The sequence below is a fragment of the Anaerolineales bacterium genome (assembly GCA_019637805.1).
Lineage (GTDB): Bacteria > Chloroflexota > Anaerolineae > Anaerolineales > UBA11579 > JAMCZK01.
This window is the reverse complement of sequence record JAHBVB010000001.1, coordinates 114,026-167,795: the sequence shown is the minus strand read 5'-3', so window position 1 is coordinate 167,795 and position 53,770 is coordinate 114,026. Positions and strand designations below refer to the sequence as shown.

60 protein-coding genes and 1 tRNA gene (2 of these 61 cut by a window edge) are annotated in these 53,770 nt (G+C 60.5%); 39 read left to right on the top strand and 22 right to left on the bottom strand.

Annotated elements, in window-relative coordinates; translation table 11 throughout:
• The 4 genes in view from KF885_00825 to KF885_00810 are tightly spaced (at most 8 nt apart) and all read left to right on the top strand, a layout consistent with a single transcriptional unit that may run on beyond the window.
• A protein-coding gene (locus tag KF885_00825; protein MBX3047697.1) for a hypothetical protein crosses the window boundary here: on the top strand, positions 1–2,473 show its 3' portion. Its footprint begins 92 nt before the window's first position; 2,473 of the gene's 2,565 nt are visible here — the last part of the coding sequence; its start codon lies off the left edge, out of view; its stop codon occupies positions 2,471–2,473.
• A gap of 6 nt (positions 2,474–2,479) precedes the next feature.
• Entirely contained in the window at positions 2,480–2,905 is a 426-nt protein-coding gene (locus tag KF885_00820) for a hypothetical protein (protein MBX3047696.1), read from the top strand.
• Position 2,906: 1 nt separating this feature from the next.
• Positions 2,907–4,322 carry a DNRLRE domain-containing protein gene (locus KF885_00815; protein MBX3047695.1) on the top strand — a complete coding sequence of 472 codons (1,416 nt, stop codon included), beginning with the start codon at positions 2,907–2,909 and terminating at the stop codon, positions 4,320–4,322.
• An 8-nt stretch (positions 4,323–4,330) separates the two neighbouring features.
• Positions 4,331–4,663 carry a hypothetical protein gene (locus tag KF885_00810; GenBank protein ID MBX3047694.1) on the top strand — a complete coding sequence of 111 codons (333 nt, stop codon included), beginning with the start codon at positions 4,331–4,333 and terminating at the stop codon, positions 4,661–4,663.
• Positions 4,664–4,754: 91 nt separating this feature from the next.
• Here KF885_00810 and KF885_00805 read toward each other — a convergent pair whose 3' ends face one another.
• Positions 4,755–5,099: a hypothetical protein gene (locus tag KF885_00805; GenBank protein ID MBX3047693.1), complete on the bottom strand. Its 345-nt coding sequence runs from the start codon at positions 5,097–5,099 to the stop codon at positions 4,755–4,757.
• A gap of 98 nt (positions 5,100–5,197) precedes the next feature.
• Positions 5,198–5,389, bottom strand: coding sequence for a hypothetical protein (locus KF885_00800; protein MBX3047692.1), 192 nt, complete (start codon positions 5,387–5,389; stop codon positions 5,198–5,200).
• A gap of 40 nt (positions 5,390–5,429) precedes the next feature.
• On the opposite strand from KF885_00800, the gene KF885_00795 reads away from it, so the two are divergent.
• From KF885_00795 to KF885_00775, 5 genes are all read left to right on the top strand, one after another.
• Positions 5,430–5,642 carry a hypothetical protein gene (locus KF885_00795; GenBank protein MBX3047691.1) on the top strand — a complete coding sequence of 71 codons (213 nt, stop codon included), beginning with the start codon at positions 5,430–5,432 and terminating at the stop codon, positions 5,640–5,642.
• Between the two features lie 111 nt (positions 5,643–5,753).
• Positions 5,754–6,011 carry a hypothetical protein gene (locus KF885_00790; protein MBX3047690.1) on the top strand — a complete coding sequence of 86 codons (258 nt, stop codon included), beginning with the start codon at positions 5,754–5,756 and terminating at the stop codon, positions 6,009–6,011.
• Between the two features lie 123 nt (positions 6,012–6,134).
• Positions 6,135–6,701, top strand: a complete 567-nt coding sequence (locus KF885_00785; GenBank protein ID MBX3047689.1) for a GNAT family N-acetyltransferase — start codon at positions 6,135–6,137, stop codon at positions 6,699–6,701.
• On the top strand, positions 6,688–7,128 hold the full coding sequence (locus KF885_00780) for a hypothetical protein (protein ID MBX3047688.1): 441 nt from the start codon (positions 6,688–6,690) through the stop codon (positions 7,126–7,128). The genes KF885_00785 and KF885_00780 overlap by 14 nt, the downstream gene beginning before the upstream one ends.
• A gap of 135 nt (positions 7,129–7,263) precedes the next feature.
• The gene (locus tag KF885_00775; protein MBX3047687.1) at positions 7,264–7,899 is read left to right on the top strand and encodes a hypothetical protein; all 636 of its coding nucleotides are present in this window, start codon (positions 7,264–7,266) and stop codon (positions 7,897–7,899) included.
• A gap of 36 nt (positions 7,900–7,935) precedes the next feature.
• Here the strand turns inward: KF885_00775 and polX are convergent, their stop codons facing one another.
• Both polX and KF885_00765 read right to left on the bottom strand, forming a co-directional pair.
• A complete protein-coding gene (gene polX / locus KF885_00770; protein MBX3047686.1) occupies positions 7,936–9,660 on the bottom strand; it encodes a DNA polymerase/3'-5' exonuclease PolX in 1,725 nt (574 codons plus the stop codon).
• Between the two features lie 93 nt (positions 9,661–9,753).
• Positions 9,754–10,035: a hypothetical protein gene (locus KF885_00765; protein ID MBX3047685.1), complete on the bottom strand. Its 282-nt coding sequence runs from the start codon at positions 10,033–10,035 to the stop codon at positions 9,754–9,756.
• A gap of 203 nt (positions 10,036–10,238) precedes the next feature.
• Between KF885_00765 and rpsU the strand changes: the two genes are divergently transcribed.
• Positions 10,239–10,436, top strand: coding sequence for a 30S ribosomal protein S21 (gene rpsU / locus KF885_00760; GenBank protein MBX3047684.1), 198 nt, complete (start codon positions 10,239–10,241; stop codon positions 10,434–10,436).
• Between the two features lie 131 nt (positions 10,437–10,567).
• Here rpsU and KF885_00755 read toward each other — a convergent pair whose 3' ends face one another.
• The 3 genes from KF885_00755 to KF885_00745 form a co-directional block, all read right to left on the bottom strand.
• Positions 10,568–10,927 (bottom strand): hypothetical protein, encoded by a 360-nt coding sequence (locus tag KF885_00755; protein MBX3047683.1) that lies wholly within the window; start codon positions 10,925–10,927, stop codon positions 10,568–10,570.
• 127 nt (positions 10,928–11,054) lie between these two features.
• Positions 11,055–11,540 carry a DinB family protein gene (locus KF885_00750; GenBank protein ID MBX3047682.1) on the bottom strand — a complete coding sequence of 162 codons (486 nt, stop codon included), beginning with the start codon at positions 11,538–11,540 and terminating at the stop codon, positions 11,055–11,057.
• Between the two features lie 2 nt (positions 11,541–11,542).
• Complete coding sequence (locus tag KF885_00745; GenBank protein ID MBX3047681.1) at positions 11,543–12,496, bottom strand: proline dehydrogenase family protein; 954 nt, start codon at positions 12,494–12,496, stop codon at positions 11,543–11,545.
• Between the two features lie 91 nt (positions 12,497–12,587).
• On the opposite strand from KF885_00745, the gene KF885_00740 reads away from it, so the two are divergent.
• From KF885_00740 to glnA, 3 genes are all read left to right on the top strand, one after another.
• Positions 12,588–14,105 (top strand): serine hydrolase, encoded by a 1,518-nt coding sequence (locus KF885_00740; protein MBX3047680.1) that lies wholly within the window; start codon positions 12,588–12,590, stop codon positions 14,103–14,105.
• 26 nt (positions 14,106–14,131) lie between these two features.
• Positions 14,132–14,845, top strand: a complete 714-nt coding sequence (locus KF885_00735) for an ANTAR domain-containing protein (GenBank protein MBX3047679.1) — start codon at positions 14,132–14,134, stop codon at positions 14,843–14,845.
• Positions 14,846–15,139: 294 nt separating this feature from the next.
• Positions 15,140–16,573, top strand: a complete 1,434-nt coding sequence (gene glnA / locus KF885_00730) for a type I glutamate--ammonia ligase (protein ID MBX3047678.1) — start codon at positions 15,140–15,142, stop codon at positions 16,571–16,573.
• Positions 16,574–16,619: 46 nt separating this feature from the next.
• Here the strand turns inward: glnA and KF885_00725 are convergent, their stop codons facing one another.
• The 11 genes from KF885_00725 to KF885_00675 all read right to left on the bottom strand — a co-directional run bounded on the left by KF885_00725 (position 16,620) and on the right by KF885_00675 (position 25,128).
• Entirely contained in the window at positions 16,620–17,297 is a 678-nt protein-coding gene (locus tag KF885_00725; GenBank protein ID MBX3047677.1) for a hypothetical protein, read from the bottom strand.
• 21 nt (positions 17,298–17,318) lie between these two features.
• A complete protein-coding gene (locus KF885_00720) occupies positions 17,319–18,326 on the bottom strand; it encodes a Gfo/Idh/MocA family oxidoreductase (protein MBX3047676.1) in 1,008 nt (335 codons plus the stop codon).
• 58 nt (positions 18,327–18,384) lie between these two features.
• A complete protein-coding gene (locus tag KF885_00715) occupies positions 18,385–18,759 on the bottom strand; it encodes a hypothetical protein (GenBank protein MBX3047675.1) in 375 nt (124 codons plus the stop codon).
• A 1-nt stretch (position 18,760) separates the two neighbouring features.
• Positions 18,761–19,234, bottom strand: coding sequence for a PTS sugar transporter subunit IIA (locus KF885_00710; protein ID MBX3047674.1), 474 nt, complete (start codon positions 19,232–19,234; stop codon positions 18,761–18,763).
• Positions 19,231–19,890, bottom strand: coding sequence for a ribulose-phosphate 3-epimerase (locus KF885_00705; protein ID MBX3047673.1), 660 nt, complete (start codon positions 19,888–19,890; stop codon positions 19,231–19,233). Before KF885_00705 ends, KF885_00710 begins: the two co-directional genes overlap by 4 nt.
• Before the next feature lies 1 nt (position 19,891).
• The gene (locus KF885_00700; protein MBX3047672.1) at positions 19,892–20,704 is read right to left on the bottom strand and encodes a BtpA/SgcQ family protein; all 813 of its coding nucleotides are present in this window, start codon (positions 20,702–20,704) and stop codon (positions 19,892–19,894) included.
• A gap of 111 nt (positions 20,705–20,815) precedes the next feature.
• Positions 20,816–22,174: a hypothetical protein gene (locus KF885_00695; protein ID MBX3047671.1), complete on the bottom strand. Its 1,359-nt coding sequence runs from the start codon at positions 22,172–22,174 to the stop codon at positions 20,816–20,818.
• 19 nt (positions 22,175–22,193) lie between these two features.
• Positions 22,194–22,481: a PTS sugar transporter subunit IIB gene (locus KF885_00690; GenBank protein MBX3047670.1), complete on the bottom strand. Its 288-nt coding sequence runs from the start codon at positions 22,479–22,481 to the stop codon at positions 22,194–22,196.
• Between the two features lie 77 nt (positions 22,482–22,558).
• Entirely contained in the window at positions 22,559–23,347 is a 789-nt protein-coding gene (locus tag KF885_00685; protein MBX3047669.1) for a DeoR/GlpR transcriptional regulator, read from the bottom strand.
• A gap of 129 nt (positions 23,348–23,476) precedes the next feature.
• Positions 23,477–23,749 (bottom strand): HPr family phosphocarrier protein, encoded by a 273-nt coding sequence (locus KF885_00680; protein MBX3047668.1) that lies wholly within the window; start codon positions 23,747–23,749, stop codon positions 23,477–23,479.
• 284 nt (positions 23,750–24,033) lie between these two features.
• Positions 24,034–25,128 carry a restriction endonuclease gene (locus KF885_00675; GenBank protein ID MBX3047667.1) on the bottom strand — a complete coding sequence of 365 codons (1,095 nt, stop codon included), beginning with the start codon at positions 25,126–25,128 and terminating at the stop codon, positions 24,034–24,036.
• 507 nt (positions 25,129–25,635) lie between these two features.
• Between KF885_00675 and KF885_00670 the strand changes: the two genes are divergently transcribed.
• The 9 genes from KF885_00670 (at position 25,636) to KF885_00630 (ending at position 32,527) form a co-directional block, all read left to right on the top strand.
• Positions 25,636–26,541 carry a hypothetical protein gene (locus tag KF885_00670; protein MBX3047666.1) on the top strand — a complete coding sequence of 302 codons (906 nt, stop codon included), beginning with the start codon at positions 25,636–25,638 and terminating at the stop codon, positions 26,539–26,541.
• Complete coding sequence (locus KF885_00665; GenBank protein MBX3047665.1) at positions 26,531–27,430, top strand: DNA adenine methylase; 900 nt, start codon at positions 26,531–26,533, stop codon at positions 27,428–27,430. The genes KF885_00670 and KF885_00665 overlap by 11 nt, the downstream gene beginning before the upstream one ends.
• Before the next feature lie 128 nt (positions 27,431–27,558).
• Complete coding sequence (locus KF885_00660; GenBank protein MBX3047664.1) at positions 27,559–27,972, top strand: hypothetical protein; 414 nt, start codon at positions 27,559–27,561, stop codon at positions 27,970–27,972.
• Positions 27,973–28,046: 74 nt separating this feature from the next.
• Entirely contained in the window at positions 28,047–28,490 is a 444-nt protein-coding gene (locus KF885_00655) for a TIR domain-containing protein (protein MBX3047663.1), read from the top strand.
• A 588-nt stretch (positions 28,491–29,078) separates the two neighbouring features.
• A complete protein-coding gene (locus tag KF885_00650) occupies positions 29,079–29,975 on the top strand; it encodes a replication initiation factor domain-containing protein (protein MBX3047662.1) in 897 nt (298 codons plus the stop codon).
• Positions 29,965–30,156, top strand: a complete 192-nt coding sequence (locus KF885_00645) for a helix-turn-helix domain-containing protein (GenBank protein MBX3047661.1) — start codon at positions 29,965–29,967, stop codon at positions 30,154–30,156. The genes KF885_00650 and KF885_00645 overlap by 11 nt, the downstream gene beginning before the upstream one ends.
• Before the next feature lie 97 nt (positions 30,157–30,253).
• Positions 30,254–31,435, top strand: a complete 1,182-nt coding sequence (locus KF885_00640; GenBank protein MBX3047660.1) for a site-specific integrase — start codon at positions 30,254–30,256, stop codon at positions 31,433–31,435.
• Positions 31,436–31,508, top strand: a tRNA-Arg gene (locus KF885_00635).
• A 62-nt stretch (positions 31,509–31,570) separates the two neighbouring features.
• Positions 31,571–32,527 carry an FAD-dependent oxidoreductase gene (locus KF885_00630; protein ID MBX3047659.1) on the top strand — a complete coding sequence of 319 codons (957 nt, stop codon included), beginning with the start codon at positions 31,571–31,573 and terminating at the stop codon, positions 32,525–32,527.
• A 78-nt stretch (positions 32,528–32,605) separates the two neighbouring features.
• Here KF885_00630 and KF885_00625 read toward each other — a convergent pair whose 3' ends face one another.
• Both KF885_00625 and pckA read right to left on the bottom strand, forming a co-directional pair.
• Positions 32,606–33,436: a hypothetical protein gene (locus KF885_00625; protein MBX3047658.1), complete on the bottom strand. Its 831-nt coding sequence runs from the start codon at positions 33,434–33,436 to the stop codon at positions 32,606–32,608.
• 134 nt (positions 33,437–33,570) lie between these two features.
• Complete coding sequence (gene pckA / locus KF885_00620) at positions 33,571–35,154, bottom strand: phosphoenolpyruvate carboxykinase (ATP) (protein MBX3047657.1); 1,584 nt, start codon at positions 35,152–35,154, stop codon at positions 33,571–33,573.
• 135 nt (positions 35,155–35,289) lie between these two features.
• Between pckA and mgtE the strand changes: the two genes are divergently transcribed.
• The gene (gene mgtE / locus KF885_00615; GenBank protein ID MBX3047656.1) at positions 35,290–36,642 is read left to right on the top strand and encodes a magnesium transporter; all 1,353 of its coding nucleotides are present in this window, start codon (positions 35,290–35,292) and stop codon (positions 36,640–36,642) included.
• Here the strand turns inward: mgtE and KF885_00610 are convergent.
• On the bottom strand, positions 36,639–37,376 hold the full coding sequence (locus KF885_00610; GenBank protein ID MBX3047655.1) for a class I SAM-dependent methyltransferase: 738 nt from the start codon (positions 37,374–37,376) through the stop codon (positions 36,639–36,641). The genes mgtE and KF885_00610 overlap by 4 nt on opposite strands.
• A 366-nt stretch (positions 37,377–37,742) precedes the next feature.
• Here KF885_00610 and KF885_00605 point away from each other — a divergent pair, with 366 nt between their 5' ends.
• The 5 genes from KF885_00605 (at position 37,743) to KF885_00585 (ending at position 43,014) form a co-directional block, all read left to right on the top strand.
• Positions 37,743–38,948, top strand: a complete 1,206-nt coding sequence (locus KF885_00605) for a BMP family ABC transporter substrate-binding protein (protein MBX3047654.1) — start codon at positions 37,743–37,745, stop codon at positions 38,946–38,948.
• 76 nt (positions 38,949–39,024) lie between these two features.
• Entirely contained in the window at positions 39,025–40,485 is a 1,461-nt protein-coding gene (locus KF885_00600) for an ATP-binding cassette domain-containing protein (protein ID MBX3047653.1), read from the top strand.
• Positions 40,482–41,546: an ABC transporter permease gene (locus KF885_00595; GenBank protein MBX3047652.1), complete on the top strand. Its 1,065-nt coding sequence runs from the start codon at positions 40,482–40,484 to the stop codon at positions 41,544–41,546. The genes KF885_00600 and KF885_00595 overlap by 4 nt, the downstream gene beginning before the upstream one ends.
• Positions 41,546–42,520, top strand: a complete 975-nt coding sequence (locus tag KF885_00590; GenBank protein MBX3047651.1) for an ABC transporter permease — start codon at positions 41,546–41,548, stop codon at positions 42,518–42,520. Before KF885_00595 ends, KF885_00590 begins: the two co-directional genes overlap by 1 nt.
• A gap of 8 nt (positions 42,521–42,528) precedes the next feature.
• Positions 42,529–43,014: an isoprenylcysteine carboxylmethyltransferase family protein gene (locus tag KF885_00585; protein MBX3047650.1), complete on the top strand. Its 486-nt coding sequence runs from the start codon at positions 42,529–42,531 to the stop codon at positions 43,012–43,014.
• A gap of 320 nt (positions 43,015–43,334) precedes the next feature.
• On the opposite strand, the gene KF885_00580 is transcribed toward KF885_00585, so the two are convergent.
• On the bottom strand, positions 43,335–44,201 hold the full coding sequence (locus KF885_00580; GenBank protein MBX3047649.1) for an EamA family transporter: 867 nt from the start codon (positions 44,199–44,201) through the stop codon (positions 43,335–43,337).
• A 71-nt stretch (positions 44,202–44,272) separates the two neighbouring features.
• Between KF885_00580 and KF885_00575 the strand changes: the two genes are divergently transcribed.
• From KF885_00575 to KF885_00525, 11 genes are all read left to right on the top strand, one after another.
• Complete coding sequence (locus KF885_00575; protein MBX3047648.1) at positions 44,273–44,665, top strand: hypothetical protein; 393 nt, start codon at positions 44,273–44,275, stop codon at positions 44,663–44,665.
• Between the two features lie 2 nt (positions 44,666–44,667).
• On the top strand, positions 44,668–45,585 hold the full coding sequence (locus KF885_00570) for a prenyltransferase (protein ID MBX3047647.1): 918 nt from the start codon (positions 44,668–44,670) through the stop codon (positions 45,583–45,585).
• Between the two features lie 82 nt (positions 45,586–45,667).
• The gene (bcp, locus tag KF885_00565) at positions 45,668–46,141 is read left to right on the top strand and encodes a thioredoxin-dependent thiol peroxidase (protein MBX3047646.1); all 474 of its coding nucleotides are present in this window, start codon (positions 45,668–45,670) and stop codon (positions 46,139–46,141) included.
• Between the two features lie 142 nt (positions 46,142–46,283).
• Positions 46,284–47,330 carry a cytochrome c oxidase subunit II gene (gene coxB, locus KF885_00560; protein ID MBX3047645.1) on the top strand — a complete coding sequence of 349 codons (1,047 nt, stop codon included), beginning with the start codon at positions 46,284–46,286 and terminating at the stop codon, positions 47,328–47,330.
• A 16-nt stretch (positions 47,331–47,346) separates the two neighbouring features.
• Positions 47,347–49,287, top strand: coding sequence for a cbb3-type cytochrome c oxidase subunit I (locus tag KF885_00555; protein MBX3047644.1), 1,941 nt, complete (start codon positions 47,347–47,349; stop codon positions 49,285–49,287).
• A 4-nt stretch (positions 49,288–49,291) separates the two neighbouring features.
• Entirely contained in the window at positions 49,292–49,516 is a 225-nt protein-coding gene (locus KF885_00550) for a hypothetical protein (protein ID MBX3047643.1), read from the top strand.
• Positions 49,516–50,079 (top strand): heme-copper oxidase subunit III, encoded by a 564-nt coding sequence (locus KF885_00545; protein MBX3047642.1) that lies wholly within the window; start codon positions 49,516–49,518, stop codon positions 50,077–50,079. Before KF885_00550 ends, KF885_00545 begins: the two co-directional genes overlap by 1 nt.
• 93 nt (positions 50,080–50,172) lie before the next feature.
• Positions 50,173–50,784, top strand: a complete 612-nt coding sequence (locus KF885_00540; GenBank protein ID MBX3047641.1) for an SCO family protein — start codon at positions 50,173–50,175, stop codon at positions 50,782–50,784.
• Between the two features lie 10 nt (positions 50,785–50,794).
• Positions 50,795–51,349, top strand: a complete 555-nt coding sequence (locus KF885_00535; GenBank protein MBX3047640.1) for a hypothetical protein — start codon at positions 50,795–50,797, stop codon at positions 51,347–51,349.
• The gene (locus tag KF885_00530; GenBank protein MBX3047639.1) at positions 51,349–52,119 is read left to right on the top strand and encodes an SURF1 family protein; all 771 of its coding nucleotides are present in this window, start codon (positions 51,349–51,351) and stop codon (positions 52,117–52,119) included. The genes KF885_00535 and KF885_00530 overlap by 1 nt, the downstream gene beginning before the upstream one ends.
• On the top strand, positions 52,112–53,770 hold the 5' portion of the coding sequence (locus KF885_00525) for a heme o synthase (GenBank protein MBX3047638.1). 177 nt of this gene lie beyond the right edge of the window; the window shows 1,659 of its 1,836 coding nt (coding positions 1–1,659); the start codon lies at positions 52,112–52,114; its stop codon lies beyond the right edge, outside the window. Before KF885_00530 ends, KF885_00525 begins: the two co-directional genes overlap by 8 nt.

Below are 53,770 nucleotides of genomic sequence, written 5' to 3'. Positions count from 1 at the left end.
CGGCGGCCCCAAGGCCCTGCAGGAGGAGCCGATCACCCCGTCCACCCTGCGTTTCAACGCCCTTTCCGGCTTCGGCGCCTGGGAGCCGGGCCTGGCCGAAGTGGAACAGCGCGACTGGTCCGGCGGGCGCGGCCAGGCGCGCTTCTCCAGCGAGGCCGAACTGGCCCGCAGCTTCCATGACAGCCAAAACGCTTGGACGCAGACGCCCGGCCTGCTGCTGCCTGCGCCGCAATGGCGGCTGGCCAGCGGTGTGCGCCCCGCCGTGCAGCGGCTGCCGGGCAGCCTGGCGTGGCGTTCGCTGACTGGCGAAACCCGGGCTTTGGCCGCACAGTTCAGCCTCGACGCCCAGAGCCTGGCCGCCCGCCAGGTGTGCGTCTGGCTGCGGCGGGTGGGCTCGCCCGCCGCCCTGCAGCTGGCCCTGCACCAGGACGCGGCCGGCCAGCCCGGGGCCGCGCTGCCCGGCGCGCACAGCAGCTTGCACAGCGCCGAGGTCGGCGATGTGGTCAGCCTCTTTCACGCCTTCCATCTGCAGGATTGGCAGGGCGACTTGGACGCTTACACCAGCTATCAGCTGGTGTTGCGCGGCTCGCCGGAAGACAATGCCGCCAACCACTGGGAGCTTGGCGTGCATCCCAAGCAGGGCGGCGGGCACACTTCGCCGGATGGGGCGGCTTGGGCGCCTGTGCGCTTTTGCCCCTATCTGCGTGTGCAAGACGCCGGCCTCAAGCGCCGGTTTCACTTCTTCCACTTTGAGGATTGTTTGTACGCCTTGGATGTGCGCGCCGACGGCAGTGCCTCGCACCTCTATTTGAATGGGGAGCGCGGCCTGGCCACCGGCTGGTCGGCCATCAGCCTGGAGGATGCCGACAAGGCCTGGCGACCGGGCCAGTGGGCCGGGGCCTGGCTGCGCATCCGCAAGGGCCAGGGCGCTGGCCAGGCGCGCCAACTGGCCGCCAACTCGGCCAGTGAGCTGACCCTGGCCGCGGCCTGGGACCAACTGCCGGATGCGAGCTCGGAGTATGTGATCTACGCCAGCGACGTTTGGCAGGACATCAGCCCCGGCAGTGGCGACCAGTTTGATGGCCCGGTGACCGGTGTGACCACTCTGGGAGCGCAGGCTTACTTTGCCCGCGGCGCCGGGCTGCCCATCCTGCGCATGCGCTACAACACTGCGCTGAGCGCCCCGGCCCACCAGTTCGCCGATGATGGCAATGCGGCAGACTGCCTGCAGGCCGCCCTCCACCCGCTGCACGGCCCGCAGATCTGGCGCGGCCTGCAGGCCGCCGACACGGCCTCGCGCGCCGCGCCCAGCGCCTGGGGCGTATCGCTCAGCTTTGGCGCGGGCATTTCGCTGGGCAGGCGCTCGACGCTTTTGGCGCTTCTGGAACATGCCGGCCAGCTGTGCGCGCTCAAGTCGGACGGCCTGTGGCCGCTGGGCACGGATGATTTGGCCCGCCCCAGCCAGCTGGACCTGGCAGCTGGGCTTGGCCCGCTGGCGCCGGCCTGGGCCCGGCAGGGCGAGGACCTGTGGCTGGCCTGGGGGGCGCGCTTGCTGCGCTACACCGGCAGTGCCTTGAGCGATGAAAGCCCTGCCAAGGGTCAGGGATTGCCCGCCGAACGCGCCGGCACAGTCTCGGCCCTGCAGCCCTTGGACGCGCAGCGCATGCTGGCGGCGCTGGACGCGGGCCAGGGCGTCTCCAGCTTGCTCCTCTGGGCCGGAGGCGGCTGGCATGAACTAATGCGTGCGCCGCAGGCCGGCCAGCCGATGCAGGCCCTGGCCGTGCAGCACGGCCCCGGCATGCGTCCGCGCCTGTGGCTGGGCTTGGGCGGCGACTTGGCCTATCTCGACCTGCCGCGCGCCTCCGAATCGCCGCTGGGCGATGCCGGCCTGGCCTACCAGCACGAAGCGGTGTTGGTGGGCGGCACGATAGATATGGGCGCGGCGCGCCTGCCGAAGTACCTGCGCAGCCTCAGCCTGCTCAGCCGCAACCTGGGCGCTGGTGTGCAGGTGCATCTGGACGTGCAGGTGGATGGCGAGATCGGCACGCCGCGCTGGCGCAACCTGGGCGCCTTCTACTCTTCGCCGCTGGATAGCCTGTCGCTCAACCTGGGCCAGCTCTACACGCTGCGGCCGCGCCTGCGCCTCCTCACCAACCAGGCAGACCGGCCGCCCGTGGTGCTGGCCACGCATCTGGAAGGCTTTGCGCGCACGCCGCTGCGCTACCGCTGGACGCTGCGGCTGCGCCTGAACAGCGCCCAGCCGGAGCGCGGCGGCGACCCGCAGCCGGCTCCTGAAGCGTTTGTGACCTGGCTGCAGCGCGTCGCCCGCCGAGCGCGCAAGATCCGCATGCGTTCCATCTGGGCCGACCTGGACGAAAAAGACGTGCTTGTGGAGCCGCCGGCTCTGCAGCGCGAGCATGGCGCAGACGGCGGCTGGGGTGGCGTGCTGACACTGGTCTTGCGGGAAGGATAGAGAACCATGAGCAGTTTTGTGTACAACGCCGCCAAACTGGGGCTTCTGCTGGACGGCTTCAACCTGGAGGAAGACGACTTCAAGGTGGCCTTGCTCGGCCCCGGCTACACGCCGGACCCGGACGGGCAGGCCTTCTTCAGCGACATCAGCGCCGAAGCCAGCGGCACAGGCTACACGGCCGGTGGTCAGTCGCTGCAAAACGCGGCCCTGGTGCGTGACGATGCCAACGACCGGGTGCTGCTCAGCGCCGATGGGCTGATCTGGACGGTGGCCACTTTCGTCACCAAGGGCGCGCTGATCTACAAGTCCAGCGGCGACCCGGCTACCAGCCCGCTGCTGGCCTTCATTGACTTTGAGGAAGAGCTGGAATGCGCCGGCGAGGACTTTGTTCTGCAGTGGCATGAGAACGGCATTCTGGCATTGGGGGATTAGCATGACCAACTGGGCTTCTTCGGTGATCGAGACCCATCCGGCCGCGGCGAACCTGCCTGTGGCCGAGCGCAGCCGCTTCGGCCTGCACCTGCGCCGGTCCGGCCGCCGGCGGCTGGCGCTGCTCAGCGGCGCCCCGGTGCACTATTATCACTCGCCCAGCCGCAGCTGGCAGGAGATCGACACGCGCTTGCAGGCCCGGGGCGATGGCAGTCTGGGTGCCCCCGGTCTGCCCTTCCGGCTGGAGCTGGACGGCAGCGTCAAAGTGGAGGGCACTGCGCAAGCGGCCGCCTTGCATCGCCACAAAGCCTGGCGGGTGGGCCTTTTTGCCGCGGGCCGCTTCCATGAGCTGGCCCGCCTGGGTCCGGGCCAGGTGCATGCCGACCAGTTGCGCCGCCAGGCTGGGCCGTTCCACCACCAGATCACCCTGCTGCCCGGCGGGCTGCGCGAGGAACTGCTGCTGGCAGAGCTGCCGCCCGCGCCCGCCGAGCGGGATGCCTTGCTGGTAGTGGAGAGCCTGCTGCCCGCCGGAGGCTTCCCGGCAGGCTGGCTGGGCGAAGCCCAACGCGGAGCGTTGCGCTTCCCCATGGGCTGGGCCCAGGACGCGGCCGGCCAGCGCCTGCCGCTGGCGCGCTGGGTGCAGGTGGACAAGCAGGGGCAGCGCCTGTACAGCGGCGTGCCGTATGACTGGCTGCAGCAGGCCAAATTCCCGGTGGTGCTGGACCCGGACATTGACATCAGCGGGCATGTGGGCGATGGCACCATTTGGGGCGCCAACCCCAGCACCTCTTCCGGGCAAACCAACACCGCCACACAGCTGACTGTGGGCGGCCGCCTGGCCAGCGGCGAGCCTTATGTCTGGCGCAGTTATCTCAAGTTCGACACCTCCAGCCTGGGGCTGGCCGCCGTGGTCGAGAAAGCCAACCTCACGCTTTACGTGGTCACCCTGCAAAGCTATGTGGCCTGGACCATTCACCTGCGCCAGTACAACTGGTCTGCTCATGATGCGTTCTCCGCTGGGACGCGTGAAGCGGCCTGGGACGGCTTGTTGGCGGCCTCCAATACGGCTGTGATGGGCACCAGCTCAAACCCGGTGGGCACTTACCTGACCACGGCTGATCTGCCCACCGCTTGGATCAACATTCTGGGCAATACCTACTATGGTTTGCGCTGCAACCAGGAAGGCTACGGCTATCCCAACAACCAGGGCGGCATGCACGAGTATGCCTCGGCCAATCATGGCAATCCGCTCTACCGGCCGGTGCTGGCGCTGGAATACTTGGCGGGCTACCCGCGCAGCGGGCCGCTGCCGCTGCGCGCCCGCCTGTTGCCGCCGCGGCCGCGCCTGGCAGACACGCGCCAGCGGCTCAGCGCCCGCGCCCGGCGCACCGCGCTAACCGCGCGCATTGCCCGCAATTAGGAGCAGACATGCAGAACGAAGACAGCATTTGGATCCTGGAGAGCCCCCTGGTGATGGTGGCCGGCGAGCAGATCGCCTTCAGCGTTGATTGGCAGGGCGCCGCCAATGTGGCCAGCCCCACCGCCCAGGTCTTCAAGAACGGGGCTGACATCACCGCCCAGACCATGGACGCTGCCGACCAGCACCTGGTGAACGGCAATGTGCAAACGCTCAAGCGCTTGCGCGCCCGGCCCCAGGACGGCGGCGCGCGCTATGTGCTGCTGGTGCAAGCCGAGGTGGATGGCAACCTGGAACGGCGCAAACTGCTGGTGCACGTCGCCCGGGCGGGCGAGGAGCATTAAAGACAAAGGCACGCAAGCTTGCGTGCCTTTGTCCGGAGCCATGACCCAAGGGGTCAAGCGCCTGCATCAATGTTCAACGATGACCAGTGATCTAGCCGCCGAACAGACGCTGCCACCAGGACTTCTTCTTGCCGGCAGTGCTCGTGCGGGCCTTGGAAGCAGCCGTCTTGGCCGCCGTTGCCTTCTTCGAGACAGTCGCCTTGGCGGCGGTGCTCTTCTTGGCAACGGTCTTCTTGGCGGCGGTAGCCTTCCGGGCGACGGTCTTCTTGGTCGCAGTCGCCTTCTTGGCTACAGTCTTCTTGACGGCTGCGCCTTTGGCAGCCGCCTTTTTGGCGGTGGCCTTGGTGGCGGCGCTGGCCTGCTTCACGGCAGCCTTGGTGGTCTTCTTGGCTGCTGCGGCCTTGCTCGCTACCTTCTTTCCAGTACTTGTGGCCATTCTTCCTCCTTGAACGGAAGTGTTATCCCATGATTATAGGCAATGCAAAAAAACAATGCAACAAAAAAACAGGCAAGGAGTTTGCCCCTCGCCGATGCTTATCCCTTCTTCTTTTTGGCAGCCGCGCTGCTGGCATCGAAGGCCGCGCCAAGCGCCACGCCCAAGGCAATGCCCAGGCCGATATTGTCCAGCGCCACACCCAGAGCCACACCGATCGCAATGCCCACCCCAATGCCGCTGCCATTTCCGAAGCCGCTGGTATTTTCTGCCGGTTTCTTTTCTTTGGCCATTTCGCCTCCATCCGTATTCTAGCAAGAAAGGGGATTCCTTATGCAAACTGTTGACTTGACCGTTTTGTTACAGGTGATTAATGCAGCCGGGGTGGTTGGCTTGCTCGGCTTCATGGTCATGGCCTTTTATCGGGGTGACTTGATCGCCCGCAGCCTGCTCGATCGCATTCTGGCATTGTACGAAAAGCAGCTGGCCGAACTGAGCGAGCGCATTCTGAAACGCCTGGAGGAGGTGGTGACCCGCAAAAGATAGTTGGCTGATAAGCTGCCCATGTCCACGCATTGCGGGGAGCGGACGAAGCAATCACAAGGTTCTGGTTCTCGCCTGCAATCAGCACCCAGCAATCAACTAAGGGAGGAAATCATGGAACAACTCATCTTCTGGCTGGCCGGTGTCTTCGGCGTCCCGCTGGTCAACGCCCTCAAACAGCGCTTCGGCCTGCAGGGCCGGGCGGCCATGTGGCTGACCGCCGCCGTGGCCGCTGGCCTGGCCGTGCTGGCCCTGGCCGCCGGTGGGCTGCTCGGCTCGCCTGCGGGCTGGGAGCCGCAGCAGCTCTTCACCGCCTTCGGCCAGGTGCTGGCGGCCGCCACCCTGGCCTACAAGCTGCTCAGCGGCAAGTAGCGCTAGCCAAGGGGCGGGCCTGTCTCAGGCCCGCCCCTTTTTTGGCGCCGGTTAGGGCGTACAGCTGTACGCCCTAACCGGCGCCAAATCCCCGATGGGGCCGCTCTCTGCTAGAATCCTGGCATGCCATGGCATGTGGTCGATCTTCGCCAGCAACCAACCGTGCACCTGCAGGCCGCCGAAGTGCTGGTGGCCGCCTTCGCGCACATCTCCGCCTGGCCCACGCTGGACGCCGGGCGGCGTGAAGTCGCCGACTTGCTGGAAGACGAGGACAACCTGCTGCGCGGCGCGCTCGACCCTGCCGGCCGCTTGCTGGGCTGGGTCGGCGCGCTGCCCACCTACGACTACGCCTGGGAACTGCATCCTCTGGCCGTACTCCCCCAGCAGCAGGGCCGCGGCATAGGCGCCGCCCTGGTGGCCGACCTGGAGCAGCAGCTGCGCGCCCGCGGCGCGCTGACCGTCTACTTGGGGACGGACGACGAGATCGGCCAGACCTCGTTGGCTGGGCAAGACCTGTTCCCCGACGTGCTGGCCCAGGCGGCCGGGCTGCGCAATATCGATCGTCACCCCTTTGAGTTCTATCAAAAACTCGGCTACAGCGTGGTCGGCGTCATTCCGGATGCGAACGGGCCGGGCAAACCCGATATTTTGATGGCCAAGCGCCTGGCCGGGACCCATGAACACAGCTGAACTGACCGCCGCGCTTCAAGCCCGCATGGCGGCGCGCGGGGCGCAGCCCCTGCCGCCCGCCGGGCCGCCGCTGCCTTTGCACTTTGCCAGTCCACAGGGCGAGTGGTGGCTGGCGCTGGCCGCGCAGCAAGCCGATGCCGATGCCTGCCAACAGGCCTTTGAGGCCGGCCTGCAAAGCCTGCTGGCGTTGGCCAGCCAGTCGGCGGCCCAGCTTGTTTTGGCCGTGTCCTTTGCCTCCACGACGGCCGGGCAGACGCCTTCGTATCGCCCGGCGCTGAAGAAGTATTCCAATTCCGTGATCTTTGAAGACTTGGGCATTCATCTGTGGTTGGCCAGCCAGGCCGAATGGATTGAATTGCAGCCCACCCAGGTCAGCCCTTTTCTGCGTGACCTGAACCGCTGGATTGCCAGCCACAAAGCAGCGTAGACGGCGAAATATTCTTCGTAGGCAGGCGTATCTAGTACCCTTGCTTTCCCCTTCTTGCAGTTCTGTGAGGCAAGTTCAGCGGGTAATTCTGTAGAATTAAATCCAGTTCGCGCGCTGCCTTTCAGGAGGGAAGAAATGGTTCAACGCCGCAGCATGGGTTGTTGGGGGCCAATCATGGGGATGTTCATCTCATTCATTGCCCTGCTTGCCTTGGCATTTGCTTTTCGTTTGGAAATTCATTCACCTAACTTCACTCTGCGTTTTGGGCCGCAATGGCTGGAGGATGTGCAGTCTGCTGCCGCTGGTGTACTGGCGCCGCAGGCCGGCGCCTCATCCCAACCGGGCGACGCCAACCGCTTTGACCTGGGCGGCGACAGCATCAGTTTGCCCATTCCCACGGCCACGCTTTCCGTGATCTTTGGCGGGCTGGGCAAGGAGGGCAGCGGGGTGGGCCTCAACGCCGGGGTTGAGGGCCTGCTGGACCTGAATGCCGCGGTGGGCGGGGGTGAGGGTGTGCAGCTTGACCTGAGCGCCGGCGATGGCCTGCTGGGCGCCGGAAATGACCTTCAGGTCGGCGCCGATGTGGGCGGCGGCAATGGTGTCAATCTGGATGTGGATACGGGCCTGGGCGTAGGCGCCAATGTGGGGGTTGACCCGAACGAGGGCATCAACGTAGGTGTCGACCTGCCGGGCGAAGAGTTGGATATCGGCGTCAACATCGGTTCAGGAGGCTGCACGGTCTGGTTACTGGGCCAGTGCATCGTCCCCTGACATACAAAAAACGGCTGCAAGGCAGCCGTTTTTTTCTTAACTCTTCAGCCAGGCCAGCAGATCTTTGGGATCCCAGGCGTTGATCACATCTTTGGCGGTCACCCAGCCGCGCCGGGCGGTGGCCACGCCGTAGGACAAGAAATCCATATGATCGCTGTGGTGCGCGTCGGTATTGATCGCCAGCTTGATGCCCATCTCCACCGCCCGGCGGGCCTGCACATCGTCCAGGTCCAGCCGCCGCGGGTTGGCGTTGATCTCCAGCGCCGTGCCGGTCTCGGCGGCGGCTTTCAGCACTGCGTCCCAGTCCAGGTCGGCGCCTTCCCGGTCGGGCAGGTTGCGGTTGCTGGGGTGGCCGATGATGTCCACATGCGGGTTGTGCATCGCCGCCAGCAGGCGGTCGGTGACCTGGGCGCGTGACTGGCGCATGCTGATATGCAGCGAGGCAATCACAATGTCCAGTTCGGCCAGGGCCTCGTCTGGCAGGTCCAGGGTGGTGTCGGCGCGCATGTCCACCTCGATGCCGTGCAGGATCAGCAAGCTGTCGCCCATCTTTTTGCGCGCCTTTTCGATCTCTTTGCGCTGCTCCTGCAGGCGCTCGGGCGTCAGGCCGTTCACCAAGCCCAAACTGGGCGAGTGGTCGGTGATGGCGATCACCTTGTAGCCGCGCTGCCGGGCGGCCTCTGCCATTTGCAGAATGCTCATCTGCCCGTCGCTCCAGGTGGTGTGCATATGCAGGTCGCCCTGAATGTCCTCTGCGGTGACCAGCTTGGGCAGGGCGCCTTTGAGCGCCGCTTGCACTTCGCCGTGGTCCTCACGCAGCTCCGGTGAGATGTAGGGCAGGCCCAGCACGGCGTAGACCTCTTCTTCCGTGGCGCACAGCAACTCGCTGCCGTCTTCCTTCAGGAAGGCCTGGTCAGACAGCGAGAGGCCTTTGTCCAAAGCCATCTCGCGCAGGCGCACATTGTGGTCCTTGGAACCGGTGGCATATTGCAGGGCCGTGCCGTAGCGTTCCGGCCGGTGCACCCACAGCTGGGCGCGCATGCCATTGTGGAATTCCACGCTGGATTTGACCGTGCCTTGGCCCAACACCCGGGCCACATTGGGCAGGGCCACGAAGGCGGCGATCACTTCTTCGGGTTGCTCCGCGCCCACGATCAAGTCAATGTCGCCCACCGTGGCGCGCATGCGCCGCAGGCTGCCGGCCATTTCTGCCACCTTTACCCCGGGCAGCTTGCGGATGGCCGCCAGCAGTTCTTCGGCGAAGGGCAGCACGTTGCCCAGCGGCAGTCGCCCGCTGCGCCGCCCCAGTGATTCGATGCCGGCCAGGATCTTGATCTCGGACTTCTCGCCCATGCCGGGCAAGTTGCGCAGCTTGCCTGCTTCCGCGGCTTCCTTTAACTGGGCAATGCTCAACACCCCCAGTTCTTTGTAGAACATGCCGACTTTCTTGGGGCCCAGGTCCGGGATTTGCAGCAGTTCGGCCAGTTCGGCCGGCACGTCTTGTTTCAGTTTCTCCAGGAACTGCAGTTGGCCGGTTTGCAGCAATTCATCGATCTTTTCCGCGATGGCCTTGCCTACACCGGGGATCTCCAGCAGGGCCTTGATGCCGCCTTGCTTCCAGATATCGTTTACATCCCGGCCCAGGCCGGTAAGGCTTTCAGAGGCTTTGCGATAGGCCAGCGTCTTGTAGATGACCTCGCCGCGGATTTCGAGCAGGTCGGCCACCAGAGCGAAGACATCCGCCAGTTCCTTGTTTGTCATGCCCTGATTATACGCCGCCAGTATAAAGCAAAGGGAGGGCAGTGCGCATCAAGCGCACTGCCCTCCCTTTGTGAACCTCAGAGGCAGATTGGCCTACTCGAAGAGGCCTTCCAGCGCCTTGCCGGCGTTTTCAATGGCTTCATTGATCTTGTCGCCGAAGTCTTCGGCGGCTTCTGCGCCGGCTTCACGCATCTCTTCCAGTTTGGCGGAGAGATCTTCGCGCTTGTCTTCCAAATGCTTCATTTGCTTGTCCAGCTCAATGCGGGCATCGGCGCCCTTGTCCTTGGCTTGGGCACGCAGCAGGTCCAGGCGGGCATTCACCTCATCCAGCTTGGCTTGGGCCTTCTGTTGGTATGCTTCGAAATTGTTGTTCATAGTTCCGTCTCCTTTTCTACGACAACGCCCCCTTGGTAAGGCTCGTTACCTCTGCCTGGCCATGTTTATGTTCCACTCATATTGCGTGCAGGGCTCGAGAAGAGATTAAGGAGCGTATGTTATAATTTTCCCCTGTGCCTTGACATGGAAATTCATGCAGGGACGCTGAAACAAATATTCCACAGTGAAAGGTGGTGTGGTTTTTGCCGAAAGTAGTGCTGAGACCAGGGGAGTCGCAGCAATCTTTGTTGAAGCGCTTCCGCAAGAAAGTGGCCCGCAGCAAAGTGCTTAGCACGGTGCGCCGCAAGCGCTGGTTCGTTTCGACCAGCGAAGAGCGCCGCATTTCCAAGCAGAAGGCCATTCGCAAGGCGCAGCGCCGGCAGTCCGAACGCAACGACTAGCCGTCCGTCTGCAAAGATCGATACGACATAGAAAGCGAGGGCGTGCCCCTCGCTTTTTGTTAGCAGATCATGGAATCAAAAAGAGCGAGACATAGTCTCGCTCTTTTTGTATCAATGGATCTAAAAAAGAACTACTTGATCGCGGACACGACCCACTCGTAAACCATCACGAGCAGGATGCCGGCCGCGCCGGCGCCGGCGGCCAAACCAGCACCACCCAGGATGCCGGAGATCACGCCACCAACCAGGTCAACGAACAGAGGGCCAGCGCCACCGGCGAACCAACCCAATGCAGCGGCGGCAATCAAGAAATCAGTGCGATTCTTCATGCTCGCCAGAGACAGGACGCCGCCCAAGAAGGCCAGCGCTACAGCAATTTGGCCCACGATGTCCAGGCCCAAATTCACGCCCAGACCCCCCAGCAGCCCCATCACCACAAGGATCACGAGACCGATCAGCCATGCCCACTTACCAAGATTGCTTGTATCCATCGTTTCTCTCCTTTAGAGAAAGTTTGTTGCGGCAATCGCCGCTCACTACTATTAACCCTCTACTCATTTTGGGGTTGCACCCAATTGCAAATGTTAATAAATATGTGAAAAGGAGAACAAGAGCGATTTAGGCTTGCTGCGCTTTGATCGCCCGTCGGATGTCGCGCTGGTGGCCCTGCAAATGCAGGTACATCAGCCGCAGCATTTGGGCCACCTGGGCTTCGCCCAGGGCCGGATGGCGGCCGCTGCGTTCCAGGCTGGCATCGTCCAGCCTGCGGGCAAAGGCCACCGTGGCCGCCCGGCGCTGGGCGAACTCCGCCAGCAGCCGGGCTTGCTCCCAATCGCTGAGCTCCGCGGTGTGCTCGGCGTTCCATTGGTCGATGTTGAAACCGGGTTCCACGCCCTGGCCGCCCTCGCTCACCCGGCGGATCAGGCGCAGCATGCTGCCTTCCACCTCGGTGAAGTGGGCCAGCAGGTCGTGCACCTTCCACCCCGGGCCATCGCTGTACACCTGGGCGCCCCAGTCCTGCGCCTGCAAGCCTTCAAAAAATTCCAGGGTTTTAGCGCCCTCAGCTTCCAGGCTGTCGGCGAGTTGTTGGGCCAGTTCGCTCATGGTTATCTTTTGAACAAGTTGGAGAGCAGGAACCAGAGGTTGGCCGGGCGTTCCGCCAGGCGGCGCATGAAGTACGGATACCACTGCTGCCCGAAGGGCACATACACGCGTACCTGGTAGCCCTCGGCCACCAACTGGCGCTGCAGCTCGTTGCGGATGCCGTACAGCATCTGGAATTCGAATTGGGATTTGGGCAGGCCGATCAGTTCGGCGTGCTCCCGCGCGAAGCGGATGCGCTCTTCGTCGTGCGAGGCGATCGCCGCCACCGGCGGCCAGCTGCCGTTGCCGCCGCGCGCCACGACGCCAGCGCTCTCGTGCAGCAACAGGTCGGCCTGGCGGTCGAAGGCCGCGTCCACGTCGGCCTTGTGCGGATAGGCGATCTCGGCGGGCTCCATGTAGGCGCCTTTCACCAGACGGATGCGGGCGCCTTCGGCCAGCAGCTCCATCACGTCGCTGTCGCTGCGGTACAGCGCAGACTGGATCACCACGCCCAGGTTGTCGAAACCGGCGGCGCGCATCCCCCGGTAGAGGCGCAGGGTGGCGTCCACCCGGGCCGACTCTTCCATGTCGATGCGCACGAACAGGTCATGCGTGCTGGCCGTTTCCAGAATGCTCTTCAGGTTGCGGGCGCACAGCTCTTCGTCCAGCTTCAGGCCGATTTGGGTCAGTTTGATGGAAATGCCGGAGCGCAATCCGCTCTGCGCCAGCCGCGTCAGCAACTGCTGGATCTGCAAGCGGGCGTCGTTGGCGGCGGCTTCGTCCGCCGTGTGTTCGCCCAGCAGGTCCAGCGTCGCGTCCAGGCCGTCGCCGTTCAGGCGCCCCACAGCTTGCAGGGCCGTCTCGATCGTGTCGCCGGCCACAAAACGCCGGGCCGCCCGGCGAGCAAAGGGCAGGGCCATCACCAGCCGGCGCGCCCAGCTTGCTTGAGAAAGATAAATTAGAAAGTTACGTAGCATAGGTTTATGGGATGTTGCCGGGATTCATTTGTTGCTAATTCCCGTGATTCTAGCACGGAATCCCAGGTGATATACTTTTCCCGATTTACCCATGACCCTCTTGCGCATCCGTCCCCGTACATCGTTTGCCCGCTGGTTTGCCAGCCTCATGCTGCTGGGGGCGGTGGTACTGACCACCTTCCAATTGATCGCCTACAGCCGGGACCGGGCCAATTTCCCTTCCGGTCTGGTGGTGGCTGGCGTGCCGGTGGGCGGCATCAGCCGCCAGGCCGCCGCCGAACGCCTTCTGTCCGTGTACGGTCTGCCGGTGGAGCTGCAATACGGCGACGCCTTGATCCACATGCCGCCGGCCCAGGTGGAGTTTGCCCTTAATCTCGAAGCGATGATCGCCGCGGCAGACCTGGAGCGCACCAGTTCCTCCTTCTGGGGCGGTTTTTGGGATTATCTGTGGGGCAACACATCCAGCCCCAGCGAAGTCCCGCTGGATGCGCGCTATTCCGAAGAACGTCTGCGAGACTATCTGCTCGGCGAAGTCGGCACCCGCTACGACAAGCCGCCTGCGCCGGCCCAGCCGGTGGCCGGCACCACCCAGTTCGACCTGGGCGAGCCTGGCACCGTCCTGAACGTGGACCAAGCCATGCGCGAAATTGAACAGGCGCTCTTTTCTCCCAGCCAGCGCACCGTGCGCCTGGCCCTGCAGGAGAGCAGCCCGGCGCGGCCCAACCTGGAGAACTTGCAGGTGCAGCTGCAGCAGATCATGGATGTGGCCGGCTACGACGGCCTGGCCAACATCTACTTCCAGGATCTGGCCACTGGCCAGGAGCTGCACTTCATCTACCAGGGCGGGCGCAACCTGCAAACGGAACCAGACATCACCTTCTCGGCGATGAGTCTGATCAAGATCCCCTTGCTGGTCTCGGCCTATGCCCATATGGACCAGCCGCCCACTGAGAACATTCAGCGTTTGTTGAACGGCATGGTGATCCTGTCTGACAATGCGTCTTCAGATGCTTTGATGGAAACTGTGATCGACCCGCTGCAGGCGCCCATCCGCGTCAGCGAGGACATGCAAGCCCTGGGGCTGGAGAACACCTTTATGGCCGGCATGTTCCGCCTGGGTTCGCCTTTGCTGCGCACCTTTGTTACGCCGGCCCAGGCCCGCACCGATGTAGACACCGACCCTGACCCGTACACCCAGACCACGCCCTCGGATATGGGCATGCTGCTGGCAGACATGTACCAGTGCGCGGTGAGCGGCGGCGGTTCCCTGCTGGCCGTCTTCCCGGAGCGCATCACCCAGGCCGAATGCCAGGATATGCTCAACCTGCTCAGCCAGAACCGGATTGCCCTGCTGCTTGAAGCCGGCGCGCCGGAGGGCACGCGCATCGCCCACAAGCACGGCTGGGTTACCAACCCCAACACGGGCGTGATCAACACCATGGCCGATGGCGGGATTGTCTTCACCCCCACCGGCGACTATGTGATTGTGATCTTCCTCTACCACCCCGTGCAGCTGGTCTACGATCCCATTTCGCGCATGTTCGCCAGCCTGGCCGAAGGGGTTTACAACTACTACACCCTGCCGGACCGGGAATTCCCCAGCGACTAGCCGCGCCTGTCGTATAATCCCGCCCCATGACCAAAGAAGAAATTAAAGCGCTGCAAAAAGAGCTGGATTTGCTCTACCAGGTGGCGCAGGCCGTCAGCAGCTTTGAGTTGAGCGAAGTGCTCAATGAGATCGTGCGCATCGCGGCCGAAGTGACCGGCGGCGATTCGGTCCTGGTCTACCTGCTGGATAAGCAGGAAGACGAACTGGTCTTGCGCGCCTCGCGCAACCCGCACTCCGCGCTGCTGCAGAAGATCAAGCTCAAATTGGGCGAGGGTATCACCGGCTGGGTGGCCCTGCAGCAGGAACCCGTGGCGCTCTCGCAGGGGGCCAGCAAGGACATCCGCTTCAAGGGCTTCCGCAGCTTGCCGGAAGACCGCTTTGAGGCCTTTTTGTCGGTGCCGATCCTGGGCAAGCGCGGCCTGGTGGGCGTGATCAATGTGCAGCACAAGCAGCCGCACCCGCACGCCGAGATGGAGATCAAGCTGCTGGCCGCGGTGGGCAAGCTGGTGGGTGGGGCGGTGGAAAATGCCCTGCTGCTGGACGAAACCCTGGCCCTGAAAGAGGCCCTGGCCATGCGCAAGCTGGTCGAGCGTGCCAAAGGCGTGCTGATGCGCCGCCGCAACCTCTCCGAGCCGGAGGCCTACAAGCTGCTGCAAAAAGAGAGCATGGACACGCGCAAGAGCATCAAAGAAGTGGCCGAAGCGGTGCTGCTGATGGATAAGCTCTCGTTTGGTGAGTAACTCGATCGTGTCATTCTGAGCGGCTTAATAAGCCTGCACCAATGCGCCGAACCTGGAGTAGCTAAGAATCCACACAGTCATCTCTTCTGCAATACCGCAAAACGCAGATCTACTCAGGTTCGCTCTTAAAAAAAACTCCCTATTGACAAGCACCCCCCTTTTGCCGTAACATGTCGCCTTGTGGGCAACGCAATGGCGCGTTGACCACGCAAATTCAGGAAGACAACGGAGTCTCCCGAGCGGTCCTTTGGCCTCTCGGGAGACTTTTTTGTTGCAAACGAATAAGGAGCAAACATGGCAATACCCGCAAAAATCACTCGTTTGGTCAAGGACCACAAAATCGAAATGATCGATCTGCGCTTCGCAGACACCCTCGGCGTCTGGCAGCACGCCAGCGTGCCGGTCAGCGAGCTGGACTCCGTGCTGGAGGACGGCATGGGCTTTGACGGTTCCAGCATCAAGGGCTTCCAGAACATTTACGACTCGGACCTGCTGCTGCGCCTGGAGCTGGACAGCGCCCATGTGGACCCCTTCCTCTCCATCCCCACGCTCAGCTTCGTCTGCACCGTGCACGACCCGGAGCGCGGTGTGCGTTACAGCCGTGACCCGCGCTTCATCGCCGAGAAGGCCGAAGCCTATTTGAAGAAGAGCGGCGTGGCCGACACCAGCTACTGGGGGCCGGAAGCGGAATTCTTCCTCTTTTCGCATTCCTCCTACACCACCGACCCGCACAACATGGGCTTCAAGCTCGACAGCCCCGAAGGCGGCTGGAACACCGGCGAGCGGCCCGGCGAAAACCTGGGCTACCGCATCGCTCCCAAGAGCGGCTATTTCCCGCTGCCGCCTTTCGACACCCTGCAGGATGTGCGCAGCGAGATGAGCCTGCTGCTGCGCGACTGGGGCATTGATGTGGAAATGCACCACCACGAGGTCGCCTCGGCCGGCCAATGCGAAATTGATATGCGTTTTGACAGCCTGGTGAGCATGGCTGACAAAGTGGTCAAGTACAAGTATGTGGTGCGCAACACCGCCCGCCGCCACGGCCTGACCGCCAATTTCATGCCCAAGCCGCTGTTTGGCGACAACGGCTCTGGCATGCATGTGCACAACAGCTTGTGGAAGGGCAACACCAACCTGTTCTATGCCAGCGCTTCATACGCTGAGCTGTCTGACCTGGCCATGTACTACATCGGCGGCATCCTGACCCACATCGACAGCCTGCTGGCCTTCTGCGCCCCCACCACCAACTCCTACCGCCGCCTGGTGCCGCACTACGAGGCCCCGGTCAACGTGGCCTTCTCCAAGCGCAACCGCAGCGCCATCATCCGCATTCCGATGTACTTCAGCGGCAAGGGCCATGCCAAGTCCAAGCGCATTGAATTCCGCGCCCCGGACCCGATGGCCAACCCCTACTTCGCCTTCCCCGCCATGCTGATGGCGGGTCTGGACGGCATCAAGCGCCGTATTGACCCGCGCAAGGCCGGCTTTGGCCCGCTGGACAAGAACATCTGGGACCTGACTGGTTCGGAGAAATCGCAGATCAAGAGCGTCCCCGGCAGCCTGGGTGAAAGCATTGCCGCCCTGGAGAAGGACCATGACTATCTGCTGGTCGGCGACGTCTTCACCGAAGACGTGCTGAACGCCTGGACCGACCTCAAGAAGGCCGAAGTGCAGGAAGTCGCTCTGCGCCCGACGCCCTACGAGTTTCACTTGTACTCGGGTATCTAAAAGCTCGATGCACAACTAAAAAGCGGCAGCCACTCGGCTGCCGCTTTTAGTTGGCGTGTTTCGCCATCCAAGCCGCGGCCACCGCGGCGGCTTCGGCGTACACCTCCGCCTCCGTGCGCCCGGAGCTCTTGAGCACCTTGTAGCTGTGGTCGGCCCCGGCCAGCATGTGCAGCGTGGCCCGCTGACCCAGGGCCGCCACGACCGGCTCCAGCAACTCCGGCAGAGCCAGTGCATCCCGCGGGCCTTGCAGAAAGAGCAGCGGCAGGCGGGCCGCGGCCAGGTGCTCGCCGCGCTCGGCCCCCGGCTTGCCCGCCGGGTGCAGCGGAAAGCCGAAGAACACCAGACCTTTGACGCCCGGCAGCGCTGCTTGGCTGGCGGCCAGCGAGGTCATGCGCCCACCCATCGAGCGCCCGCCGGCGAACAGCGGCAAGCCCGGCGCGGCCTGCGCCGCGACGGCGACGGCCGCCCGGACCGTAGCCGTCAGTACGGCTTTGGGGTTGGGGCCGCCGCGGCCGCGTTCTTTGTAGGGGAAGTTGTAGCGGAAGGTGGCGATGCGGTGTTCGGCCAACTGCTCACTCAGCATCTCCAGCGAACGATGGCGCATGTCAGTGCCCGCCCCGTGGGCCAGCACCAACAGGGCGCCGGCCCGGTCTGGCACCCGCAGCAAGGCGGAAACCCGGCCTTGCTGCGGTGTGGCTTCGAAGCGCAGAGTAGTCTCGGTCATGGGGCCAGCCTACAGGCTAGTCTACAACATTTGGAGCTCGTCTTCGCCCGGGTAGTGCAAGCCCCACTCGGCGCGCAGCGCATCCATCGTCTGCAGGATTTCCAGCGACTCGGCCAGCGGCATGGTCTCACTCTCGGTTCGCCCGGCCTCCAGGCCGCGCACCACTTCGTCCGCTTGGTAACTGTAGCCGCTGCCCAGGTAGGGCGCGTCGAAGACCTCGCTTCGGCCGCCGCGTGTCAGGGTCAGTTGGCGCTGCTTCCAGCCGCCCTGGTCCAGGGCGATCTGCAGGCTGCCCTCGCTGCCCCGCAGCAGAATGTCCTGGCGCAGCACGCCATCAAACCCGGCCGAGAGCTGCGCGCTGGCCCCGTTCTGGTAGCTGAACTGGGCTGCGAAGCGTTCGTCCACACCCGTGGGGGCCAGCTGCACAGTCGAGGTGATTTTGGCTGGGCGGCCGAAGATCTGGCTGGCTAGTGAGAGCGGGTAGACGCCCAGGTCCAACAAGGCGCCGCCGCCCAGGCTGGGATTGTAAAAACGGTTGTCAGCTGCCGCCGGTGGCCGGGAATGGAAGCCGGCCTCCAGTTGCAGCGGCTGGCCGATGGCCCCTTCGCCCAGCAGCTGACGCAGACGGGCCTGCAGCGGCAGCCAGCGGGTCCACATGGCCTCCATTAAGAACAGCCCCTGACTGCGCGCCAGGCCGATCAGGCGTTCCAATTGGGCGGCATTCAAAGTGAAAGGCTTCTCGCACAGCACCGGCTTGCCCGCTTGCAGAGCGGCGGCGGCCTGCCGGTAGTGCAGCTGGTTGGGGGAAGCGATGTAGATCAGGTCAATCGCCGCATCGGCCAGCATGGCCTCCAGCGAGGCGTAGACCTGGCCGCCAAAGCGGCCGGCCAAAGCCTGCGCCGTTTCCGGACTACGTGAGTAGACGCCGCCCACTTCACAGCGCGGCGCAAACTCCAGATCGGCGGCCAAGGCTTGTGCCATGCCGCCGGCGCCCACGAAACCCCAGCGATAGCTTTTGGAAGCGGCCATGCCGCTATCTTATACGCGATTCACTTCAGTCGTTGGAGCAATCGGCCAGGCACAGCACTTACATGCGTTCCAGGCGCCATTCGGCCCGGGTGCGCACGCGGTGCAGGTTGATGATCTTGGCCGCGTTCTCAGCGGTGTTTTTGTGCAGCCACAGGTAGCCGCGCTGCGCCAGAAACGGATAGCTCAGGCCGGCCACGGCGGCGTCCCAATCGGTTTCGGGTTGGGACGGCAGTTTGGCTTTGCCCTTCTTGTCCTTAGCCTGTGCCAGCCAGCTGTCCACCAGGCGCTGCTCGATCAGGTCGTAGTTGCGCCAGGCCAAGAGCAGGAAGATGCCATAACCGATCAGCGGCAAATTCACCCAGCTGTTGGCCAGATACCAGTCCAGCAGGGGCCGGCCCCAGGCGCCGGTCAGGCTTTGGAACCACTCGTACATGCTATTGACCGCCTTCGATCTGGCCCAGGATCAGAAAGATCTCTTTGCTGGTCGTGGCGTGGACCAGCTTTTCGACAATTTCGGGGTTCTGCAGCACTTCGGCAATTTGGCCGAGGGCATTGATCTGCGCTTTGGGGTCCACCAGGGCCAGCATGATCACCAGCTGCACCGGCACTTCCTCTGCCTGGTCCACCATGCTGCGGAAAGTGACCGGGTCCTTCAACACGGCCAGCGCGATGGCTGATTGGTTGACGTATTCCAGGTCCACATGTGGCAGGGCGGCATTGTATCGCCCGCCCAGCACCAGGCCAGTGGGGTTGGACGCCTCGCGTGCCAGCGTGGCTTCCACAAAATCGGCTTTGACCTTCCCGTGGGAGCGCAATTCCCCGCCCAGCAGGCGGATCACCTCTTCGGCGCTGTGGGCCTGCAGGCCCAAATGCACCGAGGCAGGCGCCAATAGATTGAATGCGCTCACGATCCGGCCGCCTTTCTCAACTGCTCAATGCTTCTTTGGAGGTCGGCCCCGGCAAACAGGGCGCGGCCCACCACCACGCCGCTGGCCCCGGCGACCAGCACCGCGCTCAGGTTGTCCGCGCTCACTCCGCCGTCGGCGGTGATCGGCAGGCCGGGCGCCGCCTGCGCAGCCCATTGGCGCGCCTGCCTGATCTTGTTCAATGTGGCCGGGATGAAAGGGCTGTGCGGGTCTTCGGGCTCAGTGGTCAGGACCAGCAGGCTGTCCAGGCGATCCGCCAGGTAGTCCAGGTCGGGCAGGGGCGTCTTGGGGTTGACCGCCAGCCCAGCCTGCAGACCCAGGCTGCGGATGGCGGACAAGTGCCGGCGCGGGTACAGGCTGGCTTCCAGATGCACGCTGATGGCGTCTGCCCCCAGGCGCGCCGCCAGGGGGATGATCTCCTCCGGGTTGGAGACCATCAGGTGCACATCCAGGAAGAATCCGGAGCCGCGCAGCTCTTCAATGAAGCGCGTCCCCAGATTCATGACGGGCACAAAGTGCCCGTCTTCAATGTCAATATGCAGCTTCTGCACCCCGGCCGAGCGCAGCTGGGCCAGGCTGTCGCTCAGGCTCAGCAGCGGAGCCGAGACGAGCGAAGGCGCGATCTCGAAGGCGGGCATGTTATTGACCGCGGATTTCCCGAACTCTGGCCATGAATTCCTTCACGCGCTCGCCATCCACCGGGTTCCAAATGTAGCCGTCCTTCTTGAAGCTGGTGCCTACCACCACGCCATCGGCGGCGGTCAGTTGCTGCTCCAGGTTGCTCAGGCGCACGCCGGTATTGGCGAACACCGGCGTGTCGCCCACGGCTTCCTGTACTTCGTGCAGTGCCTGGGCGGAGGTTTCCTTGCCCGCCGTCAGGCCGGAGACGCACAAGGCGTCCGGGTGAGCGTTGAACACCGTGGAGCGGGCAATATCGGCCAGGCTGCGGTCTCCCAGGTAGGAAGCGGCTTCCGGCACGATGTTGAAGAGCAGCTTTACATTCTGGGCGCCGATGGCGTGCTGGTGGCGGACCACCTTGCCGCAATTGGTGTTCCACAGGCCAAAATCGCTGGCGTATACGCCGGTGAAGATCTCGCGCACAAAGGAGGCGCCGGTGGACATCGCCAGGTCCAGAGAGCGATAAGGGTCCCAGAGCACGTTGACCCCAAAGGGAATGCGGATCTCGGGCATCAGCTCGCCGATCACGCGCGCCATGCTGCCCACAGTCACCGGCTCGACCTCGGTCAGGTAGGGCAGGCTGGATTCGTTGGAGAACATGACCGTGTCCACGCCGCCCTCCTGCAGGGCCAGCAGGTCGGCGCGGGTGTGGTCCACCACGTACTGCATGCCCTGCTTGGCGTCATAGCCTGGGTCGCCGGGCAGCGCCGGCATGTGCACCATGGCGATCACCGGCTTTTGGGTGCCGAATAGGCTTTCAATCCAATTGCTCATACTATCCTTGTCTACCTCCGCAACTCCCTCAAGATGGGAACGAGGGTGAACTGCTTCTGCAGCTCACCCTCGTTCATTACCTACTGCGTAACAACGAAATGAACTGCCGTACTAGGCTTCGCTGCCAAGAGGATACTTGGTTTTGAGCCAGTACAAGCCGCCCAATACCACCAGGCTGACCACGATCGCCACGGCCACCGGGGTCTGGAAAAGGTAGTACAGGCCGTAAGCCACCGGCATGGCCCCATCGCTCATCACGGTGTAGGAAGCAAAACCGGAGGGGATGTCCAGGGCCGTGGCGCCGGTGTTCACCAGGTTGGTGACCGCCGGGGCCAGATGGGTGGTGAAGATCAGACCAATGCCCATCACGATGGCGCCCAGCAGAGTGGTCAGGATCACGTCGCCGGCCACCAGCGGCGCCAGCATGGCGGCCACGAACACGCCGTCCGCCAGGTCGATGAAGGGCAGGGTCTGGTTGCCCAGCGGAGCCAGGGCCAGCGCCAGCAGGATCTCCACCGGCACCAGCAGCAGGCCGGCGGCGATCACGGTCGGGTTGCCCGCCAGGATGGCCGAGTCCATACCGATGTAGAACTTGCGGCCGGCAAAGCGCTTGGACATGAACTTCTGCGCAGCCTCGGCCACCGGGGAGAGGGCCTCCACCAGGATGCCGACCATGCGCGGGATCAGCAGCATCACCGCGGCGGTGTTGACGGCCGTCAGGATCACGTCCGTGGTGCCCTGGCCGGCAAAGATGGCCAGCAGACCGCCGATGATGAAGCCCAAGACCATCGGCTCACCGATCAGGCCCAGCCGCTTGCGGATGGTGTCCGGTTCCATGTTCAGCTTGCGCAGGGCCGGCACCTTGTTGATCAGATTGGCAAACGGCAGCGCCAGGAGCATGTAGCTGGCCGACTGCAAGTGGGGGATGGAGATACCCGGGATCTTGAAGTGCTTCTGGATCAGCGGGGCAGACCAGTCCGCCAGGAACAGGGCCACCACCAGGCTGAAGGCGGCCGCATACAGGGCCAGCGCAAAGCTGCCGGTCACATAGTTGACCAGCGCGCCGACAAAGGCCATGTGCCAGAAGTTCCAGATGTCGATGTCCAGGGTGTGGGTCAGGCCGAGCAGCAGCAAGATCAGGTTGAGCGCAATGCCCAAGGGGATGATCAGGTTGCCCACCGGCGTGCCAAAGGCCAGGGCCGAAGCGGCCGGCCAGCCGATGTCGATCACGCTCAGGCCGGTGCCGGTGTTCTCGGCAAAGGCCGCGCCGATCGTGCTGACGGTTTCACCCAGCAGGCCGACGGTTAGGAAGATACCGACGAAGGCCACGGCCGTGGTGAGGCCGCTGCGCACGGCGCTGTCCCATTTCTGGCCCAGCACAATGCCCAGGATGGCGATCACCACGGGCAGAACAATCAGGGGGCCAAGCGCATTAAGAAACTCGCCTACGCTTTCAAAAATACTTTCCATCACAGATCTCCTAGTTTGACTAAGGTTTCCTCAACGTGTCGGCCAGCTCTTGCAAGGCTTCTTCTTGCCCAATACCTGTGATGAGGGAAATGCCGTTGATCACCGGCACCAGTTCGTGAAACTCCTTGGGAATTTCTGTGGTGGCCATGATCACGTCCGCGTCCATGCGATCAGAAGAGATCTCGGTCACGCGATACTGTTGAACATTGGCTTCCAGGCCTTGTTCCTTTAGGAAACTTTCCACTTTCAGCCGCATCATGGTGGACGTGGCTATTCCCGTGGCGCACACTACCCAAACTTTCTTCACGTTGCTCTCCTCAATTCGGTATTGGCTGCTTGCGAGCCAGCCACTTGCTTTGTATCGCCCGATAAACCTCCTTCATTTTAGGGCAGTGGCGAAGGGGCCACAATGACTTCCACGCCCATGGCTTGGATTTGGGAAATGATCGCTTGGGAAGCGCTGCTGTCGGTGAGGATAGCCGTGGCCGTGCTGAGCGGGGCCACCGAGGCGAAGGTGGAGCGGCCGAACTTGCTGCCATCCGCCAGGAAATAGACCTTTTCTGCAGAGCAGAGCATGGCCTTTTTGACCGCCGCATCGTCCAGGTTGTATTCGGTAAAACCTTCTTTGATGTTCAGCGCCCCCACGCCCAGGAAGGCCTTGTCCACGTTCAGGTTTCGATACATGCTTTGGGCATACTCGCCGATCAAGGATTTCTCGTCCTGGCGCACGATGCCGCCCGTCAGCATCAGGCGCATGCCGGAGTTGGGCCGGAAGACTTCCAATAGGCTGTTGGCGATGCTCAGGCTGGGGGTCAGGATGGTCAGGTCCAGGCGGTCTTTTAGGGGGCTGACCATTTCGTGAATAGTGGTGCCTACGTCCAGGGCGATGCTGTCGCCATCCGCCACCAGCGAGGCCGCCAGGGCGGCGATGGCCTGCTTGGCTTCGTGGTTCTCCAGCGCACGCGCCCTATAGGTAGGCTCGTTGCTCCGGCCGGTGCCCAGGGTGGCGCCGCCATGTACCCGCCGCAGCAGGCCGGCTTCGTCCAGCTCGGCCAGGTCGCGCCGGATGGTCATCTCAGACACCTGAAAGCTTTCGCACAGATCGGCCACCGTCGCGGCGCTGTTGGCGCGAATGAATTCCAAGATCTTCTTTTGGCGTTTTTGTTTCTCCATAATGATTTATGTTTGAACAAACATCATATTTGTTCTTTCAAACACACTGTACTCCTATCCAAGTGGCGAGTCAAGCGAACAAAAAAAGGCTCCTGGGATCAGGAGCCCTTTTAAAGCTGCCGTATCTTGCTATTCGCCGAAGTTGTTGGCGATCAACTCGCCCAACGCATCCAGCGCGGCCTGCGCGTCCTCGCCCTCGGCGTTGACACGGATGGTGTGGCCGTGCTCCACGCCCGAGGTCAGCACGGAAATGATGCTCTTGGCGTTCACCGCCGCTGAGCCCCGGCTGACATTCTCGAGGGTGATGTCTGCCTGGAACTTGCCCGCGGTTTTTACAAAGGTGGCTGCCGGGCGGGCGTGCAAGCCAATCTCATGCTCAATCGTGAATTCACGTGTGATCACAACTTATCTCCTTACGTAATCTTCACGCAGTAGGTGGCCGCATTATCACACACGCCTGGCAAGATGCGGGCATAAAAGCAGGGGCCAAGTTTATATATATAATGTTCAAGAGATAGGGGGTAAACGGGGTGCTAAATTTCCATAATGACAAATTGCTTGGAGGGCTACTTCTCATTTTCTTGGCTGGGTGGGCTGTACCAGCTTTTCCGACAGTTCAAACAAGCGGCGAGGCCACTGGGTTATGGGCCGCGAGAAGAGAAGGATGACGTTTCAACCTTGAGGTTTTAAGTTTGTTTCGCTACTTGGCCAACTACGTCTTGAGATTTTCCAGATTCGATGCTTAGTATTTTGCTGAGCATCTCTCGATCAATCAAGATGCAGTCATTGGATTTGGCAAGCTGCTTGGCTCCCGGGCTAAATCTATTGTTTGTAATCACAACAGCTTGATCGCAGTTATAGTGCTGCATTCCTGCGACCGCATCACTAACTGCACGACGCGAAACCATGCTTCCCTGCCGTTTACATTGAATCGCATACTTTATATCATTTTTCTCTGCAAGAATATCTACGCCCAGATCACCCGATTTGCCTGACAGACTTACTGCATAACCATGCTCTTTCAAAACTCCAATTATGTATTTTTCAAATTCTATACCGCTCAACTTGTCGATTTTATCAAGTTCACTTTGTGATGGCCCTGCATACTCAGTAAATAATATTGATAGAAAATTCAATACCTCAATAGCATCTTGCGCCTGAGGTGACTTAGAAGCGATTATTGGAAATTCAAACATCCCCTTGCTTGTTTTGATTGTTATTTTTGTTTGTTGAACTTCTATTGTGTGAAACTCGCGGACTTCTAAGCCAGGGGGCATGATATTAAAAACTATAAGAATCTCCCTAACAGCTTGTTCAGCTTTTACCTTGATCCGAACTAACGTATTTTGATACATCTCAGAGTATTCTATGAGTTCAACTGCATGGATGTCTTGGGGCAGGATTCTTGTTTCTTTGTTTGGCGAGTAGGCTATGCTATTTATTTTTGTTGCGAGAGCTATCTTAGCGTCTGCAAGTTGCTTTTCGAACTTAGGACGTTCTGATTGAATGCTGCTTAGTATCTCTCGTATGCGCTTCAAATCTTTAACAGATACGGGTGGAGTAAGTAGAAGAAGCTCTTCTTCTTTTGCCATATCTTTAGAAATTGAGTGAGTTACAAAAGCAATTAGAACCACCGAAATTAAGGCTAAGAAAATAATACCTCTCCAATCGCTTGTCAAAGTACTGCACAAGGATAAGAGTAAGGCTATTGATAGAAGTCCTGAAACAAAGCTCACTTGGCTAAGACGATGGATTTTTCTAGTTGCTTCTTCTTTCCACATAGACCTACCCTTGCCAGTTTGTAGAAGCTCTAATTATGGTGTGTATTCTACTATGCGTAATGCTCGGCTTTGTTCTTCACGGCAGTCTGAAGCCGGCGTCGGGATGATGCTGTGTATAATTAATGGGTTTCGTTACTCGGCGTTAGCTGAGTAGAAATCCTGCATGCTCGCCCGCCAGGGGGCGTATGCGCCCATAGCTCAACGGACAGAGCGACTGACTTCGGAGCGCTGGGATGGTTGTAAATAGTGTCTACTGGCTACTTTGCAATAAGATTTACGGGTAAATCTTGGGGGAGTTTAGTACATGTAGTCTGTGATTTCTAGTGTTTCTAGATTAACTGCAGCAGATTTGCAGCAGGTGGTTGGGAAGGGCAGTTTGGCTGGATGAACTTAGTCTGCGTTTATTTTGTCCTGAAGCCTTTATTATAGTAGAATATTTGTTCAGGATGGCTATGGATAATTCTAAAAACTTTCACCCGGCTTTCTGTGATAGAAGGTAACGGAGCAATGGCTAACAACCCACTCGCTGAAGTTTTCGGCTTCCCGACAGACAACATGTCTGATTTGGCGACGCGTCATCGCAATGGTCGACTCTGCCCCTTTCATAATTCATCTGGTATGAATTGCACTAAGAGTAGTGCAACTGACCCGATAGGTGTGTGTACCATCTTTGACGGCAAGAAAGTCGTTGCAACATGTCCCGTAAGGTTTAGAGAAGATTACAAATTAGTTTCAGATGCAGCTGATTTTTTCTTCCCTGGAAAACAATTCATAGCGCTTACGGAAGCTCGGCTCAAAGATAAGAATGGAAAAGCTGCTGGGAATATAGATGTTGTCTTGGCGGCTGTTGATGACAGGGGAAGAATTATTGACTTTGGTGCGGTTGAAGTGCAGGCTGTGTATATTACTGGAAATGTGAAAAATGTCTTCAAGAAATATATGGAAGATCCAAGTTCAAATTCTGCAATGGATTGGCCAAAGCAGAATTATCCTAAACCAGATTATTTGTCCTCCTCTCGGAAACGATTAGCACCACAATTACTTTATAAGGGCAGCATTTTACATAGTTGGAAAAAGCGAATGGCTGTTGCCGTTGATGAGAATTTCTTTGCGGAATTACCCGATCTTCCAGTTACTGATAAAGCCTCTGCTGATATAGCTTGGTTTGTATACAGTTTTACAAAGAGTGAAGAAGATAGCAGATACGTGCTTAATCTGAAAGAAGTGAAGTTCACAAAATTCAAGGAGACGCTTTCTAAAATCACTATGCCGGAGATTGGTGAGGTAGATGATTTCATTGCTTATCTCGCCGATAGAATCAAAAAAGATAAGACCATGGGCATCCCAGCGTCATCACTTGAAGAACCTGAAGTTGAACCTTTGCCAAGCCAAGTAGAAAACAATGAAGACTGAGCGGACTGTTCAATATAAGTTATGGGAAGAAGCGCAGAGGGTCGTTAATGTTGCCTCTGTTCCTCAGAGAAGCCCATTTCGTTATCCTGGTGGAAAGACTTGGCTCATCCCTAGAATAAGACAATGGTTGAGTTCTTATTCTAAAAAACCAAAATTGCTTGTTGAGCCGTTTGCCGGGGGCGCCATTGTTGGTTTAACTGTAGCGTTTGAAAACTTAGCCGACCAAGTAGTTCTAATTGAACTCGATGAGCAGGTGGCTGCGGTTTGGGAAACAATAATCAACATAAAAGGTGGGGCTAGGTGGCTTGCATCCCGAATAATCAATATTGATTTAACCGCAGAGAGTGCTAGTTCAATTCTGCAATCGAAACCAAAAAGCAAAAAAGAGTTGGCATTTAAAACGATAATACAAAATAGAGTCAGCCACGGAGGTATTTTGGCCCAGGGGGCGGGTTTGTTAAAAAGTGGCGAGAACGGGAAAGGCATCTTGTCTAGGTGGTATCCCGAGACATTGAAAAAGCGCATTCTCGATATTGAGCAAGTCAAACACCGTATTGAGTTTGTATCAGGTAATGCCTTTGACGTAATAAATGAATATTTAAACGATGCCGAAACTATTTTCTTTGTGGACCCACCCTACACGGCTTCAAAAAAACAGGCAGGCAGAAGATTATACAAATATCATGAGCTAAATCATCAAACCTTGTTTCAGATCATGGGGCAAGTAGCGGGAGATTTTCTCATGACATATGATGATTCTGAGGAAGTACGCAGTTTAGCAGTTGAGAACGGCTTTGAGGTCAAGCCAGTAGATATGACAGGGACACATAATGCAAGACGTACTGAACTGCTCGTAGGACGTAACCTTAGCTGGTTGCGAGAATATTAGGAAGCTTCAAAGCCATTTCAAAATTACTGGAATTCAACATTCATCAAGTACTTGCGTAAATCGGGGACAAATGCTATAGTCTGACATAGAATATTTGTTCTTTTCTTGGGTTGTTGGGATTTGCCATTATGAGTGAAAAATCAAACAAGGTTTCTCACCTAGAGTTGATTCAAGCCACCATAATAAGAATGGCTGCAAGTTCTTTTCTCATTAAGGGTTGGTCTGTAACGCTTGTGTCTGCTATGTTTGCGCTTTCAGCAGTTGCGGCGGAAGAAAAATACCATTTTGTCTTCTTGGCCTATTTCCCATCAATTGCATTTTGGATTTTGGATGGTTATTACTTGGGTCAGGAGAAACTTTTTAGGAAACTGTATGACCATGTGCGAAAGCTCGACGATGCACAGATTGATTTTTCAATGGACACTTCGCGATTAGGCAGCATTCAAGAGACATGGTTCGATGGACTCTTTTCTTGGCCTGGGTTGATTTTTCATATGGTGGTGCTGCTCTCAGTGATTGTGGTTACCTTTTGGAATTTTTAGGTCAGAACTTTTAAGTGACCAGGGCCAGGCAAGAATGATCAAACGCTTTCTTAACAACTTAGTTTGGAGGAAAGATGACCCGCAAAGTTTTTTTCAGTTTTGAATACTCAGATGTTTGGCGCGCAAATGTTGTTCGAAAATCGTGGGTAGCTATTGGGCGGGAAGCAGCAGGCTTTATCGATGCTGCAGAAATAGAAACAATAAGAAGACGGGGTGATGATGCAATCAGGAGATGGATAGATACACAGATGGCGGGGACTTCAGTCACTGTGGTTTTAGTTGGTGCAGAAACTTGTAAAAGCAAATGGGTTAAGTATGAAGTTGAGCGCACTATCAGTCTGGGCAAAGGTTTGTTGCAAGTTAATATCAGCATGATTAAAGATCAGTATGGCAAAACTAGTAATTTCTGTGGAGGTGTAGTGCCTTCTGGCTATATGAGCTATCTATGGTTCAAGGGTGACGGAAATAAAAACTTAGGCAGTTGGATTGAGTTGGCTGCTCAGGCTGCAGGCCGATAAATTTTCTAGCCTTTTCTTCCCGGCAGCCTGAACACGGCGGCGGGGTCCCCAGTTTGTCAAGGGGTTGACAGTGTGGGCTTAGTGAGAAACCTTTGCCCTTGACAAGCTGGGGTGCTGCCGTAGGCTGCGAACGGGAAGGAAAAGGCTAAGGGGTGGACATAAAAGACAATTAGCAGGTTGACTCGATTTCTAAGCTGTGCTATTTTCTGGGTGGGACTGGTTCTGGCCCTAGTAACCAGACGCTTGAATGACAAGCGGACGAAAGTCCCCCACGACACTAACGGGAGGTGCGGCCAGCACCGAGTGGCCTGTATAGGCCCCAGGGCAGCGGATTGGTCAGCGGAAGCCCTGAATTTCATGAGACCAAGCCTAACTAAATAGCTGATGTTCTCCGAGGCAGTGTGCCTGTACTTTGGCGTACCTGTTTTCCACAGACCACAGTAAGCAAGAGAGTAGCTGTCGCCGAGCACCGAACCGGAGCGCACGTGAGGAGCACCGGAAGCGGAGCGGAAGTGCACTACTTCTTGCCAATTTCATCGGCAGCCCCCCAATACTGTTAGGGGGGCGTAAATTGGCCAAGGAGTAAATATGGAATTCAGAGTACATTGGTTCGCAATCACCATCTGGGGCACGGCAAACCACGCCTTAAAATTGTGGTCGGTCTGGTTTGAGAAAAGCCTAGGGGTCATGCTTGACCAGGGTTATGGCGCTAGGTTCTACCAGACAATCTACAAGGCATTAGCGGAAAGTAAGCTCTATTGCGCTCCTAGACAGGCTGTAGAGGACGCTGAGCCTCACTTTCAAATTGAGTTGCCCGGCTTGGCTTGTGAAGCGTTGCATCCCAAAATTCTTCAAGAGTTCATGCTCGTTCTGGAGCGCACCGAGCGATTTCAGCTTACTCGTTTAGACTTGGCTTGGGATGGTGTGCCATTCACGCCGGAGGAGTTAGACCAGGCGGGCAAAGAGCAGTTGTTTAGAACCTATGCCAAGCGGGAAACCTTTAGCTACGAACGTTCACCGTATAAACCCAGAGAAGACGGCCAGATAGGGCACTCCATCTTCCGGATGGGCAGCCGCCAATCCTCACGCTATCTGCGGGTCTATAATTTTCATGGCCCGGTTCGGTTGGAGATGGAAACAAAGGGCAGCCGAGCAGACGGCATTGGTAGAGATGTATTGGTTCATGCGCCGGATGAATGGGCGACTAAGGCCATGGCGCATTTGCGAGATTTCGTGGATGTGGATGCACCTTATTGGGTTGAGTTCGTTCGAGGTCAGGCCAGAGCCAACTTCACCATCACCGACGCTCGCACTAAAGAGATGTCGAGAATATCCGAGTGGCTGTTCAAGCAAGTATCTCCCAGTTTGTCGGTGCTTGTGGATGTGTATGGTGAGGGGGCGGTAAAGACCTTACTCGCGGCCGGTCGGAACAAGCGTGGCCGGCGGTTTGAGAGTTTGTTGAGTGGGGGTGGCGATGAGTCTTGAAGTGCAAACCCCCTATCAATTGCTCAAGGCCAGTCAGGTGGCCAAGATGCTGAATATCAGCCGGGCTTTTGCATACCAACTGATGCAGCGTGGGGACATACCCACTATCCGAATTGGGGGGGCGGTTCGGGTGAAGCTGGAAGATCTGAAACGCTTTATTGAGGCAAAGCGGTCAGCGTAGGTGTGGGTTGGTTTACAATGACTCAGAACCACCTGCACCTTACAAACCTAGGGTATAGCCAAACTGCCTTTCCTAATCTCGAATAAGGAGAAAAGGAATGGCTAAAAGAAGAGGCAATCAAGAAGGCGCAATCTACCAAAAAGATAATGGCCGTTGGCAAGCACAATTCTCTATTGATGGTAAACGATTTAGCAAATCGTTTTCTTCTAGAAAAGAATGTGTGAATTGGCTGCGGGAAATGGCCAATCAAAAAGACCAAGGCTTAACCGCCAGAGGGGTAGACCTGACTTTTGAAGAATTCTTTGAAAAGTGGCTGCTCTTGATAGAGCCCAGGGTGCGCCATAAGACTTGGCTTCAGTACAAAGGGATTGGCAACTATCATCTACTCCCGAAATTTGGAAAGGTGAAACTGGCAGACCTAAAGCCAGTAGCGATCCAAGACTTTTATGCTGAAAAACTCAAGGGCGGGCTTGGGGCGCGTTCAGTCCAACTACTTCATGGCGTGCTGCGTTCTTCACTTGGCTTCGCTGAGCGGCAGGGACTAATTCCATATAGTCCAACTAGGCGAGTAGACAAGCCTACTTTTAGGCCGCCGGAAATGAAGTTTCTTTCCGATGTTCAAGTGCGGAGCTTACTTCTGACAACTGAGGGAAGCTGGTTGGGGATGGTGTTGCAGATGGCCGTCACTACTGGCATGCGGCAGGGTGAATTGCTTGGCCTGCGTTGGTCAGATGTAGACTGGGCCAGTGCTACTGTTTTGGTGCGCAGGCAGCTACAGAGAATTCCCTACAAGGGACTTGTGTTCTCAGAACCCAAGAGCCGAAGTGGTATCCGCACTGTGCAGCTAGGAAGATTGACGCTTCGAAAACTGATGCAATATCGAGAGCAGCAAGAAGCAAGATTTGCTCTTGGCGAAAATAAAGAAAATCTTTTGTTTCCATCTTCGGACGGAACGCCGAAAGAACCTCGTGTTTTGTTGGCTCAATTCAAAGCGGCTTTGAAAGCGGCAGGCTTGCCAGAGATGCGCTTCCATGACTTAAGGCATACAGCGGCGTCTCTTATGCTGATGAGTGGCATGGAGCTAATCCGCATTGCCCGGCAACTTGGACATTCGAAGCCGAGTATCACTTTGGACATCTACGGCCATTTGATACCTGGCTTGGCGAACGAATCTGCAGAGCGTTTGGATGAACTTGTAGCTCCATTAACTGCAGCAGATTTGCAGCAGCAAGCTCCAAAACCGGTTTTTAAGGGCGAAAACAGTATAATTTACCCGTAAGCGCCCATAGCTCAACGGACAGAGCGACTGACTTCGGATCAGTAGGTTGAGGGTTCGAATCCTTCTGGGCGCGCTGAACAAAAACGCACCGGTCAACCGGTGCGTTTTTGTTCAGTCTCAGCGTAAAATTTCCCCATGCCTGCCAAACCCGCCCTCGTGCTTGGCGCCGGCGTCTCCGGCCTGTCCACCGGCATCCTGCTGCTGCAAGCTGGGCGGCCGGTGACCCTGTGGGCGCGTGAGCTGCCGCCGCACACCACCTCCAACCAGGCGGCCGCCCTGTGGTTCCCCTACCTGGCCAAGCCGCTGGAGCGGGTCAACGCCTGGGCGGCGCACTCCCTGGCCTTCTTCCGCCAGCAGCTGCTGCCGGACCCGGCCAGCGGCTGCCGGCCGACAGTGGTGCATGATCTTTATGCTCACCCCGTGACGGAGCCGTGGTGGGCTGCCGCGGCCGGCGGCGTCTACCGCCGCCTGGACCCGACCCGCCTGCCCGCCGGCTACCAGGACGGCTTCGAGACCGAGTCGGTGGTCATCGACACCAGCCTCTACATGGACTACCTGGTGGCCTGGTTCCGGCGTCTGGGCGGCGAGCTGCAACAGAAAGACGTCCAGCATGTCGATGAAGCATTGGCGGTCGCCGATGTGGTGGTCAACTGCACCGGGCTGGGCGCCCGCCAACTGGCGAGCGATGACAGCCTCTATCCCGTGCGCGGGCAAACGCTCAAGGTGCGCCCCAACGGTGTGCAGCACTCGATCTTGGACGACGAAGGCCCCAATTCGCTGGGCTACATCATCCCGCGCAGCGCGGACATTGTGCTGGGGGGTACGGCCCAGGCAAATGATTGGGAGACCGACCCGCGCGCCAGCGACCGAGAAGACATCTTACGTAAAGCCGCTGCCTTGCACCCGGCCTTCGCCCAGGTCGAGATCCTCGCCGAAGGCGTCGGCTTGCGCCCGGTGCGCCCCAGCGTACGCCTGGAGGCGGAGCGGCTGCCCGGCGACCAGCAGCTGATCCACAACTACGGCCACGGCGGGGCGGGCTTCACGCTCAGCTGGGGCTGCGCGCAGGAAGTCGTGCGCCTAGTGTCGTCCTGAGCGCGTCTTCGGTGGTTAATAAAAAGCTCTTCGCCAAAGCGAAGAGCTTTTTCTATTCTTCTTGAAGGAGAACAGCTTTTACGGCTGCGAGATCTCCACGTACTCCATCTCCACCAGCACCGGCGTTCCGTCAAAGGATGACACGCCCACCCCCGCGAAGCCCTCTTCGAACAAGTTGTCTTCGATCGTGCGGATCTCCACGCCATTCATCCCCAGCGTCAGGCGGTTGCCTTTGCAGATCATGGTGTAGTCGTTGGTTTCCTTGCCAATCCGCATATTGGCCACACCGCCGCTGTACAGCTCGCGGAAGTTGTTGTCGCTGACTGTGTAGCGGTAAATGGCGTAGAGGCCGTTGTTGGCTACATTGAACTCATACCAGCCGCGCTCACTTACCCGGCAGATCAGGCTGACGTTGTTGTTGTTATTCCCCAGGTTCTTGGCGCGGAAGTCCACGCGCACATCGCCATAAGTGTAATTGTCATAGGTGTAATAGGCCCAGATGTATTCGCCTTTGATGTCGAACACCAGGCGGTCGCGCTCGGTGTAGAGCTGGAAGTCCCTGGAGTCGCCGCTGAGCAGGTAATAGGTCCAATCCATAGGCGGCTCAGAAAATTCCTCCACGTAGTACGGCCCCTTGTCCGTCACTGCGGGGGCTTCCTGTTCCTGCTCTTGCTGCTGTTCTTCTTCCTGTACCTCTTCGGTAGCCGGCGCACCCAGGCCGCGCTGGGGTTGCTGCTGGTCCGACTGGCGCTGTTGCTGCGCCTCCAACGCCTGTTGGGTCGCACTGAGCGCACGCTCCGTGGCCGCCAGGTTCTCGGATTGGGCATTGCCGGAGCTGCAGGCCGCCAACAAGATGGCCAGCATTGTGGCGGTTGCGACCAGCAGGCCGCGGGGATTGATACCGATCATGAGAAATCTCCTCATTACTAACAATGTTTGAGCAGTATAAAGCAAAAGCCACCAAAAAATTCAGTCGCTTCAGGCGGTTTTTTCAGACAGAAGCAAAACAAAAAAGCCTCCGAATTTCGGAGGCTTTTTAGAGTTTAGCGTCCTGCCAGCGGCCCAGCGCCTTTGATGGCGTCTGAGGCGCTCGCTTCGAAGCGCTTGAAATTCTCATGGAAGAGCTGCGCCAGCTTGGCGGCCTGCTCGTCGTAGGCCGCGGGGTCGGCCCAGGTGCTGCGCGGCACCAGGACCTCACTGGGCACATCCGGCACTGCCTTGGGGATCGCCAGGCCGAAGACCGGTTCGGTCTCCGTGGGGGTGTCGTTCAACCGCCCATCCACCGCGGCGCGCACCATCGCCCGTGTGAAGCCCAGCTTCATGCGCTTGCCCACCCCATACGGCCCGCCGGACCAGCCGGTGTTCACCAGCCAGGCCTGCGACTTGTGCTTGGCCATTTTCTCGGCCAGCATCTCCGCATACACGGTGGGGTCCCAAACCATGAAGACCTCGCCGAAGCAGGCCGAAAAAGTGGCTTCCGGCTCGGTCACACCGCGCTCGGTGCCGGCCAGCTTGGCCGTGTAGCCGGAGAGGAAATAGTACATGGCCTGCTCCGGGGTCAGCTTGGCGATCGGCGGCAGCACGCCCCAGGCGTCTGCGCTGAGGAAGACGATGTGGTTGGGGTGTCCGGCCATGCCGTCTTTGTCGGTGTTGGAGTTGAAGTGGATCGGGTAGGCGGCCCGAGTGTTCTCGGTGATGTTGTCGCTGTCCAGGTCCGGCGTACGGTCCGGGTTGAGCACCACATTCTCCAGCACGGTGCCGAAGCGGTGCGATGCGGCATAAATGTCCGGCTCCGCCTCCGCCGAGAGTTTGATCACTTTGGCGTAGCAGCCGCCTTCCAGGTTGAAGACGCCGTTGTCGCTCCAGCCGTGCTCGTCGTCGCCGATTAGCGCCCGGTCCGGGTCGGCCGAAAGCGTGGTCTTGCCCGTGCCGGACAGGCCGAAGAACAGCGCCGTGCTGCGATCGGCGCCCACATTGGCCGAGCAGTGCATCGAAAGCACGCCCTGCTTGGGTAGCAGATAGTTCAGCGCGCTGAAGATGGATTTCTTCAGTTCCCCGGCATAGCGTGTGCCGCCGATCAGCACCAGTTTCTTGGTCAGGTGCACCAGGATGAAAGTGCCGCTGCGCGTCCCGTCCGTTTCTGGGTCGGCCTGCATTTCCGGCGCGTGCAGTACGGTGAACTCCGGTTCAAAGTCTTTCAGTTGTTCAGCCGAAGGGCGGATGAACATGTTGTTGACGAACAACATGTGCCAGGCCGATTCGGAGACGAAGCGCACTGGCATGCGGTAGGCAGGGTCTGCACACGCGAAAACGTCCCGAGTGTAGATTGCGGGACGTTCTTCCAGGTAGGCCAGCACCTTCTGGTGCATCAAATTGAACTTTTCCTCGTCGAAGGGTACATTGATCTGGCCCCAGTGCACGTCCTGTTCCGTAGCCGTTTCACGCACCGTGAACTTGTCCTTGGGTGAGCGGCCGGTGTGCGGGCTGGTGACCGCATTGAAAGGGCCGTCGGCGGTGAGCTGCACCGCACCGGCTTTCACTGCGTGCTCATATACTTCGGGGACACTCAGGTTCTGGTGGGCTTTGCTAAGGTCCAGGTTGGCAGTCGCTGAGGGGTTTTGGGTCATCGATTCCGTCCTTGGGTTTTTGGATGATGTTAAGCCAATTATACGCCCCCAATCTGGTCGGTCTGGCAATCCCCGCGATTGCGGGTGAGAAGGCGGCAGTATGGCTACAATGGGCCACAGCCGAAGGAATACGCCATGCCAAACACACAGAACTTATATGAAACCCTGCGTACCCACCTGCAAACCGGCAACCTGAGTGGGTTGCGCCGTCTGCTGAAGAAGCAATACCCCGCCGACCTGGCCGAGGCCCTGGAGCATTTGCCCGCCGCCCAGCGCAATCTGGTCTTCGGCCTGCTCAGCCCTGCCGATCAGGCCGAAGTGCTGCATGAGCTCGGCCCCCAGGCCGTGCGCAGCGTGCTGGATGAGCTGCCTGTCGCCCAAGCCGCCGCCATCCTGAACCTCTTGCCGATGGACGAAGCCGCCCACGCGGTGGGCGTGCTGCAGCGCCGGCGGGCTGCCATTCTGGCCGCCCTGGCCCCACGCCAGCGCGCCGATGTGCAGCGCCTGCTCAGCTTCCCGGCCGAGTCCGCCGGGCAAATGATGACCGAGCAGTTTGCCCGCCTGGACCCGCAGATGACCGCCAGCCAGGCCTTGGCCCACCTGCGTAAGATCTCACGCAAGGTCGAGACGCTCACCAACCTCTACGTGGTGGATGGCGCTGACGGTCTGTTGGGCGTGCTCTCCTTGCGTGAGCTGGTCATTGCCGCGCCAACTGCCAAGATCGCCCGGCTGATGAACCGCCAAGTGATCAGCGTCTTGCCTGAAACCGACCGGGAAGAGGTCGCCAAGCTGCTCTCGCGCTACGACTTCCTGGCCATGCCCGTGGTGGATGCCGACAACCGCATCCTGGGCATCATCACCGCCGATGATGTAATCGATGTGCTGGCGGCCGAGCACGCTGAGGATCTGCTCAAGTTTGGCGCGGTGCAGAGCGGCGTGGAGGCCGAAGCCTACTTCAGCGTCCCCGTCTGGACGGTGGTCACCCGCCGGGTGGGCTGGCTGCTGCTGCTGTTTGTCGCCGGCACCATGACCGCCTCTGTGCTGCAGTTCTTCGAAAAGGAACTGGCCGCCGTGGTGGCCCTGTCCTTCTTCATCCCCCTGCTGATCGGCACAGGCGGCAATACCGGCGCCCAGACCGTCTCCACGCTGATCCGCGGCCTGGCGACTGGCGAGCTGCACATGCAGCACATGGGGCGCATCATCCAGCGTGAATTGCTGACCGGGCTCATTCTGGGCACCCTGCTGGGCCTGGTGGCCTACGGGCGGGCGCTGTTGTGGAGCCCTGAGCCGGACCTGGCCATGGCGGTCGGTTTGGGTGTTTTGACCATCTGCGTATGGGCCAACGGCATTGCCGCCTTTATCCCCCTGCTGGCCAAACACTTCAAGATCGACCCTGCCGCGGTTTCGGCGCCGCTCATCACCACCCTGGTGGACGCCACCGGCCTGGCGATTTATCTGGTGATCGCCAAGCTGACCCTGAATATCTAGGCCGGTGTCTTTCGGGCGGCCACGATCAGCATCATCGGGCGGCGCAGCTCGTCTTGCATGCCCTCCACGCTGGCCAGCATCTCCGCACTCGGCTGCGGTTCGGCCACACCGCGGATCTCAAAGCCATTCTGCAGCAGCGCCGAGAAGTAGTCGGTCAGTGTGCGGTGGTACTTGATCACCGTCTCGCCCAGGAAGTTGGCTTCTCGCTTGCCGGAGTAAAAGTAGTTGTCTACGGGGAAATGCTCGATCATTCCCTGTGCGTCGCGTTGCCAGTCCTGGCTGCCCTGCGCTGTGAAGACCGGATGTTCCGCCGAGAAGACAAAGTCCCCGCCGGGTTTCAGCCAGGTCCACACCTTCCCGGCAATGTCGTCAAATGAGGCCAGGTAGTGAAAGGCCAGAGAGCTGATCACGGCATCAAAAGAACCCTCGGCGAACTCCGCCTCCTCGATCGGGCTGCATACATACTTGATCTCGCCGGACGTCTTTTCGCGAGCCACAGCCAGCATTTTCTCTGAGATGTCCACGCCCACCACGGAGGCCGCGCCGTGCTCGATGGCGTATTGGCAGTGCCAGCCAAAGCCGCAGCCCAGGTCCAGCACGGCTTTGCCCTCAAAGTCTGGCAGCATGGGCTGCAGGGTATGCCATTCCCCGGCGCCAGCCAGCCCTTGCACCGAGCGGTTCATTTGGCTGTATTTGCTGAAAAAAGCCTCGTCATCGTACATGTTCTGCTTCATGTGGCCATTCTACTTGGTGGCCAGCCTGCAATTTGGTTAGACCTGGCCCAAAGCGGGCCAATTTGGGGTGCCTCCCTTGACACCCGCCGCGTTGTCCTGTATATTCCGGTAACGATGACCTTTACCCCCATATATGATACATTTTTCGTGAGACCACCCGCGGAGTAGCTGAATGCGGACGCTGACCTCCAACCGAAGTGGTTCTCGGGGAGGAGTGTCAAAGAAAATTGGCGCACCCTGGCAAGCCCAGGGTGCGTTTCTTTTTGGCCCCGTGGTGGTCTCGCTGCAGGATGGGGGGTGATCGCCGGAGAGCCGATAAACCGCCACCCTTTTGCGCATTCGCCATTTCCAACGGAGGAAGAAGTGATGTTTCATAAAAAGGTTGTATTTGCTGTACTGCTCAGCTTGACCCTGATCCTGGGCGCCTGCGCCCCAGCGGCCAGCCAGCCGGATCCGGCTGCCGGCGACGATGCCGCCGAAGGCCTGACCATCGGCCTGATCCTGGTAGGCCCGCGCAACGATCATGGCTGGAGCCAGGCCCACTACGAAGGCGGTCTCTTCGTGGAAGAGCATCTGCCCGGCAGCCGGGTGATCGTCTTTGAGTCCCTTAACCCGGCTGACAAGCCGGAAGCCACGGTGGCCAGTGTGGTCGCCGATATGGTGGAGCAGGGCGCCAAGCTGATCATCACCACTTCGGACGAATTCGAGGAAGACACCACTACGGTGGCTGCCTCCCATCCCGAAGTGGTCTTCATTAATGTCTCCGGGGATGACGCTCGCACCGGTGAAGCCCCGGCCAACCTGGGCAATGTGATGGGCCGCATGGAAGACATGAAGGCCATCGCCGGCTGCGCCGCAGCCCTCAATACCCAAACCGGCCACATCGGCTATGTCGGCCCGCTGATCAACCACGAGACCATCCGCCTGACCGCCTCGGCCTACCTGGGCGCCCGCCACTGCTACGAAACCTATCGCGGCGAGGATCCGGCAGCGCTTAAGTTCGACGTGACCTGGATCGGCTTCTGGTTCAATATCCCGGGCGTGACCCTGGACCCCACCGAAGTGGCCAACAACTTCTTCGATACGGGTGTCGACGTGATCATGAGCGGCATTGACACCACCGAAGCCATCGACGTCACTGCCCAGCGCGCTGCCGCCGATGAAGCCATCCTGGCTGTGCCCTACGACTATCTCAACGCCTGCGACAGCGCGCCGGCCTTCTGCCTGGGCGTGCCCTTCTTTAGCTGGGGTCCGGCCTACCTGGCCCTGGCTGAGTCCGTGGCCGCTGGCACTTGGGAGCAGAGCTGGGATTGGAACGCCGCCAACTGGGACGCGCTGACCGACCCCGGCCAGACCGATGTGGGTTGGTTGGACGGCCCGGCGCTGCAAGGCCAGGCCGCAAGCGACCTGCACGACTTCATCGCCAAGCTAGCGGCTGGCGAAGTGGACCTGTGGGCCGGCCCGGTCAACCTGCGCGACGGTACCGTGTATGTGGCTGCCGGCCAAAGCGCCACCGACGAGCAGATCTGGTACCTGCCCGCCTTGCTGCAGGGCATGGGCGAGAGCCAATAACGCATTTCCCCAAGCAGACCTGGGGCTCAATTGAGCCCCAGGTCTGCTTTTCTTTCCGCTGAGGTGCAGGTAAGCCATGCGCGTAGAACTCGACAAGATCTCTAAAAGTTTTGGCCCAGTGCAAGCCAACCGGGGCATCAGCCTCACCTTTGAAGCCGGGCGGATCTACGGGTTGCTCGGCGAGAACGGGGCAGGCAAAAGCACGCTGATGAAGATCCTCTCCGGCTACCAAACGCCGGACAGCGGCCGCATTCTTCTGGACGCTGTGCCCCAGCAATTCCGCTCCCCGCTGGATGCGCTGGCGGCCGGCATCGGCATGCTCTACCAGGACCCGCTGGATGTGCCGCCCTTCACCGTGTTGGAAAACTACCTGCTCGGCCGGCCGGGCGGCCTGGCGATCCCGCGGCGGCACGCCGCGGACCAGCTGCGCCAATTGGGCCAGCGCTATGGTTTTGAAATCCATCCACACGAGCGCATCGAGGACCTCAGCCTGGGCGAGCGCCAACAGCTGGAACTGCTGCGCCTGCTCTCGGGCGGCGCGCAGTTGCTGATCCTGGACGAGCCGACCACCGGCATCAGCGCTGACCAGAAGACCGTATTGTTCAATTCCCTGCGTGACCTGGCCCGCAAGGAGCGCAAAACCCTCATCTTGGTGTCGCATAAGCTGGAAGAAGTGCAGGAGCTGTGCGACCAGGCCATCGTGCTGCGCCAGGGCGACTATGTGGGCGGCGCCAAGCTGCCTTGCCCCAGCCGGAAGCTGGTGAACCTGATGTTTGCCGAACTGCCCCAGCGCCCCCTCCGGCCGCGCCCGGCGGCGGGCACACCCCAATTGGAGTTGCGTGACCTGGTGGTGCGCACGCCGCGCCTGGAGCTGCAACCCGTGGACCTCAGCCTGCACGCCGGCGAAGTGCTGGGTCTGGCCGGCCTGGATGGCAACGGGCAGGAACTGCTGCTGCGGGCCTGCGCCGGCCTGCTTCCGCTGGCCGGCGGCGAGCTGCGCCTGGCGGGCCAGCGGCAGCCCCGCCTGGACTATTTGACCGCCCGCAAACTGGGCCTGCATTACCTGGCCGCTGGCCGCCTGGAAGAAGGCCTGGTCAGCGGCATGACCCTGGCGGAGCACATGGCCCTGGTCAGCCAGAACGGCCTGTTCGTGGACCGCGCCGCCAGCCGCTCCCAAACCCGCCAACGGATCAAGCAATACCAGATCGTCGCCCGGCCCGGCAGCCGGGTGGAGGAACTCTCCGGTGGGAACCAGCAGCGGGTCTTGTTTGGCCTGCTGCCCGACGATGCGCAGTTGATCCTGGCCGAGCATCCCACTCGCGGCCTGGACCTGCGCTCCAGCGATTGGATCTGGCAGCAGTTGGATCAGCGCCGCCGCGAGGGCGCCGCCATCCTGTTCCTCTCCGCCGACCTGGACGAGCTCTTGGAGCGCAGTGACCGCATCGCGGTCTTCTCTGGTGGGCGCATGTCGCGCCTGCTGGACGCGCGCCAGACCAGCTTGAACGAACTGGGCCATCTGATCGGGGGCGGCGCGTGACCCGCCCAGCCTGGCTGGCCCAACTGTGGACGCTGGCGCCGGTGTTGGCGGCGCTGCTGCTCACCAGCTTGCTGCTGGTCACCTTTGGCACCTCTCCCGCTGAAGCCTTCAGCGCCATGTGGCAGGGCGCTTTCGGCAATCAGGACCGCCTGCTGACCACTGTAGCGTTCTGGATCCCGCTGCTGCTCAGCGCCCTGGGCCTGCTGGTCAGCTTTCGGGCGGGTTTGTGGAACATCGGCATTGAAGGGCAATTTATTCTGGGCGCCATCGGCGCCAGTTGGGTGGCGCTTTCGCTGCAACTGCCCGCGCCGCTGCAGATCAGCCTCGAAGTGCTGGCCGCCATGGCCGCCGGCGCGCTGTGGGCGGCCCTGGCCGGTCTGCTCAAGCGTTGGGGCGTGCACGAGATCTTTGGCGGCTTGGCGCTCAACAATCTGGCGGTGATCCTCACCAATTTCCTGATTTCCGGACCCTGGCAGCCGCCCGAGGGCGGCAGCTTCCGCGGCACGGCCCCTTTCCATGCCGATGCGCTGCTGCCCCTGGTGGGCAGTACGCGCTTCAGCCTGGTGGCCCTGGCGCTGGCTGGGCTGGCCTTTGGCCTGGTGGTGCTGGCGCTGCGCAACAGCAGCTGGGGCCTGCGCCTCAAGGCGCTGGGCCGCAACCCGCGCTCCGCTCTGCTGCTGGGCGTCTCCAGCCGGCGGGAGACATTGCTGGCCATGGGCTTTTGCGGCGCGCTGGCCGGGCTGGGTGGGGCGGTGCGCGTGCTCAGCTGGTTCGACAGCCTGCGCCAGAGCATTTCCGGCGGCATCGGCTACCTGGCGTTGATGGTCGTGATCCTGGCTGCTTTCCGTTTGTTCTGGACGCCGCTGGTGGCCTTCTTTTTTGCGTCAGTATTGAGCGGCAGCATTGTCCTGCAGCTACGCACCCAGCTGCACTCTTCGCTGGGTGATATCCTCACCGGCGTGATGGTGCTGCTGGTGCTTTTGTTTGGCGACCGGGAACGCTTGCAGACCTGGTGGTCTGAAGTGCGCTCCGCCAGGCGCACGCCCGGGAGGCAAAGCTGATGGATGCCAACTGGATCGCGATTGCCGCCTCGATCGTCTTGCAATCTTCGCCGCTGATCATCGCCGTGTGTGGCGAGACGCTCAGCGAGCGCGCCGGCGTGGTCAACCTTTCGCTGGATGGCAGCCTGCTGCTCTCCGCCATGGCGGGCTTTGCCGCCGCTTATGTAAGCAACAGTCTGCTGCTAGGCTTTTTGGCGGGAGCTGGGGTGGGGGCCTTGATGGCTTTGGTCGTCGCCTTCGGGAGCCTGGCCCTGCGCCAGAGCCAGGTGGCGGTCGGCTTCGTGCTGACCCTGTTGGGCGACAGCCTAAGCGCCTTCCTGGGCCAGAACTTCACCCGCCTGCCGGGCATCTGGGTGCCGCGCCTGCCCATCCCATGGTTGAAGGACATTCCGGTGCTGGGGCCGATCGTGTTCAACCAGGACTTAGTGGTCTATTTCGCCCTGGCGCTCACTTTGGCCAGCACCTGGTGGATCTTTCACTCGCGGCCCGGCCTGGCGCTGCGCAGCGCCGGCGAACGCCCTGAGGCGGCCTTCGCCCGCGGCGTGGCGGTGCGCAAGCTGCGCTACGCCTACGCCGTGCTGGGCGGGGCGCTGGTCGGCGTGGCCGGCGCGGCCTACTCGCTGGACGTCAAGATCGGCTGGGCCGAGGGCCACACCCGCGGCCTGGGCTGGATCGCCTTGGCCATCGTCATTTTTGGCGGCTGGTCGCCGCTGCGCGGGGCGCTGGGCGTGCTGCTTTTCGTGGCCACCCGCTCGGTGATCTCGGTGGTCTTGCAGCGCAGCCTGGGCGAGTCCTCCGTGGTGGTCTTGAATGCGCTGCCCTGGCTGCTGATGCTGCTGGTCTTGTTGGTGGTCAGCGGCCGCCTGGGCGGCCAGCTGCTGGCCCGCCTGCCGGCCCCGCTGCAGCGGCCCCTGCGTGGTCTGATGCAGGCCGCGCCGCCCGCGGCGTTGGGCGCGGAATTGAAAGAAGGATGAAACAAAGGATGATGAATCCAAGAGTGTCTCGCCACCTGCTCTCCATCCTGCTGCTGCCCTTCATGGTCACTGTTGTGCTACCCTGGCTGCTATACGAGCGCTTCGGCGGCCTGGCAGCAGACGCCCCGCTGCTGCGCGGCCTGGGTGCGCTGCTCCTCCTGGCCGGGTTGCTCTTGTTTGCCTGGTGCGTTTGGCTCTTCTTCCGGGTGGGGCGTGGTACCCTGGCGCCCTGGGACCCGACCCAGGCGCTGGTGGCCGCCGGCCCCTACGCCTATACGCGCAACCCGATGATCAGCGGCGTGGCCGCCATGCTGGCGGGCCAAGCGCTGTGGCTGCGCAGCCCGGCCCTGGCCCTGTGGGCGCTGGCCTTCGTGCTCATCAACCATGCCTACTTTGTCTTGTCAGAGGAGCCGGGGTTGGAGCAGCGCTTCGGCCAAAACTACCGCGACTACAAAGCCCGCGTGCCGCGCTGGCTGCCCAAGCTGCGGCGGTAGGTGCTGTTATCACCGCAGTCATGGGGAAGACAGGGCATCGAAAGCCCTTCGCTGGTCAGGCTCCCGGCGTCCAGGTAAAGGGCTGAGTACCCGCTCAGGGCGACGCGATGGCGAGAGCGGCTGATCGCTTTAGCTAATAGCTATCAGCTAAAGCGCAACATCCCTTTGCTGCGCTCAGGATAGGCCTAGCTACTACGCATTCTCCATGCGTTTATCAATAACGGGTACAGGTGCACGGCGTGCGCCCGTACTATGGGCTGACAGCAATAAATGTCTCTGGTCGGCTAATAGCTAGTTGCCAATAGCTATCCGCTAAACAGCTATTTCCTCTGCGCCAGGGCGTTGCCCAGCAGTACCAGGCCCACGCCGCCCAACTGCAGCGCCCCCAATTCCAGACCTTCATAAAAGACCGAGACCACCAGCGCCACCAGCGGCACCAGCACGGTCACGTAGCCCGCCCGGTCCGGGCCTAGGCGCTGCAGCAGGGTCAGGTACATCCAAAACGCGAACACCGAGCCGAAGACGGCCAGGTACAACAATGAGAGCACATAGCGCGGGTCGCTCTCCAGGGTTGGGGGCACGCCGCGCAGCAGCGCCACCAGGGCACAGAACAAGGCGCCATACAGCATGCTGTACGCATTCAGCTGCACCACCGGGATCTGGTGACGCTGGTTGCGCACCGCTGTCATTTGCCCGAGGGAGACCGAGGCAGCCCCGCCCAGGGTCAGCAGAATGCCGCTCAGCTGGGCGCCGCCAAAGTTCACGCCCTGCACCTCCGGCGCAAAGATCAGCGCCAGGCCGCCCAGGCCCAGCAGGGCGCCCAGCAGCACGCGCGGCTGCAGTGGGTTGCGCAGGATCAGCGTGCCGAACAGCACATTGAACAGCACCACCGTGGAGAACAGCAGAGCCACCAGGCCGCTGGTCAGGCTGAAGCCGGCGAAATACAGCAGGATGTAGTTGAACGCGAACATCAGGATGCCCTGCAGGGCCATCAAACCATGCGCCTGCAGGCTGTAGCGCAGGTTCAGTTTGCGCCACCAGGCATATATAAAGAAGAGCGCCGCCGCCAAGAGGAAACGGTAGACCACCGACCACTCGGGGGCCACTTGGCCCAGTTGGAACTTCATCGCCAGCCAGGTAAGCCCCCAAAACAATGCCGTAGTAATGTACAGAAGACCGGTGTTCATGCAACTCCTTGAGATTGAGCTCACTTTGTAACACGGAACGCCGGCCTGCGCGGCCCGTTATAATCCTGCGCATGCCCTCAGGAATTCACGATATGCTGCTTTTCCCGCTGGAGGCCGCGGACGGCCAGCTGACCCTACTCAGCAATCAGCAGCACCTGCTGCGCCGCTTTGGCCAGCTGGACCTGCTGATCCTGGCCGCTGGCCAGGCGCACAACGCCGGCCTGCGCGGCGAGGCTGACCGCATCTGCTTCGCGCTGGACGGCCGGGTGGACCTGCAGCTGGAGGACCGCCGCCCGCAGTCTCCCTCCCACGGCGCGGCGGTCAGCCTGACCCTGGACGCCGCCCAGCCGCAGGGTCTGCTGCTGCCCTTCGGCGTGGCCTGCACCCTGCAGGCGGCCGGCCCTGCCCGCCTGTTGGTCCTAAGCACCCACAGCGAACCGCACCTGGCTGACCAGCCGGCCTGACCATGAGAGCCAATCCCCTGGTCTTGTTCCTGCGCCTCTCTCGACCGTTGTTTTTGCTGGGTGGGGTGCTGAACTATGCCCTGGGTCTGGGCATCGCTCGCTACCTGGGCGTCAGCATCGATTGGAACCTGGCCCTGCTGGGCCAGTTGTGGGTCAGCAGCCTGCAGCTGGCGACCCACTACCTTAACGAGTACTTCGATTACCCCGGCGACGCGCTCAATCCGCAGCGCACCCCGTTTTCCGGCGGCAGCGGCGTGCTGGGCGCCGGCCCGGGCCAACTGCGCCCGGTGGTGGCGCTGGCCGCCGCCTATAGCATGCTCACACTGACCGCCCTGGTGACCCTCACGCTGCTGTTGCAAGGCGCCCTGTCTCCCTTGGTCAGCCTGCTCCTGCTGCTGATCGCCCTGGGGGCCGTGCTCTACTCGGTACCGCCGGTGCGCCTGGCCAGCAGCGGCTATGGGGAGCTGACCACCGTGGTCTTGCTGGCCAACCTGCTGCCGGCGCTCGGCTTTGCCTTGCAGGCCGGCGAGCTGCACCGCCTGTTGGCGCTCAGCACCTTCCCGCTCACTATGCTGACCTTCGCCTCCATGCTGGCCCTGGAGTTCCCCGACTATGCGAGCGATCTGAGGGCGGACAAGCAAACCCTGCTGGTGCGCCTGGGCTGGCAGCGCGGCCTGCAAATGCACCATGCCTGTGTCTTCATTGCGTATGCGCTCTTCGCCGCGGCTTTCGTGGCTGGGCTGCCCGCCGCCATCGCCTTCCCGCCCTGGCTCAGCCTGCCGCTGGCCCTGATGCAGGTTTGGTACTTGGGCCGCATTGGTGATGGCATGCGCCCGCACTGGAGCGCGCTGACGCTCAACGCCGTAGCGCTCAGCGTCGCCGCCAGTTATTTGCTGGCCTATTCATTTTGGACGCGCTAGGGGCAAGCCATGCGCTGGCAGTCCCGCGCATGCCTAGCTATAATGAAAGAACCTATCCACTACTCGCAAATACAGGTGATTTATGGCAATCAAAGAAGGTCAACCGGCCCCAGACTTTAGCCTGAACGACGAAACCGGCAAAACCCACAAACTTTCAGACTATCGCGGCCAGACTGTCGTGCTCTACTTCTATCCCAAGGATGACACCCCCGGCTGCACCCAACAGGCCTGCGATTTCCGTGACAGTTACCAGCGCTACCAGAGCCAGGGCGCCGTCGTCCTCGGCGTCAGCCCGGACAGCGAAGCCTCTCACCAGAAGTTCAAGACCAAGCACGACCTGCCCTTCCCGCTGCTGGCCGACCCGCAGCATGCGGTCTGCGAGCTGTACGGTGTTTGGCAGGAAAAGTCCATGTATGGGCGCAAATATTGGGGCGTCGTGCGCAGCACCTTCGTGATCGACGCTGAGGGCAAGATCGCCAAAATCTTCGAAAAAGTAAGCGTACCTAAGCATAGTTCCAAGGTCTTGGACGTGCTGGAGGGCTTGGGCGCGGCTTAAACGCCAAAGATTTGCCTAAAGCCCAATTATGATATACTGCCTTTCGTACCTTTCCGCACAAGTGCAATATGCTTAATTGCACGATTTTTGCTGCTGGCAGCGGCAAGGCTTGTGGCTGAGAGGATTCTCGGAGGAGATTCGCATGGTTCATTTTGTTATCGTCGGCCTGCTTGTGGTTGCCTCTACGCTGGGCTTGGGCTTGTTCCTAACCAACGCGCCCATCCTTCCGCTGCAGGCCAGCGAGCAAGCCATCACCGTGGACTGGTTGTTTAATATCCACTGGTGGCTGATTGCTTTTTTCTTTTCCCTCATTACGGTCTTTGTACTCTACAGCGTTTTCGTCTTCCGGCGGAAACGCGGCGAGCGCGGCGACGGAAAATACGTCTCGCACAATGACCGGCTGGAGATCATCTGGACCGCCATTCCGATCGGGATCGTGCTGATTCTGGCCGTGATCGGCGCCAGCACCCTGGCAGATGTGGAGCGCCGTGACGCCAACGCACTCACCGTGGATGTGTACGCTTCCCAATGGGTGTGGCGCTTCGAATACACTGCGGAAGTGCTGACCGAAGCGGGCGAAACTATTTTGACGGCGGTTTCCACAGATACCCTGGTGCTGCCCAAAGACCGCCAGGTGGTGCTGCGCATGCGCTCGGCTGACGTGATCCATTCCTTCTGGGTGCCGGAATTCCGCGTCAAGCAGGATGTCTTGCCCGGCGGTGATGAATTTGTGCGCGAACTGCGCATTACTCCGAATATGGAAGGCCTCTACAAGGTACGCTGCGCCGAGCTTTGCGGCCAGCTGCATTACGCTATGCTGGCCGATGTACAAGTGGTGACCCCCGCCGAATTTGACGCCTGGCTGGCCGAAAATGCGGGCGACTGCAACCTGGGCGATGAGCAATGCGGCCAGCGCTGGGCCACCACCTACGGCTGCACCGCCTGCCACTCCCTGACCGGGGAAAGCGGCGTGGGTCCCACCTGGCTGGGGCTGTTTGGCCACGACGTCACGTTGTCGGATGGCAGCGTGGTGACCGCCGACCTGGAGTATTTGCACACGTCTATCGTGGACCCCAATGCCCAGATCGTGCAGGGCTTTCAGCCAGGCATCATGCCGCAAGATTTTGCTGTCCGCCTGACCGAAGAGCAGATCCAGCAAATCATTGCCTTCATCGTAAGTTTGCAATAGGTTGAGGAGGAACAGAATGCGTTTTCTTTCCACAGGCCTGGTACGTGGTCTGATCGCCCAGATCATCGGCACCGTGGTGGGCATGGCGCTGACCATGGCCATTCGGGTGCTGGTGGGCTTGCCCGTCTCCAGCACGGACGCCGCCCTGCAGCAGCACATTACTGAGGTGCATGTTGTCGGCGGCGTGATCATTGGCGCCATCGCCTTTATGGTGGGCGTTGGCGTTTTGGACGAGTGGCTGGGCTGGGCGCGGGGCAAACCGATCAATGAGAATATTGACCCGGACCCCTCCAAACCGAACTGGATGCGCTACTTCGGCGTGGACTTTGACCATAAGGTGATTGGCGTGCAGTATGGTGTAACCTCCATCCTGCTGCTGGGCATCGGCGGCCTGATGGCGGTGCTCTTCCGCACCGAACTGGCGCAGTCCGGCATCACCTTCCTGAACAGCGATATCTTCGAGATCATGCTGGGCTACAACAGCGAGCATCTCTTCAATACGCTGATGAGCCTGCACGGCATGGTGATGATCGCCGGCAACTTGCTGGGCATTGGCGCCCTGATGAACTACCTGGTGCCGATGATGATCGGCGCCAATGACATGGCTTTCCCGCGCCTGAACTCATTTGCCTTCTGGATCAACGTGCCCGGCGCCCTGATCCTGGTCAGCAGCATGTTCTTCGGCGGTTTCGACACTGGCTGGGTGGGGTACCCGCCGCTGAGCGTACGTGCGCCTTTGGGCATGGAAATGTTCCTGATCGGTGTCTATCTGGTCGGCCTTTCCTCCATCGCCGGCGCCATCAACGTGATCGTCACCGTCTTCACCATGCGCGCCAAGGGCATGACCATGTTCCGTATGCCCATCTTCGTTTGGGCCGCCCTGGCTACCTCCATCATCCAGTTCACCGCTACGCAGATGATCGGTTTGTCCTTCCAGCTGGTCATGTTGGAGCGCTTGTTCGGCATGGGTTTCTTCGACGCCACGGCCGGCGGTGACCCGATCTTGTATCAGCACTTGTTTTGGTTCTATTCCCATCCGGCGGTGTACGTGTTCATCCTGCCCGGCCTGGGCATCATCAGCGAATTGCTGCCGGTCTTCTCGCGCAAGCCGCTCTTTGGCTACAAAGCGGTGGCCATGTCCTCACTGGGCATCGCCCTGATCGGCTTCTTCGTGTGGGCCCACCACATGTTCGCCTCCGGCATGAGCCCCTTCCTGCGCGTGCCCTTCATGTATGCCACCTTGCTGGTGGCCGTGCCTACCGGCGTGAAGTTCTTCAGCTGGGTGGCCACTTTGTGGGAAGGCAAGTTGGAATTCCCCACGCCGATGCTCTTCGCTCTCGGTTCAGTGATCATCTTCCTGCTGGGCGGCGTCACTGGCCCTCCGCTGGGCACCATCGCTACCGACCTGCACCTGCACGACACCTACTTCGTGGTCGGTCACTTCCATGACACCATGTTCGGCGGCTTTGTCTTCCCGTTCTTCGCCGCCTTGTATTACTGGTTCCCCAAGCTGACCGGGCGCATGTACAGCGAGAAGTTGGGCAAGTGGCACTTCTGGTTGATGTGGGGCAGCTTCATGGTTCTGAGCAACGGCATGCTATTGGTGGGCTTGCTGGGCATGCGCCGCCGCATCGTGGACTACGATCCGGCGCTGGGCTTTGACTTTACCCATCTGCTGATCACCATTGCGGCTTTCGCCATCTTCCTCTCGGTGGTCCTGGCGCTGTACAACTTCATCCGCAGCGCCCGCAAGGGCCCGGAGGCCAAGGGCAATGTCTGGAATTCCCGTTCACCGGAATGGCACATCCCATCCCCGGCCCCGCTGCACAACTTCCCCGAACCGTTCGAAGTGGTCGGCGAGCCGTATGACTATGGCAAGATCGATTCTCCGTATGTGATCATGCCGGCGGCCTCCGCCACCGGCCATGCCCACGCGGCTGCCACAGGCAAGGAGTAATTCAATGGCAGAGACAAATGACCAAGCCGGCAGCCGCCGGGCACAGCTGAATGCCAGCACCTGGGTCTTCCTGATGCTTGGTGTGCTCACTTTCGGCGAGTACCTGGTGGGCGCCATTGCTCCCCCTTGGGGCCAGGCACTGCTGCTCGTGGCCGCCTTCAAGGCCTTCTTCGTGATCGTTTATTACATGAACGTGGGACGCTTGTTCTCCGACGATGAGGCGCATTAATGTCTGCTATCGCTGAAAGTTACGCTGTCAAACTGGGCCGCAACCGGCTGGGTTTGTGGCTCTTCCTGTTCTCGGACCTGTTCGTGTTCGTGGGCCTCTTTGTGGCCCGCGTGGTTCTGCTGGGCGGCCAGCGCCCCGACTTGGACCAAAACCTGGGCATCATTGTGACTGTGATGCTCTTGTTCAGCTCGTTCTTCATGAACCGGGCCGAGATTGAAATGGCGCACGGCAACCGCCCGGCTTTCCTGCGCAACATCTTCATCACTATGGTGCTGGGTCTGATCTTCCTGGTCGGTGTGGTGGGTGTGGAGTGGCAAGTAGCTCACTTTGGCCCGAGCGACGGCGCGCAAGGCGCGGTCTTCTACGCCATGACCGGTTTCCATGCGTTCCATGTGCTGACCGGTGTGATCTTCCTCTTCATCGTCTGGAACAATGGCCGCAACGGGCACTACAGCGCGGAAAAACACTGGGGCGTGGAAGCCTGCGCCATCTACTGGCACTTTGTAGACGTGGTCTGGATGTTCTTCTACGTCGGCTTGTATCTAATGGGCAATCCAATTTAACGAGTAGAACCAACTGTGCTTACACAAAAGCGAGTTCTGATGGGCAGGCGCCGCCTCTCCAAAGGGACTCGCTTTTTGCTAGAATAGGAAGCTATGAAGAACACCCGCATATGGTTAATTGGCGCCGGCGCATTGCTGGTGGCCACTTCTGTCTTTTTTCTTGGCTTGCAAGCCTTCGAGGCCCAAAAGAGCTTCCGCGGCTCGGCGATCGGCACACCGGCCCCGTTGGCCTATGACCTCAACCTGCAGGAAGCGGACGGCACGCCGTACCGTCTGAGCCAGCGCCGCGGCCAGGTCGTGCTGATCTACTTGGGCTACACCAACTGCCCGGACTATTGCCCGGCGACCCTGGCCAAGTTCAAGCAGATTGCCGATGCCCTGGGCGAAGAAGCCGCCGGAGTGGACTTCATCTTTGTCACCGTGGACCCGGAGCGTGACACCCCAGATGTGATCGCCGCCTATGTCGATCGCTTCAGCCCAGACTTCTTTGGGCTCACCGGGGACCTGCCTGCTTTGGAGAACGCCTGGAATGGTTATGGGGCCGGCCGCTTTGTCCAGACGGTGGAAAGCGAGATTGGCTATGTGGTGTCGCATTCCACGCGTACTTGGGTAATCGATAAAGAAGGTCTGCTGCGGATCACTTTTCCGTTCGAGATGACCGCCACCGATATGGCTCACGATCTGAGACTGCTGCTGGCTGAGTAAAGGCTGAGATATGGCAAGCACTACCCGAATTTCCATGAAGGTCCTGGCGCGCTACGGCTGGCGTCTGTTCCTGGTTTTGGTGGCCTCGATTGCGGCGGTGTGGCTGGTCAGCGAATTGGGTCTGCGCATGCAGGGCGAAACCGCTGTGCGCGCCCCGCAGGAGGTCGAGCTGCTTATTCCCGAAGGCACTGCCGCCCAGGTGGCTGCCGGCGAGTCGCCGCCTACCATTCCCTTTGAGTTGAGCTTTGTGGAGGGCGATACGCTGGTGGTGGTTAACCAGGACACGCAGTCGCACACCCTCGGGCCGTTGTATGTCCCCGCCAAGGGCAGCGCCAGCATGCGCCTGGATACCGCCGACCACTTTGCCCTGGCCTGCTCTTTCAATGCCTCGAAATTTCTGGGCCTGAATGTGCGCCAGGCGACTACCCTGCGCACGCGTCTATTAGGAATTAGCTTTGCGGCTCCCCCCACAGCCATGCTGCTGTTCGTTTACAGCCTGATCGTCTTTCCTGTCAAGCAGCCCAAGAATTCCGCGCCCAACGGGCTTACCGAGACGGGCGGCTAATGCTGAAACCGCTGTTCACCCGGCGCTGGCTCCTGGCCAGCGTCTTGGTTTTGGCCGGGTTCGCGGTGCTGGTGCGGCTGGGCGTCTGGCAGCTGGATCGCCTGGAATGGCGCCGCGCCCTCAATGCCCGGGTCATGGAGCAGCAGGCCGCCCCGACCCTGATGCTGGAAGCCGGCGCCCTCGATTTGGATTTATACTCCATGGAGTACCGCCAGGCGACAGTGCGCGGCCAGTATTTGCCCGAACACGAAATTGTGTTGCGCAACCAGGTCTGGCTGGGTGAGACGGGCAATCAGCTGGGTGTGGATCTGTACACGCCGCTGTTGATCGAGGGCACTAACCAGGCCATTTTGGTTGAACGCGGCTGGATCCCGCAAGAGGACACCCAGCAGCGCGGCGCCTATATTGAAGATGGGCTGGTGACCGTTTTCGGGCAATTGCGCCGGGCGGAGACTGATTTTGGTTTGGGACGCTCCCTGCAGCCGGACCCGACTACCCAGCCTGGGGAACGCCTGGAGATCTGGAACAACCTGGACCTGCCGCGCCTGGCAGACCAGATGGATGTAGAGTTGCTGCCCGTCTACCTGCAGCGCATTCCAGCGGGGCAGCAAACTGCGCCGCCGTATGCTTCTGTGCCGCAGATGGACCTGAGCGAAGGTTCGCACTTTGGCTACGCGGTGCAATGGTTTATCTTTGCCAGCCTGCTGCTGGTTGGCTACCCATTTTATGTACGCAGACAGGAAGCGAAGAAGAACGAAAGCAATGGCTAAAGCAAAGAAATCCACCCAACCGGCTAACCAGCCCAAGGCAATGGGCCGTTTCCGCTATCTGATCCTGACCGCCTCCGTCGTGACCTACCTGCTCATCATTATTGGCGGCATTGTGCGGGTCACCGGCTCTGGCCTGGGCTGCCCAGACTGGCCGACTTGCTTCGGCAGCTGGATCCCGCCCATGCGCATGGATGCCATCATCGAGTACACGCACCGCCTGGTGGCCGCCATCACCAGCCCGCTGATCCTGGTTTCCTTCCTGGTGGCCTGGTGGCGCTACCGCGACCAGGGTCTGATCAGCCGGCCGCTGCTGATCGCACTGGTGCTTTTGGTGGTGCAGGCCCTGTTGGGCGGCTTGGTGGTCGTCCTCGAAACACCACCCAACCTGGTGGCGGTGCATTTGGGCGTGGCATTGGTCATCCTGGCCTTGCTGATCACTTCAACTGTGGCCGCTTTTCATCTCTATGAACATGGCAAATTGCCGGAACGTCTGCATTTCCGCGGCCGCTTCTCCCGCGCGGCCATCGGCGCCCTGGCGGGCATCTTCGTCGTGCTGGTCAGCGGCGCCTTGGTGGCCATGACCAACGCCACTTATGCCTGCTCTGGCTGGCCGCTGTGCAATGGCGAATTGATCCCCTCGCACACCTTGGGTTGGGTGCACATGGGCCACCGCTTTGTCGTGGCGCTGATGTCGGTGCACCTGCTGATGCTGCTGCGCCGCGCCTGGCGCACGCAGCGCTCCCAACGCGGCATCCTCATCGCAGCCACGCTGACCGTGGTGCTGTACTTCTCACAGGCGCTGGTCGGCGCCATGAAGGTCAGTACGCAGTTCCCCATTCCGCTGCTGGGCCTGCATGTGGCCAGCGCGGCGGCTGTGTGGGCGGCGGCGGTGGTGCTGTGGGCCTTGGTGGGCTTTGCCGCCCGGGACCCGCAAGACGAGGAGCGCGAGGCGGCTGAGCCGCTGGACAAACGCCAGTTCCTTCAAGATCTTTTTAGTCTGACCAAACCGATCATCGTGGCCCTGTTGCTGGTCACCACTTATGGTGGCATGGTGATGGGCGCCCGCGCCCTGCCTTCACTGACCCTGACCTTTTGGACGCTGCTGGGCGGCGCCCTGGCGGCCGGTGGCTCCGGGGCGATCAACCAATACATTGACCGCGAGACCGACCAGCGCATGAGCCGCACTTCCCGCCGGCCGATCGCCGCCGGGCGGCTGACCCCGGCCGAGGGCCTGGCCTTTGGCCTCTCTCTGCTGGTGTTGGCCTTCTTCCTGCTGGCCAACTTCGTCAACCTGCTGGCCGCCGTGCTGGCCCTGGCTGGCATGGTGTACTACGTGGTGCTCTATTCCATGTGGCTCAAACACGCCACTGTGCAGAACATCGTCATCGGCGGTGGGGCGGGGGCCATCCCGCCCATGGTGGGCTGGGCGGCGGTCACCGGCAGCCTGAGCTGGACGCCGCTGTTCTTGTTTCTGATCATTTTCCTGTGGACGCCACCGCACTTCTGGGCGCTGGCGCTGATCAAGCAGAACGACTACGCCCGGGCCGGCGTGCCCATGCTGCCTGTGGTGCGCGGCGAAGCTGAAACCCGCAAGCAGATCTGGTGGTACACATTGGCCCTGGTGGCGCTGACCCTGGCTCTGACGCCGTTG

Excerpts from the sequence above, each read along its gene's own strand:
- mgtE (MBX3047656.1), top strand. The coding sequence starts at position 35,290 with ATGCCAAACACACAGAACTTATATGAAACCCTGCGTACCCACCTGCAA.
- KF885_00665 (MBX3047665.1), top strand. The coding sequence starts at position 26,531 with ATGAAGACTGAGCGGACTGTTCAATATAAGTTATGGGAAGAAGCGCAG.
- KF885_00630 (MBX3047659.1), top strand. The coding sequence starts at position 31,571 with ATGCCTGCCAAACCCGCCCTCGTGCTTGGCGCCGGCGTCTCCGGCCTG.
- coxB (MBX3047645.1), top strand. The coding sequence starts at position 46,284 with ATGGTTCATTTTGTTATCGTCGGCCTGCTTGTGGTTGCCTCTACGCTG.
- KF885_00650 (MBX3047662.1), top strand. The coding sequence starts at position 29,079 with ATGGAATTCAGAGTACATTGGTTCGCAATCACCATCTGGGGCACGGCA.
- KF885_00580 (MBX3047649.1), bottom strand. The coding sequence starts at position 44,201 with ATGAACACCGGTCTTCTGTACATTACTACGGCATTGTTTTGGGGGCTT.
- KF885_00700 (MBX3047672.1), bottom strand. The coding sequence starts at position 20,704 with ATGAGCAATTGGATTGAAAGCCTATTCGGCACCCAAAAGCCGGTGATC.
- KF885_00755 (MBX3047683.1), bottom strand. The coding sequence starts at position 10,927 with ATGGATACAAGCAATCTTGGTAAGTGGGCATGGCTGATCGGTCTCGTG.
- KF885_00550 (MBX3047643.1), top strand. The coding sequence starts at position 49,292 with ATGGCAGAGACAAATGACCAAGCCGGCAGCCGCCGGGCACAGCTGAAT.
- KF885_00570 (MBX3047647.1), top strand. The coding sequence starts at position 44,668 with ATGAGAGCCAATCCCCTGGTCTTGTTCCTGCGCCTCTCTCGACCGTTG.
- KF885_00790 (MBX3047690.1), top strand. The coding sequence starts at position 5,754 with ATGGAACAACTCATCTTCTGGCTGGCCGGTGTCTTCGGCGTCCCGCTG.
- KF885_00740 (MBX3047680.1), top strand. The coding sequence starts at position 12,588 with ATGACCCTCTTGCGCATCCGTCCCCGTACATCGTTTGCCCGCTGGTTT.
- KF885_00640 (MBX3047660.1), top strand. The coding sequence starts at position 30,254 with ATGGCTAAAAGAAGAGGCAATCAAGAAGGCGCAATCTACCAAAAAGAT.
- KF885_00555 (MBX3047644.1), top strand. The coding sequence starts at position 47,347 with ATGCGTTTTCTTTCCACAGGCCTGGTACGTGGTCTGATCGCCCAGATC.
- KF885_00765 (MBX3047685.1), bottom strand. The coding sequence starts at position 10,035 with ATGAACAACAATTTCGAAGCATACCAACAGAAGGCCCAAGCCAAGCTG.
- pckA (MBX3047657.1), bottom strand. The coding sequence starts at position 35,154 with ATGACCCAAAACCCCTCAGCGACTGCCAACCTGGACCTTAGCAAAGCC.
- KF885_00775 (MBX3047687.1), top strand. The coding sequence starts at position 7,264 with ATGGTTCAACGCCGCAGCATGGGTTGTTGGGGGCCAATCATGGGGATG.
- KF885_00585 (MBX3047650.1), top strand. The coding sequence starts at position 42,529 with ATGATGAATCCAAGAGTGTCTCGCCACCTGCTCTCCATCCTGCTGCTG.
- KF885_00625 (MBX3047658.1), bottom strand. The coding sequence starts at position 33,436 with ATGATCGGTATCAATCCCCGCGGCCTGCTGGTCGCAACCGCCACAATG.
- KF885_00795 (MBX3047691.1), top strand. The coding sequence starts at position 5,430 with ATGCAAACTGTTGACTTGACCGTTTTGTTACAGGTGATTAATGCAGCC.
- KF885_00655 (MBX3047663.1), top strand. The coding sequence starts at position 28,047 with ATGACCCGCAAAGTTTTTTTCAGTTTTGAATACTCAGATGTTTGGCGC.
- KF885_00530 (MBX3047639.1), top strand. The coding sequence starts at position 51,349 with ATGCTGAAACCGCTGTTCACCCGGCGCTGGCTCCTGGCCAGCGTCTTG.
- KF885_00725 (MBX3047677.1), bottom strand. The coding sequence starts at position 17,297 with ATGACCGAGACTACTCTGCGCTTCGAAGCCACACCGCAGCAAGGCCGG.
- KF885_00660 (MBX3047664.1), top strand. The coding sequence starts at position 27,559 with ATGAGTGAAAAATCAAACAAGGTTTCTCACCTAGAGTTGATTCAAGCC.
- KF885_00785 (MBX3047689.1), top strand. The coding sequence starts at position 6,135 with ATGCCATGGCATGTGGTCGATCTTCGCCAGCAACCAACCGTGCACCTG.
- KF885_00715 (MBX3047675.1), bottom strand. The coding sequence starts at position 18,759 with ATGTACGAGTGGTTCCAAAGCCTGACCGGCGCCTGGGGCCGGCCCCTG.
- KF885_00545 (MBX3047642.1), top strand. The coding sequence starts at position 49,516 with ATGTCTGCTATCGCTGAAAGTTACGCTGTCAAACTGGGCCGCAACCGG.
- KF885_00535 (MBX3047640.1), top strand. The coding sequence starts at position 50,795 with ATGGCAAGCACTACCCGAATTTCCATGAAGGTCCTGGCGCGCTACGGC.
- KF885_00685 (MBX3047669.1), bottom strand. The coding sequence starts at position 23,347 with ATGGAGAAACAAAAACGCCAAAAGAAGATCTTGGAATTCATTCGCGCC.
- polX (MBX3047686.1), bottom strand. The coding sequence starts at position 9,660 with ATGACAAACAAGGAACTGGCGGATGTCTTCGCTCTGGTGGCCGACCTG.
- KF885_00610 (MBX3047655.1), bottom strand. The coding sequence starts at position 37,376 with ATGAAGCAGAACATGTACGATGACGAGGCTTTTTTCAGCAAATACAGC.
- KF885_00800 (MBX3047692.1), bottom strand. The coding sequence starts at position 5,389 with ATGGCCAAAGAAAAGAAACCGGCAGAAAATACCAGCGGCTTCGGAAAT.
- KF885_00810 (MBX3047694.1), top strand. The coding sequence starts at position 4,331 with ATGCAGAACGAAGACAGCATTTGGATCCTGGAGAGCCCCCTGGTGATG.
- KF885_00600 (MBX3047653.1), top strand. The coding sequence starts at position 39,025 with ATGCGCGTAGAACTCGACAAGATCTCTAAAAGTTTTGGCCCAGTGCAA.
- KF885_00645 (MBX3047661.1), top strand. The coding sequence starts at position 29,965 with ATGAGTCTTGAAGTGCAAACCCCCTATCAATTGCTCAAGGCCAGTCAG.
- KF885_00575 (MBX3047648.1), top strand. The coding sequence starts at position 44,273 with ATGCCCTCAGGAATTCACGATATGCTGCTTTTCCCGCTGGAGGCCGCG.
- KF885_00735 (MBX3047679.1), top strand. The coding sequence starts at position 14,132 with ATGACCAAAGAAGAAATTAAAGCGCTGCAAAAAGAGCTGGATTTGCTC.
- KF885_00805 (MBX3047693.1), bottom strand. The coding sequence starts at position 5,099 with ATGGCCACAAGTACTGGAAAGAAGGTAGCGAGCAAGGCCGCAGCAGCC.
- KF885_00720 (MBX3047676.1), bottom strand. The coding sequence starts at position 18,326 with ATGGCCGCTTCCAAAAGCTATCGCTGGGGTTTCGTGGGCGCCGGCGGC.
- KF885_00815 (MBX3047695.1), top strand. The coding sequence starts at position 2,907 with ATGACCAACTGGGCTTCTTCGGTGATCGAGACCCATCCGGCCGCGGCG.
- KF885_00745 (MBX3047681.1), bottom strand. The coding sequence starts at position 12,496 with ATGCTACGTAACTTTCTAATTTATCTTTCTCAAGCAAGCTGGGCGCGC.
- KF885_00780 (MBX3047688.1), top strand. The coding sequence starts at position 6,688 with ATGAACACAGCTGAACTGACCGCCGCGCTTCAAGCCCGCATGGCGGCG.
- KF885_00540 (MBX3047641.1), top strand. The coding sequence starts at position 50,173 with ATGAAGAACACCCGCATATGGTTAATTGGCGCCGGCGCATTGCTGGTG.
- KF885_00670 (MBX3047666.1), top strand. The coding sequence starts at position 25,636 with ATGGCTAACAACCCACTCGCTGAAGTTTTCGGCTTCCCGACAGACAAC.
- glnA (MBX3047678.1), top strand. The coding sequence starts at position 15,140 with ATGGCAATACCCGCAAAAATCACTCGTTTGGTCAAGGACCACAAAATC.
- KF885_00590 (MBX3047651.1), top strand. The coding sequence starts at position 41,546 with ATGGATGCCAACTGGATCGCGATTGCCGCCTCGATCGTCTTGCAATCT.
- KF885_00605 (MBX3047654.1), top strand. The coding sequence starts at position 37,743 with ATGTTTCATAAAAAGGTTGTATTTGCTGTACTGCTCAGCTTGACCCTG.
- bcp (MBX3047646.1), top strand. The coding sequence starts at position 45,668 with ATGGCAATCAAAGAAGGTCAACCGGCCCCAGACTTTAGCCTGAACGAC.
- KF885_00750 (MBX3047682.1), bottom strand. The coding sequence starts at position 11,540 with ATGAGCGAACTGGCCCAACAACTCGCCGACAGCCTGGAAGCTGAGGGC.
- KF885_00820 (MBX3047696.1), top strand. The coding sequence starts at position 2,480 with ATGAGCAGTTTTGTGTACAACGCCGCCAAACTGGGGCTTCTGCTGGAC.
- KF885_00695 (MBX3047671.1), bottom strand. The coding sequence starts at position 22,174 with ATGGAAAGTATTTTTGAAAGCGTAGGCGAGTTTCTTAATGCGCTTGGC.
- KF885_00675 (MBX3047667.1), bottom strand. The coding sequence starts at position 25,128 with ATGTGGAAAGAAGAAGCAACTAGAAAAATCCATCGTCTTAGCCAAGTG.
- KF885_00705 (MBX3047673.1), bottom strand. The coding sequence starts at position 19,890 with ATGCCCGCCTTCGAGATCGCGCCTTCGCTCGTCTCGGCTCCGCTGCTG.